Source organism: Streptomyces sp. McG3, assembly GCF_018619185.1.
Taxonomy (GTDB): Bacteria; Actinomycetota; Actinomycetes; order Streptomycetales; family Streptomycetaceae; genus Streptomyces.
Genome location: NZ_JAAXYC010000008.1, coordinates 1 through 56,250 on the forward strand (window position 1 = coordinate 1; position 56,250 = coordinate 56,250).

A 56,250-nucleotide genomic window follows, 5' to 3' on the forward strand; every position below is an offset into this window, starting at 1 on the left:
GGCCCAGACCCCCCTCCCACCCGCCGACGACGTCATGCTCCTCAGCGGCGGCCTCGATTCGCTGTGCGGTGCCATCGACCAACTTCAGGACGGCACCGAACGGATCCACCTCAGCCACTACGACGGCAGCACCGCGGTACGCCGCGCACAGACCACCGCCAGCTTCTGGCTGCGCAGCCATGCCTCCCATCCTCTGCGACACCGCACCATCAAGATCCGCCAGAACGGCCCGGCTGAACCCACCTCCCGCAGCCGGAGCCTGCTGTTCGCCGCGCTCGCAGCCGCGACCGCGGCCACCGCCTCAAGCCCGCAGGTCACGGTGCCCGAGAACGGATTCACGAGCATCAACCCACCGCTGACCACCGCACGCGGCGGCACCCTCACCACCCGGTCCACCCACCCCGGAACCTTCCATCGCCTCAACGCCCTCCTAGCCGCCCTCGACATCCCCGTCACCATCGCCAACCCCTATCTCCACTGCACCAAGGGAGAGCTACTGCAACGGGCCCACGACCAGGCCGGGGACGCGCTCCTCGCAGCGGCAGCCGCGACACTGTCCTGCGGCAAACTCGACGGAGCCCGCTACCCGGGCGGCAACGCCAACCTCAACTGCGGCCTATGCGTGGCCTGTCTGGTGCGCCGAGGTTCCTTCACCGCCGGCCCCCACTCCGACCCCACCGTGTACCTCGTCGACCACCTTGCAGGCCCCCCGCGTGAGAAGCTGCTCAGGAACCGCCGCAAAGACCTCACGGACGTCCAACAAGCTGTCCTCAGCGGCATCGACGAGATCGATATTCTTGCCGTGGGTGATCTGCCCCCGGAGACCGACTTCGACGCCATCGTGGAACTGTGTCAGCGAGGCCTTCAGGAACTGAGCCGTGTCCCTCTTCCCTAACGAGCTCCCCGCGCTGGACTGTCACGCCCACATCGCCCCCGATGTGACCGCCCCCCAGATCGACGCACTGAACGGGGCCGTTGTCTTCGCGGTGTCCCGCACACCGGCCGAGGCCAGCCACGCCCTCCGACGCCGGGACACCACCCTGGTCTGGGGCACTGGCGTGCACCCGGCGGTGCCCGCCGCTCTCAAAGCCTTCACCCCGCAGCAGTTCCGCACCACACTGCAGCAGACCTGCCTCATCGGAGAAGTCGGCCTCGACCGCCGCGGCAGCCTCGAACTGCAGCGTTCCGTACTCACTCAGATCCTTGCCGCCGCACATGACGAACCGGTCATCCTCTCACTGCACAGCAGCGGACGCACCGGCCCTCTGATGGACCTGCTCACCAGCCACCCGCATCCGGGGATCATCCTGCACTGGTTCCTCGGCAGCCCCGCCGAGCGAAAGCAGGCCATCAACATGGGCGCCTACTTCTCGGTGAACGCCGCCATGCCCGACGAGGCCCTCGCCACCCTCCCCCTCCAACGCCTACTGCCCGAGACCGACTTTCCCGCCAGCAGACGGGCCACCGGTGCGACCCGCCCAGGAGCCGTAGCCCCGCTTGAGCAGCGTCTGGCCGAGCTCCACGCCACGACACCACAGATGATCAGACGCCGCTTCTGGCAGAACCTGCGCGAACTGACCACCCGCACCCAGGTCCTGGACCGCCTGCCGGAACCCATCGCGAACTGGGCACTAGAAGCCTGAACCCACCGCCTCCGGTGCACCATGTTCACGACCGCTCAAGGGGGGCCTTCACACGCTCGGGGTGAGGCGTGCAGCGACTGCGCTGTCTGCGGCAACAGCCGCCGGCAGTCGGCACCCAAGCAGACTGCCAGCCTGAAGGAGCTGCGCGACGGTCAGCCCCAGTGCCGAGGACAGATCCGCGCCGGTGAGATCCGCGCCGGTGAGATCGGCACCCTTGAGTTTCGCACCGCGCAGGTCTGCATCTCTGAGAGTGGCGCCCTCCAGCCGCGCACCGTTCAGATGCGCATCAACCAGCTGCACCTTGCGCAGATGAAGACGGGCCAGGTTCACAGGCACACGACTGCCACCACGAGGGCGCTCCACCGTCAACGCACGAAGCGCCTCCTGGACATGCTCCTCCGGCTTTTCGGCCAGTTTCGTCGCCTCAAGCCGCGACGTCACCGCGGCCTGGGAATGCTTGCGCACAAAGGAATTGAGTACCCGCGCCGCATGATCGCCCTGATCCGGCGCATCCTGCACAATCTGCTCCATCGCCAGGACACCTCCGAGACGTACATACGGCTCGCTCGAACTCAGCCGCTCCAACGCCTTAGTGAAGCGATCGGTGACCTGTCCCCGCCGAGTGAGCCGGAACGTACGGGCCGTATAGGTCAGGGCGATGCCGGCCCCGACAGCAGCAACAACCTGAACGACAGCAAGACGCAACTGGCCCACGGCCGCTGCCCGTGCAGCAGCGTCCAGAGCAGACCAATCATCGCTCGTCACCCAGCGCGCCAGACGCCCAGTGAGTGGAGTGAAAACAACAGCCAACACTCCGCAGAGCAGCCCCGCACCAATTACTGTCAGGACACTCAACCGCGCCCGCTTCCACCACATGCGACGTTTTTACCGGACTGGCCCCAGGCGTGCACACCTTCCAGTCCTGCCCGGACCGCGGACCCTGGGTCGGGGTAGGTGCTGTAGACGCGTCGGCCGGGCGTGATCCGATCCCTTATGAACGGCGGGATCCACCTGCCGCTGGCCGCCGGACCTGATTCAGCCGAGCTCGGCGAGGGCCGCGTAGATCGCACTTCGCAGGCTCACATCGACACCGCGTTCGTCGGTGAGCTCGGCGAAGTGCCGTGCGCTGTGCGGGTGCTGGCGCAGGACCGAGGCGACCACAGCCGCGGGCTGCCCCTTCAAGGTGCGCAGCCACTCCCTGATCAAGTTCTGCGGCTTCCACTGATCACACGCGCCGTCCCACTCGCACATGCTGTCCGCTGCGGCATCCAGGAGGGCCCACCGCTCTTTCCGTCCTGCGGCGGTGGCAGCAGCCAGCAGCCAGCAGATGGCTCGGTCTATCTCCTCGACCCGCGGCCAGTTGCCGTGCTCGTCTCCTCGGGCATGGGAGGCCAGTGCCCTGAACACCGTAACCGTCCGTGGTGCGTCCGACAGCAGCACAGGGCGGGCGGCCTTGATGTCGAGCGCGGTGACTGCTTCCAGGTAGAGCTCGTAGTCGCCGGGTCGGTCGGCCGCGAGGTCGAGCAGCTGCCCAGCTGCCGCCACCTCGCCGGCGGCTGCGGCCTCAAGCAGCCGCCGGGCGCGGACGATAGGCAGCCCGACGGCCGGGGACGTCTCCCTCTCAACCAGGTCAAGGAAGGCACCGACGTCTTGGGGCCTGCGGGAAGGGGTGAGATGCGTGGCCCGGCGTACGACGCCGTACCACGGGCCCGGCGGCGGGAGCAGCGGGACGTTGGGTTGGGGCCAGGTACCGGTGAGGATCCACCCGATGAGCTGGCCGAGGCTGTAGATGTCGCTCGCGAAGGTCGCCTCGTGCGCACCGACTGACAGTTCCGGGGCGGCGAACCCCTCGGTGCCGATCGCGCCGTGGGTGAGGACGCCCAGGTCGCTGGTCTGACCGCGTGGTCGGCGCGCGATGCCCCAGTCGGCCAGCACCCACCGGTCCTCCAGGTAGAGGACGTTGGACGGCTTGATGTCCCGGTGCAGCCACCCGTGCTCGTGCGCTGCGGTGAGCGCCGAGGCGACGGCGTCCACCAAGGCCCGAAGCCTGCCTGCCTCCTGGAGCTCAGAGCGTAGGTCCTGGGCGGTGGCCTCGGCCATTGGCATCACGAACCAGGCGTGATCCGGGCTGAAGTCGAGCACCGACATCACGTGAGGGTGGCCGCCCAGCCGCTGCGCAAGCTCGATCTCCCGGGCCATGCGCCGACGCTCCCGGGACCCCTTACCCAAGCGGCGCTTGAACGCCACGACGACGCGCGATGCCTTGTGTATAGCACGGAAGACCTCGGCCTGCCCGCCCTCCGCCAGCGGCAGTCGTTCGAGCCGGTAGTCCTTCTTCTCTCCACGGGCGGAGCCGCTCACCTGCCCGTACTCCTGCGCCCCCGCCCCGACCAGGGCGGTGTCCCCTTCGGGGGACTCAGTGGCCAGCTGGGGGTTGGTGAGCTTGACCACGACAGGGCGGACGCTGGAAGGGTGGTTGTCCGGGAGGGAGGCGAGCAGGTAGACAGGCCCATCGGCGTTGTCGGTCTGGGCTAGGTTCTGTCCGGCGGATCATGGCGGCATAGGCTTCAGGCCATGCACAGCACCCTGACGGAGCACGCCAGATGTCTCTACGGAGACGAGTACCGACCCACGTCGGAGTGCGGGCTCGAACACGGGGAGCACCATTTCGTCGAGGAGCTGACGTTCGCCGACGCGGATTCGATCCTTGCCATGCTTCGTGAACTCTGTCCGCACGTGGTGGATGGCTGCTTGCCTGTTTGGATCCGAAATCTGGCCTATCGGCTGGTGCTCTTGCAGCGGCCGGACGAACCGGCACTGCTGCGGGAGGCTGCCGAGAATCTGTGGATGCACGGCCGGGACTGGGACCACATTGCAGAGGACCTCAAGAAGCGGGCCGACGCTCTGGAAGCCGACTGATCACGGCCTGAGCCAAAGGCGGATCGACGCGATCGTGACGGTGCCATGGAAGACGTAGGCGCGCTTGTCATACCGCGTTGCCACAGCCCGGGAGTGCTTGAGTCGGTTGATCGTGCGCTCGACCTCGTTCCTGCGCTTGTACATCTCTTTGTCGAAGCCAGCGGGTCGGCCTCCTCGGCTGCCGCGTCGCCGACGGTTGGCCCGCTGGTCCTTCGGTTCCGGGATGGTGTGTTTGATCTGCCGTCTGCGCAGGTAGCAGCGATTGCGGCGAGAGCTGTACGCCTTATCGCCGCCCACATGGTCAGGGCGGGTGCGCGGATGACCAACGCCGGGGCGCTTGATCCGGATCCGTTCGAGGACGGGTACCAGCTGAGGGCTGTCGCCCCACTGACCCGGCGTGATCAGGAAGGCCAGTGGACGGCGGCCGCCCTCCCCGGCTAGGTGGATCTTGGAGGTCAGACCGCCCCGGGACCGGCCGAGTCCTTCGTCGGGACGGTGCTGCCGGGGCGTTGATCTCCGTTTCGGTATACGGGGTGTTCTGCGTGGTGCACCGGCAGCGTGCTGGTGGGCCCGGCATGAGGTGGAGTCCACGCTCACCATGCTCCAGTCGATGCACCCCTGAGAGTCGGCCTCGGCCTGGACGGCCTGGAGGATCCTTTCCCAGGTGCCGTCCGCCGACCACCGGCGGTGGCGCTCGTACACGGTTTTCCAGCTCCCGAACCGCTCCGGCAGATCCCGCCACGGGACACCTGTGCGGACGCGGAACAGGATCCCGTTGATTACCGTTCGGTGATCAATCCAACGTCCACCCCGGCGCCCGGTCTTCGGCAGATGTGGGGCAAGTTGCACCCACTCGTCGTTCGTCAGATCGCCCCGCCCCACGACCACCACGATGGCCCACGGGAGGCGATCACATGATCCGCCGGACAGAACCTAGGCCGAAGACCTGGGAGAGCCGGAGATCGGCCATCGTCTCGGCGGAGCGGTCTGCGATCAAAGTGCGGTGCAGCAGGACGTGGTTGCCCGACCCGTCGGGGGAGGCGCTGAGCACGCTGCCGCGCCCGTCGGCCAGCAGGTGCGCCGGGTAGTGTCCGGCGGTGGGAATCCAGTCCTCACGGCGGCCGGCATCCGTGCTCCGTCCCAGGTCCACCACGGCACTGCTCCCGCCCGCTGCGAGGAAAAAGCGACGCCCTTCCAGCCAGACGGCCGACCGGACCGCTGCCTCGAAGGCGATGGGGTAGCGCAGCTGGTTGCCGAGCTCACCACCGACGCGGGTCAGAGCGAGCGTGCCGTCACCGGCACCGAACGTGACACCGGAACCGGAAAGCACCCACGGCTCCCCGCCTGGGCCCGCCAGCAGCTGGGCTCCCTCCTCAAAGGCACCGGCCAGGACGGTCAGTGCGCCCTCGTGCCAGCGGACCAGCGCCGACCCGCACATCACCAGCAGCGCATCGTCGGGCTGAAGCAGCGCGGCTCCGTGACACCCGGACAGCTTCAGGCGCCAGAGCGCGGCCCCGCGCATGCCGATCGACGACACACCGTGGGCGCCGGTGATCAGCAGGCTGGTTCCGCCCGGTCGGCCGTTCCCGCCCGGCCACGAAAGGACTGTGAGGCCCGAGGGAGCATCCGCCAAGGCCCGACCCATGAAAAGCACCTCAGCGGCCAGCGGTGCCTGAGCCTGCATCTCCACCCGAACCGTTGGGCTCAGACGCGCCGCAGGCGTCATCGGCCATGCATGGTCCGGCGGGGAGGCGGTGCACAGCAGCTGAGCGAGCTCAACGTGTGGCTGGCGCTGCCGGAAGGTGTCGCGGATCAGCTCCGGCAGGGACCGCAGGCCGGCCACGGCCGCGTCCAGATGAGTTCGGTCCAGCACCACGCCGAAACCCCGCACGGCGTCCTCGACCCGGTCCAGATCCTCGTCGTCGGGCGTGACCGTGGCTGTCCACCACAGCAGAGCCCACCGCTCGGACTCCAGCCCCGACCGGCGTGCGGAGAGCACCGCCCGGCCCATAGCATCCTTCGCGCCGATGGCCAGGCTGAGCAGATAGTCCCGCCCTTCGTACTCGAAGCCGAGCCCGGGAAGCCCCTCAAGGTCGACGCGCTGCACGGCTCCATCGGCGCTGACCTGACTCAAGAGAGCGGCCACCAGCTCGGCTAGAGCTGCGTACTTCTCCGCATCGGTTACGGTGTCGTCCGTGGCCCACTGGCCGTAGTCGGCCAGCAATGCCCGTGCCTCATCCACGCTGTTCGTGTTCTCCCGCTCCCCGGTGCCGACGCCCGGGTGCGGGGTCAGCATGAGCGCATTGTGTCCCATCGCGGCCTTGCGGCGCCGGTGTCTGCAGTATCTGTGTGCCTGCGGACGATGGCGAAGCCGGGGGCGGCACAAGATCACACCCGGTCAGAGTGCGATAGCGCAGGGCATCAGCGGTCAACCCGTACCCGAGCTCCGCACTGGCCAGGGGCACCAGCGCGGCCAGCAGCACCAGGAACCACCGGGGCCAGTCACAGGTTTGGGTGTACGGCAAAAGTCGGCCCGCCTGATCAGCGCGGGGCGGTCTTCCGCGGTTCCGTCAGACCCGGGCGAGGTGGTTCAACATGTTGAGGGCGGCGGTCGTGACCGTGAGGGCGGTGTACAGGCCGAGAACCTCGTGGATGGTCGGGTGGGCCAGACGCGGCCAGTCGGCCGGTGCGGCAGGCCAGGAGGCAGGTGCACCTCCGCGGCGGCCGGGCCCAGGTCGGCGGTGACGTTCCAGACGCTGAGGGAAGCCGACTCCCAGCTGAGGCGCATGCGTGCCGCGCACCCCATGCCGAGCGGTGTACGCGGCGCACTGGTATCGCAGAGGGGTGCCGTGTCGAGTTGACGGTGGAGGCGCTGGCCCGCGCGGTGGGCTCCCGCATCGGGGATGCCCACCGCGACGAGGACTTTGCCTGACCGGTCAGTGGCCGGCCCCGGGCCGGCCACCGGCGGGCCGACAGTGGCCGAAGGGGCGGGCTGATCGGGTACCTGGCCCAGGGCCCGGATGCGCCGGCATTTAGCGATGGATCCGGGCTCAAGCGAGCTACCTCTTCAGGGAAATGTCAGTGGCATGGGTGATGATGACCGCCGTCGTACTGATTGACCTGTGACGGCTGACTTGCTGGGCCTCGCGTACCCCCAAGCGAGTGGGCAGCGGAACGATGAGAGGGGTGGGCACCACAGCCTCGTCGCCTAAGAGGTTAATCCGCAGGCCCGAGGGCAGCGGCATTCGGAGCCCTCAGCTCAAGCCTGCCGGACGGCGGTCACGAGCAGTGTGTCCGCGCTGCGCGGCGCGTCAGTGGTCGACGGCAGCCTGTCGATGCCGATCCGGGTGAACCCGGCCTCGTCGAGCACCTTTGTCCAGACCTGTTCCTGGAGTACCCAGCGGCGCATCGTGGTCGCCTCCCCGCCAGGGGTTCTTGCCGGGACGTCGGCAGGCATGACGTCTCCTGCCGCAGGTGCGCCGCCGAGGTAGTGGGCGAGCGTGGAGAACACCAGCCGGCCGCCGGGACGCAGTGCTGTGGCCACGGACGGCAGCAGCTCGTGCGGGTCGGTGAAGTCGACCGCGCCGAAGACGCTGTACAGCACGTCGTACGTCTCGGGCGCCGTCCGTGCATGCTTCACGGCATCGGACCCGATGATGCGCAGGCGCGGCGCGAGGTGGCCGAATAGGCCGGTGGCCATGGCGTACTGCGCGGGTGAGGCATCGACGGCATCAACTCGGGCGGGGGAAAGACGGGTCGCGAGGTGGGCGGCCTGCCGGGCAGCGCCTGCTCCGAGGTCTCCGACGACCTTGCCCGCCAGGTCGCCCAACAGCTCGGGGCCGGGGCCGCCGTCTTGACTCCAGATCCAGTGGAAGGTGCCGGGGACGGCGCGGTTGTGCTCGGCATGCTTGCGGCCGTAGTGGTGCCAGAGGTCTGTGGTGGTGATCACCCGCATCATCCTGGCGGTTGCCGTCCGTCGCCGGGCCGGCTCCGGGGAATCTCACCCACGTGAGAGCCGGGCCCCGGTCAGAATCGGCGCGGGGCCCGGCGGGGCGTTCAGCCCAGTGTGAGTCAGTGCGAGTCGTTGCCGGGGTGGCAGGGGCCGCAGTCGGCGGCGTCCGCCCACAGCGGCAGGTCGACATCCCAGCCGTCGGCTGCGATCAGGTCCGCCGTCCGCAGCACGGAGCCGTCGTTCTTGAAGTCGATGTCCGGAACGTGGTGCAGGAAGTGTCCGCCGTTGAAGCGTTCGCACAGCGTGGCGTAGGCCACAGTGTCCAGGATGATCGTGTGGACACCGATGTCGACGATCTTGCTGGGTGCGAGTCCCAGCGCCTGGCCCCGGTGATTCATCGCGGTCAGCAGGTAGGCGTAGCCCTGTCCGAGGACCCGGGCCGCCATGACCGAGTCGTAGGGGTATTCGCGCATGAGGAGCCCGACCTGCTTGTCCCACAGGTCGGCCGGTACGACGTCCCGCGCAGAGCGGATCGGGTCGGTGACCGGAGAGGTTGCAACAGCCGTTGCCATGATGCCTCCGATGGACGAGGCCCCGCGGTCCGGGGCACTGCACCCAGGACACCGCGCCGCCCCGCCCAGCGGGGGCCAACGGCCGGCTGTGCAAAGGCTTTGCACGTCGTGCAAGCGGTCTCGACGGCCCCGTCTGCCGACCGTACGGTGGGGGCCCCGGTCGTGCGGCGTGGGAGGGGACCTGTGCCTGGTGACCTTTGGAACACCCCCATGGTGCGCGAGTTAGCCGCGCAGCGGCGCCCCGGCGCGCTCATCCGTCTCGGCCGCGAACACCGCGCCTGGACTCTCGCCGCCCTCGGGGACCGGATCGGCTGCTCAGCCGCCACGGTGTCCCGGCTGGAGCGCCGCAACAGGGTGGCCGACCTGGCCTTGGTGCACCGTGCAGCACTGGAAGTCGGCGTCCCACGACACGTCTTGGTGCGTTCCCTGGCGCCACCCGCCCCGACCGCGTCGGCGGCCACTAGAGTGACGGCCAGTCCGCACGCCGAGGAGGACCCGATGCGCCGCCGCACGCTGATCACCGCCACGGCGGTTGCCGGACCAGCCGCCCTGCTGCCGGGGTTGGACGAAGCCCTGGCCGACACCCCCAGCCCCACCGGCGGCGGTTCGCTCGACGCCCGGCTGGCCACCGCTCGTGAGTTGTACGACAAGGGCGCGCACGGGCGTCTCCTCACCGCGCTGCCCGGCCTCATCGGTGATGGCCACTCCGCCGCGTCGTCGCGCCGGGAGCTCGATCAGGCCCGGCTCTCGTCCGTCTACAGTCTGACCGCCTCGGTGCTGAGCAAGCTCGGCTCGTACGAGCAGGCCCGGCTCACCGCGGACCGCGCCCGCACCTGGGCCGAGGTATCCGGCTCGCCTCTCGCGTCCGCAGCCGCAGCCCGAGAGCTGGCGATCGTGCTGCGTCACCAGGACCGCTCTGAGGAAGCCCAGCGCCTCATAAGGGCGGCGGCCACCGGAGTGGAGGCCACGGGCCTGCGTACCGACGCTTCGGCGTCCGCGTACGCGCAGATGCTCTGCACTCTGGCGTACACCGCTGCTCGCGGGGGGCACCGGACGGACGCGTTGGCGATGACCGAAGAAGCCCGTCGTGCTGCCCGCCGGCTGCCGCCGAACGCCCCTGTCGGCCGTCTGTTCCCCATCACCCCTGCCGCCGTTGACCTGTACGCCGTCGGCGTCCACTGGGCGCTCGGTGACGCCGGGGCCGCGCTGGAGGCCGGAAGGGACCTGCGACCCGAGCAGTTCCCGACGGCCGAGCGGAAGGCACGGTTGGGCACCGATATGGCTCGGGCCTGGTGGGCCTGGCAGCGTCCCGCGCAGACCGCCCAGGCGCTGCTGACCGCATACCGCTCCAGCCCGGGAGAAGTCCGAGACCGGCCTGCCATCCGCCGCATCGTTGCCGAACTGGCAGGGCGGCACCCGCGCACCACCGGGGTCAGGGAGTTGCAGACCGCTGTATCACTGCGGTCTCTTTAACGGGCGCAGTCCGGGGACCGCGCCCCGTGGTGCGCGTACGCTCGTTCGAGTCGAGACGGTAGATACCCCGCGCGGTGGCTTCGCGCGGGGCATCAATCGCTCGGTGGTGCGGGTCAGGCGATCGAGGCGGTGAACGCCAGGCCGCTTTCTGGTTAGTGCTCGGCTGTACCGGAATCGAGGTCGCCGGAGCGCATCAGCCCGACGAACGAGGTCCAGGCGGCGGCCGGCACGACGAGTGCGGGGCCGATCTTGTCCTTCGAGTCGCGGATACCGACATGGTTCGTCAGATTGGGGATCTCGACGCAGGCACCTCCGGTGCCGTCGCTGTACGAGGACTTGAACCAAGCGGACTCAGGGGCCACATCGGGGGCCGTGAATTCTGTATTGATGATCGATCGCCGCTTGCACGATGCACCACAGCAGGCCGTGGCGATTGGCTGTGGACTTCGGCGAGGCCGGTCGACGGAACCACCGCCCTGCCTTCGCGTCCGGCTGGCCTGCTTCCTGAAGCCGAACCCAGTCCTGGACGTCGTCAGCGGTGATGTTCCCGATGGTGGCCGGCATTATCAATCCCGATCGGCTGGTGTGCACCATGAGGGAGATGTGCCGGTCCACCTCGCGCCGGTAGTCGACCCGGGTCCGCGGGTCGATACCGGTGAGCCGGTCGACGTAGCGCCGGGCCCAGTCGGTCAGGAGCACGTCGTCAGGGTCCTGCTCGGGCTCGACGAAGCCCTGGCCGGGGATCCACCCCTAGGGCCACTCCTGCTTGTGGGCGTCGACGAGCTTCTTGAACGCGTCGGCCTGCTCCACGTCCTCGAACCTTTCGGCTTCCCAGGTACCGCCGCCGCTCTCCCTGTAGCCAGCGGACCTGGTAACTCGCCGTTCCGTCCTTGCGGAGCCACTTCCTGATCGTTGCCATGGGGCGCACGCTAGGTCGAAAATCCGGCCGCGTTTGGCCGTGGTTTGGTCAGCCCGGAACACGAAAAAGCCCCTGACCTGCGTTTCCGCAGGTCAGAGGCCTCCCCTTTAAGGGTGAGTAACGGGACTTGAACCCGCGACATCCTGGACCACAACCAGGTGCTCTGCCAGCTGAGCTATACCCACCATGTCGCCCGGTCGTTTCCGACCGGCCGAGAAAAAGTGTACAGGGTCCGGGAGGGTGCTCGCGCCCCCGTTTCCCGGGGCCGGTCCACGGGCGCTTTCGCGCCCGTGACCAGCGGGTTCCTACGGTGCGGCCGGGGCCGACAAGCGCGCCGCGATCTCCTTGGCGCGCTCGGAGTCCGGGCCGGGCTGCGGCACGAAGACCGCCTCCCGGTAGTAGCGGAGCTCCGTGATGGAGTCACGGATGTCCGCCAGCGCCCGGTGGTTGCCGTTCTTGGCCGGGCTGTTGAAGTACGCCCGGGGATACCAGCGCCGGGCCAGCTCCTTGACCGAGGACACGTCCACGATCCGGTAGTGGAGGTAGCCCTCCAGCTCCCGCATGTCCCGCGCCAGGAACCCCCGGTCGGTACCGACCGAGTTTCCGCAGAGCGGGGCCTTGCCGGGCTCCTTCACCTGCTCACGGACGTAGGCCAGGACCTGCTCCTCGGCGTCCGCCAGGGTGGTACCCCCGGCCAGCTCGTCGAGCAGGCCCGAGGCGGTGTGCATCTGCCGCACCACCTCGGGCATGGTCTCCAGGGCCGCGTCCGGCGGGCGGATCACGATGTCCACCCCTTCGCCGAGCACGTTCAGCTCCGAGTCGGTGACCAGGGCGGCCACCTCGATGAGTGCGTCGTCCGTCAACGAGAGCCCGGTCATCTCGCAGTCGATCCACACCATGCGGTCGTTCATGCGCCCCACCCTACGGGGCACTCCGCTGTCCCGGCAGGGCCGGGCGTCCGGGAACGTACGCGTCAGGGCCCGGCAGGGACAGCTCCCCGGACCCCACCGACGCCGCCACCGCGACGGCCGCGGAGGACAGGGGCGAGCCCCGGCGTCCGGACGGTGGCCCCTGGCTGGGCACCATCGTCTCGACCACCGTCGCGGCGCTCTCCGCCACCCCCTGCGGACGACGGGCCCGGTAGGCGGCCCGGTACGCGGCGGGGGAGGAGCCGAGCTGGCGGCGGAAGTGCCCGCGCAGCGCGACCGGGGAGCGGAAGCCGCAGCGGCCGGCGACCTCGTCGACCGAGTAGTCGGAGGTCTCCAGCAGCCGCTGCGCCTGCAGCACCCGCTGGGTGATCAGCCACTGCAGCGGTGCGCTGCCGGTGAGCGAACGGAACCTCCTGTCGAAGGTCCGCCTGCTCATGTAGGCGCGCGCGGCGAGCGTCTCCACGTCGAACTGCTCGTGCAGATGCTCCAGGGCCCAGGCCACGACCTCGGCGAGCGGGTCGGAGCCGATCTCCTCCGGTAAAGACCTGTCCAGGTAGCGCTCCTGCCCGCCACTGCGCCGTGGCGGCACGACGAGCCTGCGGGCGAGTGCCCCGGCGGCTTCCGTGCCGTGGTCGGTGCGGACTATATGGAGGCAGAGATCGATCCCGGCGGCGGTGCCGGCGGAGGTGAGTACATCCCCGTCGTCCACGAACAGTTCGCGCGGATCGACGTGCACCGACGGATAGCGCTTGGCCAGCGTCGGCGCGTACATCCAGTGTGTGGTGGCCGGCCGGCCGTCCAGCAGGCCGGCGGCCGCGAGCACGAAGGCTCCCGTGCACAGACCGACGATGCGGGCGCCCTCCTCGTGGGCGCGCCGCAGCGCGTCCAGTGCCTCGGCGGGCGGCGGCGAGGTGATCGACCGCCAGGCGGGCACCACCACGGTGCCGGCTCTGCTGATCGCCTCCAGGCCGTACGGCGCGGTGAGTTCGAGCCCACCGGTGGTGCGCAGCGGTCCTTCCTCGCCGCCGCAGACCAGCAGGCGGTAGCGGGGAACTCCCGCGTCCTGCCGGTCGATTCCGAAAACGGAGAGCGGGATGGAGCTCTCGAAGATAGGGCCGCCGCTGAACAGCAGCACGGCAACGACTTCCCGGCGTCGCCGCCCGGTCAGCTTGCGTGCGGCCTCCGTCGCGGCGGCGGAGTCCTGGCTCATGACGCTAAGCCCCCCTCGGTGTTCGCGTCTCCCTGGTCCTTACGGGCCTGTCGCTCCTGCACGTTTCCCCTCGGTGTCGCACGTGTCCCCAGTCTCCGATTTCCAAGATCGAATCTACTGCGTCGCGTGGTCCCGCCGTGACACCTTCCCCCACCAGCTCAATGTCGATAAGGAAACGTGGCGTGAAGCGTTCGATCACGAAGCGTTTCACTCGCGAAGCGCACAGGGAAGTGCCCTTCGACAACGTGGCCCGTCCGCGTCGGGTGAAAGCGTACCGCGCGGTCCGTTCCTGCCTGGTGGGCGGTGGGGTGTCCGGCCATCCCGCGAAGGGTTCGGCACCCAGGTGAAGTTGGCTTGAAACCATTGGTTGCGTGTGCTGTATCCGGTCACGCCGGGCGCACAACCGCTGTGTGACGGCCGCGCCGGTGCGCTCCCTCGCCGCCGTGAACCATGGCGTGTTCGGACCGCCGCGGAGGGACTGGGCGGGCCGTTGTGACGTGGGCGGGGCCGAGGTCCCGCAGGGCCGGATTACCGACCGATGGGCCGTGGGGCCCGAGAACCGCGGGTGTCGGGCGCCGGTCGGGGGCGGTCCGGCGGGCCCGGCCGACCGCCGCTCCGGGCCCCGTCGGCCGCCGGTTCGGGCATCGTCGCCCGGTTCGGCTCGAACGGCGACCGCGCCGGGCTCGCCTCGGCGTCACGTCCCGGGGTGACGGCCCGCCGGCGGTGTGGCCAACAGGGACCGGGTCGGGGCCTCGCCGCCGGGTCCGCCGGGCGACCGCCGACCGTCGCGGAAAACAGGACGGCCGGCGGTGTTCGCCCCCTCCGAGGCCCGTGTACGACACAACCGGCATTGCCATCGCGGACAGGCTCGGGCATGCTCCCTGCAGCGTCGCGCACGCTTTTGCGGGGGTCTGGGCGATGGAGGAGTGACGCCGTACCCTTGGGGGTATGGGGTTGGGAAGATGATTCCCGGACAGAGCTTCACCACCAGCTGATGCACCTCTCGAAACCGTTCCCTCCTCACGAGGATTCTCTTCGCCGAGACACCGATGGCCGGTCACGAAATCCCTGAACCCAAAGACCGCAAGCCGGTAGCCGACCCAGGGTCGGAGCCGCGGACGGTCGAAGAAGCACGCCATGCGTGCGATCCCGCCTTCCGGCACGGAGTCGTGGTCGGTTTCGACGGCTCCACGTCGAGCGAGCGGGCTCTCGCCTACGCCATCGGCATGGCCGGCCGGTCGGGCTCCGGCCTGATCATCGTCCATGTCGCCAACCGATTGCCGACCACGGTCTGGGCAGGCTGCGAGCCCCCCGTCTTCGTCGACGTCCCCGATCACCGCACCGAGGTCCTCGGCCTGGAGCTGGCCTGCGCGGACTACCTCTCCGAGGTGCCCTGGGTGCTCGTCGAGCGCGGGGGCGACATCTGCCACGAACTGGAGGAGGTCGGCCGGGAGTACGCCGCCGACGCGATCGTCGTGGGCTCCACGCACGGCATCGTCGGCCGGATCTTCGGGTCGGTGGCCGGCCGCCTCGCCCGCCGGGCGCAACGCCCCGTCATCGTCATTCCCTGAGAGCCCCGGATCCCCGAAGGCCCCCGCGCTTCCTGATGGGCCGCCAGGAGGCCCTGTAGCGGCACGCGTTGGGCCCCGTACCGTCTTCACGAAGGTACGGGGCCCAAGGTCTGTGCACCGCCGTCTACTCGACCGTCACGGACTTCGCCAGGTTGCGCGGCTTGTCGATGTCGCGGCCCATCGCGAGGGCCGTGTGGTACGCGAACAGCTGGAGGGGGATGCCCATGAGGATCGGGTCCAGCTCGTTCTCGTTCTTCGGCACGACGATGGTGTGGTCGGCCTTCTCCTGCACCTGGTGGGCGACGGCGAGGATGCGGCCGCTGCGGGCCTTGATCTCCTCCATCGCGGCGCGGTTCTTCTCCAGCAGGTCGTCGTCCGGCACGATCGCCACGGTCGGCATCGCGGGCTCGATCAGCGCGAGCGGGCCGTGCTTCAGCTCGGAGGCCGGGTAGGCCTCGGCGTGGATGTACGAGACCTCCTTCAGCTTCAGGGAGGCCTCACGGGCCACCGGGTAGCCGCGCACCCGGCCGATGAACATCATCGACTTGGCGTCCGCGTACTCCGCCGCCAGCCGCTTGATCTCGTCCTCGCCCGCCAGGATCTCGCTGATCTGCTCCGGCAGCCGGCGCAGCCCGTCGATGATCCGCTTGCCGTCCGCGACCGACAGGTCACGGATCCGGCCCAGGTGCAGGGCGAGCAGCGCGAAGGCGACCACGGTGTTGGTGAAGCACTTGGTGGAGACCACGCAGACCTCCGGGCCCGCGTGGACGTACGTACCGCCGTCGGCCTCACGGGCGATCGCGGAGCCCACCACGTTGACCACGCCGAGGACCCGGGCGCCCTTGCGCTTCAGCTCCTGGACGGCGGCCAGCACGTCGTACGTCTCACCCGACTGGGAGACCGCGACGTACAGGGTGTCGGGGTCGACGACCGGGTTGCGGTAGCGGAATTCGGAGGCCGGCTCGGCGTCGGCGGGGATCCGGGCGAGCTCCTCGATCAGCTGGGCGCCGATCTGACCCGCGTGGTACGAGGTGCCGCAGCCGAGGATCTTGATCCGGCGCACCCCGCGTGCCTCGCGGGCATCCAGGTTGAGCCCGCCCAGGTGCACGGTGGAGAACCGGTCGTCGATCCGGCCGCGCAGCACGCGGTCCACGGCGTCGGCCTGCTCCGAGATCTCCTTGTGCATGTACGTGTCGTGGCCGCCCATGTCGTACGACTCGGCCTCCCACTCCACGGTGGTCGGCGTGGCCGTCGTGGTCGAGCCCTCCGTGGTGTACGTACGGAAGTCGTCGGCCTTCAGGGTGGCCATCTCGCCGTCGTCCAGCGTGACGACCTGGCGGGTGTGGGCGACCAGGGCGGCGACGTCGGAGGCGACGAACATCTCCTTCTCGCCGATGCCGAGGACGACCGGGGAGCCGTTGCGGGCGACCACGATGCGGTCGTTGAAGTCGGCGTGCAGCACGGCGATGCCGTAGGTGCCCTCGACGTGGCGCAGCGCCTCGCGGACCTTCTCCTCCAGGGTCTCGGCCCGGGCGCGGGCGATCAGGTGGACCAGCACCTCGGTGTCGGTCTCGGAGAGGAAGACGATGCCGTCGGCGGTGAGCTTGGCGCGCAGCTCGGAGGCGTTGTCGATGATCCCGTTGTGGACGACGGCGACCTTGTTCTCCGCGTCCATGTGCGGGTGGGCGTTCTCGTCGCTCGGCGCGCCGTGGGTGGCCCAGCGGGTGTGCGCGATGCCGGTGGTGCCGGCGAAGCGCTTGGGGACCTTGGCCTCCAGCTCGCGGACCCGGCCCTTGGCCTTGACCATCTTCAGCGCGCCCGGCTTGCCCGCCGCCGCCTTGCCGGTGATGACGATGCCCGCGGAGTCGTAGCCCCGGTACTCCAGCCGCTGCAGGCCCTCCAGCAGCAGTGGAGCGACGTCACGCCTTCCGATGTATCCGACGATCCCGCACATGTGTTCTCTGCCCCTCCATCGACGTACACGCATTCCCGTTCGGCGTCCCGCACGGACGCCCGGCCGACCCGGGGGTCAGCCGTAGACGATGCGGCGCAGCTGGCGGAGCGAGAGCTCCGGCGGCGCCACGGCGCGGTGCGGCAGCTCGGCCGCGATCCGCTCGAAGATCTCCGTGTTGACCAGGCCGCCGGACTGCAGTTCGCGGTGGCGGCGCCGGACGAAGTCGTCGGTGCTCTCGTCGAAGTACGCCAGCACGTCGAGGATCACCCGGGCCGCCTCGCCGCGCTGGAGCGCGGTGGAGCGTACGAGGTGATCGATGAGGTCGTCGTGGGACGAGCGGCGTTCAAGCACCCGTCGATATTGCTTGCCGGGGCGCGCTTATGCAAGAAATCTGCCCGATATCGGGCAGGAGGGGCGGGGAAGACTGTCCGATCGCGTCACATGCTGCGCAGAACGGCCTGCTTCGCGGCGCTGAACTCCTCGTCGGTGAGCACTCCGGCCCGGTGCAGCTCGCCCAGCTCCCGCAGCCGCCGCAGCAGCGTGTCGTGGTCGCCCGCGGGCGGCGCGGCGGGGGCCGGCCCGGCCGCCTTGGCCAGGGCGGGGGCCGCCTCCGGGGCGGCCGGCACCGCACGGGTCCCGGGCAGCCGCATCAGCACCGCCGCCGCGACCAGGACCGCCGTGTGCTCCTTCTTGGAGATCCCCCACAGGTCCAGGGCGTACGTGTCGTACTTCGGCGGGGCCGAGACGGGCCCCTCGACCGGCTCGAACCGCAGATAGCCGTTCTCCAGGCCGATCGACGGCATCCACCGCACGCCCGCGATCCGCGACAGCGGGAAGGTGGTCTGCCCCCCGGCGGTCTTGGACTCCTCGGCCTTCCAGTTCCAGGTCAGCCGGACGCTCTCGCCGTCGAAGGACGCCGTCCCGTCGCCGCCCCCGCCGGAGACGGGCAGCTCGGGGCCCGGCAGCAGGAAGCGGTCCACGGGGCCGTCCGGCACCTGCTCGATCAGCAGCGCGTTGCGGACCTCGTCGACGAAGTACTCCGCGACCCCCGTGCGGTCCTTCTCCACGGTCAGCACGTAGGGGTCGGCGCCGTCCTTGAGCCGGCCGTCGGCGGCCCGCAGCACCGGGCAGGCTCCGCCGCGCAGCCGCAGCCGCAGCCGTCCGCCCCTGCGGTCGGGTTCGAAGGAGATGCCCGCCACCGCCTGCACGGGTACGGCTATCTCACCCAGCTCCTGCCGGACCGGGTGCGCCTTTCCCCCCGGCACGATGCGCACGGTGTCCCCGTCGAACGTCCACGTTCCGTCCCGCTGGATGATTTCTGCCATGTCCGTGATTCTGCCAGCCGGCCTCCGGGCCGCGCCGGAGAAGGCGAGCGCCCGGGGGACCGTCCCCGGGCGCTCACCGGTCGGGAGGCCGCCGCGATCCGGCGGCCGGGCTCAGAACCCGGCTATCGGGTTCTTCAGACGGCCCACCAACTGGAGCGCTCCGGCCGGGTCGTTGAGGTCGACCATCTGCTGGTTGTCGCGCAGCTGGAGGCGGTTGAGGCAGGAGAGTGCGAACTCCGCCTCGAACAGGTCGTACCTCCGGAACTTCTCCGCGAGGTACGGCACGGATCCCTGGTAGTCGCGCACACAGGCGGCGACCGTCCGCCAGAAGGTGTCCTCGTCCAGGACGCCCTCGGCGTCCAGGCCCGCGCCCAGGAAGCGGAAGAAGCAGTCGAAGACGTCGGTGAGGACCGACAGCGCCTTCATGTCCTCGGGGACCTCGACCCGGATCCGCTCGACCTGGGGCGGCAGCACCGCGTCCGGGTCCATCACCGCGATCTCCTCGGCGATGTCCTTGAAGATCGTGCGGGTGACGACACCGTCCTCCACGACCAGGATCACGTTCTCGCCGTGCGGCATGTAGACGAGGTCGTAGGCGTAGAAGCTGTGCAGCACCGGCACCAGATAGGCGTCCAGGTAGCGCCGCAGCCACTCCCGCGGGTCCAGGCCCGACTCGGCGATCAGCGCCCCGGCCACCGAGCCGCCCTCGTGGTCGGTGTGGATCAGCGAGGCCATCGTCGCGACCCGCTCGCCGGACCGGAGGCCCGGCACGGGGCTCTCGCGCCAGAGGGCGGCCAGCATCTTCCGGTACGGGGAGCCCTTGACGGTGGCCGCCTCGTAGGACCGGTGGTGGTAGCCGATCGCGGCCCGCTCCCGGATGATCGAGAACCCGAGGCCGCGCAGCAGGTCGTCGCGCTCGATCAGACCGGCCAGCCAGTCGTTGATCGCGGGGGTGGCCTCCATGTACGCGGCGGACAGGCCGCGCATGAAGCCCATGTTCAGGACCGACAGCGCCGTCTTGACGTAGTGCTTCTCCGGGTGGTCGGTGTTGAAGAACGTGCGGATCGACTGCTGGGCGAGATAGCCGTCCTCGCCCTCGCCGAGCACCACCAGATGCCGCGCCGCCAGCTCTCCGGCGAAGCTGACCGCGAGCTTGTTCCACCACTGCCAGGGGTGGACGGGCAGCAGGAAGTAGTCGCCCGGGTCGAGACCGAGCCCGCGCAGCGCGCCGTCGAACCGCTCCCGGGTCGCCTCGCTCAGCTCGTCCTTGACCAGCGCGTCGTAGTCGAGGCCGGCGCCCGCGGTGAAGGTGGCCCGGTCCCGGTGGGCGGCCAGCCAGACGAGCCGGATCTCCGAGGCCGCCTCGGGGGCGTACGCCCGGTACTCGTCCACGCCGAAGCCGAGCCGCCCGTTGTTGGCGACGAAGCACGGGTGGCCCTCGGTCATCCCGGTCTCGATGGCCTGGAATCCGGCGGCGACGAGCTGGCCGGAGGTCACCGGTTCCTTGGTGAGTTTGTAGGCGGTTCCGGCCAGGGTGGAGGAGATCTCCTCCAGGTAGACCGGCAGCACCTCCGCGGAGATCCCGAGGGTGTGCCGCAGCTCGACGAAGAACTCCAGGGTGTCCAGCGGGAGTTCGGAGCCGTGCCGGTGCCGGGTGATGGTCTCGGCGTCGATCTGCCAGTGGTCCAGGGCGAAGAGGCGCGCGGTGAAACGGTACTCGGTGGATGCGTCGTCGCTACGGACGGTGTAGCGGCCGTCGCCGAGCGGCGTGGGGGCCAGCAGCCGTTCATGGCTGAATTCCGCCAGTGCTTTGCGCACCAGCAGTCGGTTTGCGGTGGCCCAGCGCCCGGGGGAGAGGTGGGCGACACTGTCGGTGAGGGCGGTCGTCATCGGTCGTTACCTCCGGTTGCTGCTTCGAACTGCGCACGGGTGCAGGCGCTGAGCAGGGCGTCCTTCTCCGGTTTGGCGATCTCCCGGAGCACCTCGAATCCGACCGCCTTGTTGAGGGCCTGCACCGCGCTGTTGGTGACGTCGGGCTCGACGACGACCCGGCGCACCGACGGGTCGGCGAACAGGAAATCCAGCACGGTGGTGATCACGGCCCGGGTGAAGCCGTGCACCGGGGTGTCGGTGGGGGCGACCAGGAAGTGCATCCCGATGTCGCCGGGCTCCGCCTCGTACAGCCCCTTCAACTCGACCTCGGTGGGGTCGTAGCGCTCGATCAGGAAGGCGGGCACGCCGTCGTGCAGCCCGATGAACGCGTCGTGGTGCGGGTGGGCGGCGATGGACCGGTACTCCCGTTCCACGTCCGCGAGTCCCGCGTCGCCCATCAGCCAGAACGCGGCCTTGGGGTGGGTCACCCAGCCGTGCACCAGCGCGGCGTCGGCGGCGGGGTCCAGCGGGCGGACGGCGAAGGCGCCGAGTCCGTCGGGGCGGGGTTTGTCGGGGCGGCTCATACGGCGAACTCCTGGAAGGCGATGGACTTCTCAACCGGGTAGACCTCACGGCCGAGCAGCTCGCCGATGATGTACGCGTTGCGGTAGGCGCCCATGCCGAGGTCGGGCGAGGTGATCGAGTGGGTGTGCACCGAGGCGTTCTGGAGGAAGACCCCGCGCCCGGTGGTGTCGATGCTGTAGTTGCGGGCCACGTCGAAGCGGCCCCGGCTGTCGTGGCGCAGCCGCCCGCGGATCGGGGCGAGGAAGGCGGGGGCCTCGTACCGGTAGCCGGTGGCGAGGATCAGGCCCTCGGTGGTCAGGGAGTAGTCCTTGCCCTGCTCCTCCTGGCGCAGTCCCAGGCTGTACGCGCCGCCCTCGGCGTCGTAACGCGCGCTGACGAGGGCCGAGTTGGTCAGCAGCCTGGTCGGTGCGGGTCCGGCGATGTTCTTCTGGTAGAGCAGATCGAAGATCGCGTCGATCAGCTCCCCGTCGATGCCCTTGAACAGCCCCTTCTGCCCGGTCTCCAGCCGGTAGCGGGTCTCCTCGGGCAGCGCGTGGAAGTAGTCGATGTACTCCGGGGAGGTCATCTCCAGCGTCAGCTTGGTGTACTCCAGCGGGAAGAACCGCGGGGAGCGGGTGACCCAGTTGAGCCGGTAGCCGTAGGTGTCGATCTCGGAGAGCAGGTCGTAGTAGATCTCCGCCGCGCTCTGCCCGCTGCCGACCAGGGTGATCGACTTCTTCTTCTGGAGGTCGGCCTTCCCTTCCAGGTAACGGGAGTTGTGCAGGAGGTCCCCGCCGAGCCCCTGGCAGGCGTCCGGGATGTGCGGCGGCGTACCGGTGCCGAGGACCAGGTGCCGGGAGCGGAACAGCTCTCCGGAGGCGGTGCGCACGGTGTAGAGCTCGGAGCCCTCGTCGTACGTCACCGTCTCGACGGTCTCGTCGAACCGGATGCTGCTCAGTCGCGCGGCGGCCCAGCGGCAGTAGTCGTTGTACTCGGTCCGCAGCGGGTAGAAGTTCTCCCGGATGTAGAAGGAGTAGAGCCGGCCGCGCTCCTTGAGGTAGTTGAGGAACGAGTACGGCGAGGTCGGGTCGGCCATCGTGACCAGGTCCGACATGAACGGGGTCTGGAGATGGGCCCCTTCGAGGAACATCCCGGCGTGCCACTCGAAGTCCGGCTTGGACTCCAGGAACACGCCGTTCAGCTCGTCGATCGGCTCGGTCAGGCAGGCCAGGCCGAGATTGAACGGGCCGAGCCCGATCCCGATGAAGTCGTGGGGTTCAGGAAGCGCGGTCAAGGGAGTCTCCCAGGTACTTCTCGGCGTGGCCGGAGATCAGATCGAGGACCGCGGCGATGTCGTGCACGGTCGTTTCGGGGTTGAGCAGGGTGAACTTCAGGTACTGGCGGTCGCCCACCTTGGTGCCCGCGACGACCGCCTCGCCGGAGGCGAACAGCGCTTTGCGGGCGTGGAGGTTGGCGCGGTCGACCTCGTCGGGGGAGGTGACGCCGGACGGGATGTAGCGGAAGACGAGCGTGGAGAGCTGCGGCTCGACGACCACGTCGAAGCGCGGGTCGGCGGCGAGCAGCTGCCACCCCTCGGCGGCCAGGTCGCAGACCTCGTCGAACAGCTCGCCGATGCCGTCCGCGCCCATGACGCGCAGCGTCATCCACAGCTTGAGCGCGTCGAACCGGCGGGTCGTCTGGAGGGACTTGTCGACCTGGTTGGGTATCCGCTCCTCGGCCATCCGGCGCGGGTTCAGATACTCCGCGTGATACGTCGCGTGCCGCAGGGTCGCCCGGTCGCGGACCAGCACCGCCGATGAACTCACGGGCTGGAAGAAGGACTTGTGATAGTCCACGGTGACCGAGTCCGCGTGCGCGATGCCTCTCAGCAGTCCGCCCCGTTCACGGGAGGCGAGCAGCCCGCAGCCGTACGCGGCGTCCACGTGCATCCAGGTGGCGAACTGCTCGCAGAGCGCCGCGATCTCGGGCAGCGGGTCGATGGACCCGAAGTCCGTGGTGCCGGCGGTGGCGACGACGGCCATGGGGACGGAGCCCTCGGCGACGCACTGTTCCAGTGCGCGGGCGAGGGCCACGGTCCGCATGCGCTTGTCGCGGTCCACGGGGACGGAGACGACGGCGTCCTTGCCGAGGCCGAGGAGTTTGGCGGACTTCTGGACGCTGAAGTGGCTGCACTCGGAGGTGAAGATCCGCAGCCGGGTGAAGTGCTCCGGCCGGATCTTCGCCTCCTCCCGTGCCAGCAGCAGGGCCTGGAGGTTGGACTGCGTACCGCCGCTGGTGAAGATGCCGTCGGCGGCCGGGCCGAGCCCGATCCGCTCGGTGGTCCAGTCGATCAGGCGGCGCTCGATGAGCGTGCCGCCCGCGCTCTGGTCCCAGGTGTCCAGGGAGGAGTTGATCGCGGAGAGCACGGCCTCGCCGAGCACGGCGGGTATGACGACCGGGCAGTTGAGGTGGCCCAGATAGCGGGGGTGGTGGAAGTAGACGGCGTCGCGGAGGTAGACCTCACCGAGCTCGTCGAGGGCGGCGGCTGCGTCGCCCAGCGGTCGGTCGAGGTCGATCGCGTCGACGACGGGGGAGAGCTCGTCGACACCGACCCCGCTGAAGGGGCGTTCGGTGGCGGCGAGCGTGGCCGCGACCCGTTCCACTCCTGCGAGGAGGGTGTGCCGATAGTGCTCCGCGGTCGTGTTGTTGAGCAGGTGCGAACGCATGTGGGGTCCTCCCGGGTGAGGGGAACTTCATCGCGGCCCTCCGGGCAGGAAGGGGGGACGAGGGCGCGACATCTATGTAAGGCGAGCCTAACCTAACCTTGAACTCGATCGTTCCTCCGGTCCCCCCGGGTGCACCGGTTGTCTGATTTCCGCCCTCCTTGTCTCCAAGGCCGGGCAGTGGGCGTCTTCGCTGGTCACGCAAGCTCTTGAGGGATGCTCGGCAGGGAGCAACGGAGCTCGTCGGTGCGGGCGCTCGCGCACGCGAAAGGCCGCCGCCGCTCCCGTCGGAGCGGGAGCGGCGGCGGCCGAGGGGCGTGTACGGCGTTCAGGTCAGGGGTGTGAACCGCGTCCCGGCAGGCCGGGACGGAGCCGGGTCAGTGCTTCGGGGGGTTGGTCACCACCCAGTCGGAGTCCCGGTAGTGAGTGGAGACCCCGTTCCCTTCCTGGGACTTGTCGGGAGGCCCGGAGCTGGGGAACAGCGACGGTGCGATGGCCCGGCCCAGCCGCTCCTCCCATACGGTCGACCACTTTTCGAGGTCCGGGAAGGCCTCCCGGACCGCCGTCCGGTTGATGAAGCTGTATTTCTGATGGATGAATCCCTTGCGGATGTCCTCATCGCTCAGCTTTCCTGCGCTCTTCAGCTCATCCCACTTCGCGCGGGCCTCGGCCACCATGAGGTCGGACGAGATGTGGAAGTCTCCGTCGCTGGGTCCGAACGGCTTCGCGTTCTCGTCGAGCATCCCCAGTTTGTGCAACGCGTCGAACGGGCGGCGCGCCGGGCGCTCGGCGGGAGGTGTGGAGCCCATCCATTCCTGGAACCTCGCCGACGCGACCGGCTGTCCTGCCAGGTCCCGTTCGGTCGGGAAGTCCTTGTGGCGGCCCGAGAAGAAGAACGCCCATGATCCCTGGAGTCGTACGTCGTAGTCCTGGGGGCGCTCGCAGGCGGAGCACAGGACCTGGAACAGCGAAGCCGACATGCGCTTGAACTGCTGGGGAGTCGTACCCAACGGAGCCTGATAGTGCCGCCACCAGCTGACCTGCTGCCGCGTCAGCCCGAGGAACTCCAGGTCCCGGGGCTGGATGCGGTATCCCGTGTCATCGTGTGGCCATGCGCGACTCCCCTCGCTCTGACGTCCCGGGACCCTGCCGTCGGCGTCGATGAGCCCCTGGGCCTGGGCCCTCTGACGCCTTTGGAGAAAGCCCGGGTCCTCGTCGGCCGACGGACCCGCCAGGACGGCCGGCCCATGGATGCTCGTTGTGACCGGCCAGGAGGTTACCGCCGCGGTCGGGGCAACCGCGGGACCTGACAGAACCAGTGCCGCAAGGGCCAGTACTCCCAGCCTCAGACGCTGACGTGACACTCTTTCGCCTCCAGTGAAAGCACTTCGCCTGGCTCGCGCTACTCGCGCTCCATGACTCAGAGTTACGCATATCGCTGCGTGTCACCGTCACAGCCACGCCGGGACTGACGGCCCGAGCTCCACGGCGCCCGGAGGCAGGGCGTGTGCGGTGGGTGATCACCGGGGCGATCATGGGTGGCCCGGCACCGTCGGGCGGCGTTTCCGGGGACGGCCACCGGAACGGGTGAACCTCGGAGCGGTCCTGACCCGTGGCCGGTCGGTGAGCGTCCTGGCTGGTCACGCAAGCCCCTTGAGAGTGGCTGGTCCGAGGTGCCACCGGCGGTGGCGGGCGCCGCTTCCGCTCTCTACGCCTGCTGCTCGGGGAGGCCGCGCCGCCAGTACGCGGAGGACGTCACCCGCTCATGGCCGAAGCCCCGCTCGTGGACGAGATGGTGGTGCAGCGCCCGCACCCCCGACGCCTCGCCCGCGATCCACGCGTACGGAGTGCCCCCGGGCAACTCGGCGGCGCGCACGGTCTCCACGCCGCAGACGGCCCCCTCGCTCCGGACGAGCCACCTGATCCGGGCCTTCGCCGCGGTGTTCAGCGCCTGCCGGTCCTCGGTGCGCGGGATCTCCAGCCAGACCCGGGCCGGCAGCCCCGCGGGCAGCCACTCCAGGGCGGCGGCCGCGGCGGGCAGGGCGGTCTCGTCCGCCCGGATCAGCACCCAGTCCGTGTCGGCGGGCGGCCGGAAGCGTACGGTGGCGTTGTCCGCCGCGGTGGGGCCCAGTACCGCGAGCCGGTCGCCGGGGGAGGCCGCCAGCGCCCAGCGGCAGCCCGGGCCGCCGGCGTCGTGCAGCACGACGTCGAGGTCGACCTCGGTGGAACCGTCCGCCCGCAGCCGCTGGGCCCGTACGGCATACGAACGGGTCACCGCCCGTTCGCCCTCGGGCAGCGCCCGCCATTTCTCGTGCCAGGCCTCGCCCCCGCCCGCCGGAACCACGGCCTCGCGCTGCCCCGGGCGGGGCAGCAGGATCGACAGGCTCTGGTCGCGGCCCCCGCCGCTGAAGCCTTCGGCACCCGGCCCGCCGAGCGTGATCCGCAGGACGGACGGGCCCAGCCGCCGTGTCCGCAGAACGGTCAGGTCGAAGAGCCGGAACGGGGCGATTTCGTGGGCGGTGGCGGTCGTCGGCGTCAACGGGGGCTCCTCCGGGACGGGCCGGAGCGGCGGACGGACGGGCCCGGCTTCCGGCGGGTGCGATCCGAAGGAAGGTTAGCCTAGCCTTGCTTGATAGGGGATGGTGTGACGCCTCGTCTGCTCCGGCGACTCGTGAGGGGAGTCCGCCGGACGCGCGCGAGAGGTGTCGACCACACGGGAAGGGGAGGGCGGCCGGCGTACGACGGTGGGCGCCGGCCCCTCCCCCTCCCTCCGACGTGTTCAGGCGCCGACCGCGGCGGGTCGCTCGACGCCTCCCGGGGCGGTGTTCGCGCTCGGTGGGGCCCCGTCACCCTGACCGCTGTCGCCGGAGGAGGGGCCGCCCCCGGCCGCCGTCCGCCGGGCGCGGAGACCGAACGCGCTGACGGCGGCGGCGGTCAGGGCGGCGGCCAGCGGGACAACCAGGGCCGCCCGGTAGCCGTCGAGGAGGGCGGCCGGCGAAGTTCCCTCCGTGGCGCCGATGTTGACGGCCGCCACCGCTGACAGCCCCAACGCGGCCCCGAACTGGAAGGACGTGTAGAGCAGCCCGCCCGCCACACCCTGCTCCTCCTCCGCGATGCCGTCGGTGGCCACGATGGTGAGGGGCCCGTAGACCAGGGAGAAGGCCAAGCCCAGGAGGAGCAGGCCCGGGAACATCGCCGCGTACGTCCAGTCCGCGGCGATCGGCAGGAACAGGGCGTACGACAGCGACGCGAGAAGCAGTCCGCCGAAGATGACCCGGGCGTTGCCGAACCGGGCCACCAGCCTCGGGGTGAGGAGCGGCGAGAGGACCGCGTCCACGCCGATCACGATCAGCGCGAAGCTGGTCTGCAGGGACGACCAGCCGCGCAACTCCTGGAGGTAGAGCACGGCGATGAACTGGAAGCCGAAGAACCCCGCGGCGAACAGCAGCCCCGACACATTGGCGCGGACCAGCGCCCCGCCGCGGAAGAGGCCCAGGCGCACCAGCGGTGAGGACGCGCCGCGCTCGATGAGGACGAACGCCAGGAAGAGGAGCAGGGCCGCGCCGACCGTGGCGACGGTCCAGACGGCCGGGACGTGCGTGGCCCGCTCGACGCCGAAGACCAGCAGCAGGATCCCGGCGGTGACGGTGACCGCTCCGGCGAGGTCGACACCCTGTCCCGTGCGTTCCGGGCGGGGCGAGGCGGGGACGAGTTTCAGCGCGGCGAGAAGGATGCCGAACGAGAGGATGACCGGGGCGAAGAACACCCAGCGCCAGTCGATGGCGGAGAGCAGCCCGCCGACGACCAGCCCGATCGAGAAGCCTCCCGCGGCGGTGCCGGCGTAGACGAGCAGGGCCTTGTCGCGCTGCGGCCCCTCCGGGAAGCCGGTGGTGATGATCGACAGGCCGGCCGGGGTCATGAAGGCGGCGGCGATACCCGTCACGAAGCGGGCGACGATCAGCATCCAGCCCTCGGTGGCCAGCCCGCCCAGGCCGGAGAAGAGCAGGAACACCACGAGCCAGAGGAGGAACATCCGGCGACGGCCGAACAGGTCGGCCGCCCGTCCGCCCAGCAGCATGAAACCGCCGTAGCCCAGGACGTACGCGCTCATCACCCACTGGAGCGTGCCGGTGGACAGGTCCAGATCCTCGCGGATCGCGGGCAGGGCCACGTTGAGCATGGCCACATCGATGCCCTCCAGGAAGATCGCGCCGCACAGGACGAGCAGCACGCCCCAGGCGCGTCCGCTCATGCGGTCACTGCTCGGTCGGGGAAGGGATGGTGATGAGGACACGGGACTTCTCCTTGTGCGCGGACGAAACAGGCATGGCGAGGCACCGCGACGGCGGTCGCGTGCGACGTTGTGGGTGGGCGGAGGCGGCAAGCGGAGCTGCCTGACAGCGAGTTACCGAAGTGCTGGTCGGTTCTCTCTTGTAACCACTCGAAGCTTGCGGCACCGTGGGGAGGTATGGAAGAAGGCACTTCGAAGTCACCGAGTAACTGCGCGCATACCGGCGTCGGCCAGGACTACGACATCAGCCAGTGGGACGTCCGCGAGGGATGCGAGGTGCGGCAGATCCTCGACCGCGTCGCGGACAAGTGGTCGCTCCTCGCCATCGCCCACCTGGAACGCCGCACGCTGCGCTTCTCCGAGCTGCGCCGGCTGATCGAAGGCATCAGCCAGCGCATGCTGACGGTGACCCTGCGCCAGCTCGAACGCGACGGCCTGGTGCGGCGCACGGTCTACCCCGTCGTCCCGCCCCGCGTGGAGTACGAGCTGACGGAGCTGGGCGCGACGCTGCACACGACGATCAGGTCCCTGGTCGACTGGACCGAGAGCCATCAGCAGGAGATCGCGAAGGCGCGCGCCGACTACGACGATCGCCAGGAGGCCGGGGCGTCGGTCTCCTGATGCCGGGGTTCCGCCGGCCATGTCCGTGCGGCCGGGGCCGCACTAAGGTGAAGTGGTGAACTCACCCCAGGGAAACGCCGTTTCGCGCGTGAGCGAGGAAGACCGCGAGACCGCCGTGCGGCGCGTGCGGGAGGCGTACGCCGAGGAGCACATCTCGCACGAGGAGATGGACGAGCGCCTCGGCCGGGTACTGGCCGCCACGACGCGGGGCGAGCTCGCGGTGGCGCTCGACTCGCTCCCGGCGGAGGACCCGGGCACCACGTCGACGATCGCCGCCGCCGGCGGGCGGATCAAGCGGCGCGGGGCATGGCGGGTGCCCCGCGTCCTCAAGGTCGAGTCCGCCTTCGGGCGGGTGCGCCTGGATCTGTCCCGGGCGATCATCGAATACCCGGTCATCGACATCGAGCTGAGCCTCGGCACCGGCAACGCGAGCATCACCGTGCCGCGCGACGCGATCGTCGAGGTCGAGGGCCTGACGACCGGCTGGAAGGACCTGCGCTACCGGCCCCGGCAGCCGACCCGCCCCGGCGCGCCGCGCATCCGCTTCTCGGGGGCTCTGGGATACGGGCGGACGGGCGTCTGCTGGGGATGAACGGCTTGTGCCACGTCACCCCCTCGAAAGGCTCCGCCCGATGGCTGACAAACCCGCGATCGTCCTGGTCCACGGCTTCTGGGGCGGCGCCGCCCACTGGGCCAAGGTCATCACCGAACTGCACCGCCGCGGCTTCGGCTCCCTGCACGCGGTGGAGAACCCGCTGACCTCCCTGGCCGACGACGCCGAGCGCACCCGCAAGATGGTCCGGCAGATCGACGGACCGGTGGTCCTGGTCGGCCACTCCTACGGTGGCGCGGTCATCACCGAGGCCGGCGACCTGCCGGGCGTCACGGGACTCGTCTACATCGCCGCGTTCGCGCCGGACGCCGGTGAGAGCCCCGGGCAGATCAGCCAGGAGAAGCCCCCCGCGGCGTTCGAGAACCTCGCCCCGGACTCCGACGGCTACCTGTGGGTCAAGCAGGACAAGTTCCACGAGAGCTTCGCCCAGGACCTGTCCGAGGAGGAGGCACGGGTGATGGCGGTGACGCAGAAGGCGCCGCTGGCCTCGACGTTCGGCGACAACGTCACCGCCCCGGCCTGGCGGTCCAAGCCCACGTGGTACCAGGTCTCCGCCGCCGACCGCATGATCCACCCCGACAACGAGCGCCGCATGGCGTCCCGTATGCAGCCGCGCAGGACGATCGAGCTGGATGCCGGTCACGCCTCCCTCGCCTCGCAGCCCGGCCCGGTCACCGACCTCATCGAGGAGGCGGCGGCCGCCTCGGCCGGCTGACGGGTCCCCCGCTGATCGCCGCCGCCCCGGCCCCCGTGAGCACCTCCACGGCGGCCGGGGCGGCGGCGATCGGACCACCTGCGGCAGATCAGCCCGGCAGCCCCAACTCCCGCGCGATCAGCATCCGCTGCACCTCGCTCGTCCCCTCGCCGATCTCCAGGATCTTCGAGTCGCGCCACATCCGCGCCACCGGGTACTCGTTCATGAAGCCGTAGCCGCCGTGGATCTGCGTCGCCTCGCGGGCGTTGTCCACCGCGACCGTCGAGGAGTACAGCTTCGCGATCGCCGCCTCCTTCTTGAACGGTTCGCCCGCCACCAGCCGCGAGGCCGCGTCGCGCCAGCCCACCCGGGCCATGTGGGCGCGCATCTCCATGTCGGCGATCTTGAACTGGATCGCCTGGTTCGCGCCGATCGGCCGGCCGAACGCGTGGCGCTCGGCCGCGTACTTCACCGACTCGTCCACGCAGCCCTGCGCCAGGCCCGTGGCCAGCGCCGAGATCGCGACCCGGCCCTCGTCGAGGATCCGCAGGAACTGTGCGTAGCCCCGGCCCTCCTCGCCCAGCAGGTTCGCCGCCGGGACGCGGACATCGGCGAAGGACAGCTCCCGGGTGTCCGAGGCGTTCCAGCCGACCTTCGAGTAAGGGGCGGCGACCGTGAAGCCGGGGGTGCCGGAAGGGACGATGATCGCGGAGATCCGGGGGCGGCCGTCCTCCTTGCGGCCGGTCACCGCCGTCACCGTCACCAACTCGGTGATGTCCGTCCCGGAGTTGGTGATGAAGCACTTCGAGCCGTTGATCACCCACTCGTCTCTGGCCTCGTCCAGCACGGCCGTCGTCCGGGTGCCGCCCGCGTCCGAGCCGCCGTCCGGCTCGGTCAGGCCGAACGCGCCGAGCGCCTCGCCCGAGCAGAGCTTCGGCAGCCACTGCCGTTTCTGCTCCTCCGTGCCGAACAGGTGCAGCGGCATCGCGCCCAGCGAGACCCCGGCCTCCAGGGTGATCGCCACCGAGGAGTCGACCCGGGCCAGCTCCTCCAGGGCGATCCCGAGCGCCAGGTAGTCACCGCCCATGCCGCCGTACTCCTCCGGGAACGGCAGCCCGAACAGGCCCATCCGGCCCATCTCGCGGACGATCTCGTAAGGGAATTCATGGCGCTCGTAGAAGTCGCCGATCTTCGGCGCGACCACGTCGTGCGCGAACGCCTCGACCGTGCGGCGCAGTTCCTCGTGCTCGGCGGTCAGCCGGTGGTCCAGGGACATGGGTAGCTCACTCCTTGTGGGAGGTGGGAGAGGAGGAAGAGGAAGGGGCCAGGGCGCGGACCGTGCGCGATGGGCTCGGCCGGCCCAGGTGTCCGGCCAGCCAGACACTGGTGGCGGTCAACTCGTCCAGGTCGACGCCGGTTTCGATGCCGAGGCCGTCGAGCATCCACACGAGGTCCTCGGTGGCGAGATTGCCCGTGGCGCTCTTCGCGTACGGGCAGCCGCCCAGGCCGCCCGCCGAGGCGTCGACCGTGCTCACCCCGTGCTGGAGCGCCGCCAGGGTGTTGGACAGTGCCTGGCCGTACGTGTCGTGGAAGTGGACGCCGATGGAGGGCGTCGCCACACCCGCGTCGTTCAGCGCCGTCAGCAGCGCCGTCACGTGGCCCGGCGTCGCCACCCCGATCGTGTCGCCCAGCGACAACTCGTCGCAGCCCAGGTCCATCAGAGCTTTCGCGACCCGGACCACCTGGGCCACGGGCACCGCGCCTTCCCACGGGTCGCCGAAGCACATCGACAGATAGCCGCGCACATAGGCCTTCTCCGCCTTGGCGCGGGCCACCACCGGCTCGAACATGGCCAGCGACTCGTCCACGGTCCGGTTCAGATTGCGTGCGGCGAACGTCTCCGTCGCCGAACCGAACACCGCGATCGACCGGGCCCCGAGCGCCAGCGCCCGGTCCAGTCCGCGTTCGTTCGGCACGAGGACCGGGAGGGAGACGTCACCCACGTCCGCGATGTCCCCGAGGAGGGGGAACAGAGCCTCCGCGTCCGCCAGTTGGGGCACCCATTTCGGGTGCACGAAGCTCGTCGCCTCGATGGTGGACAGGCCCGCCACCGCCAGGCGGCGGATGAACTCCGCCTTCACCTCCGTCGGAACGGTGCCCTTCTCGTTCTGGAGGCCGTCGCGCGCCCCCACCTCGTGGATCCTGACCCGGGCGGGCAGTCCGGGGGCCGGGACGGTCATGGGAAGCGTGCGCGGGGTCATGAGCCCTCCTCGGCCGCGACGGGGACCACTACCGCCAGGATCTGGTCCATCGCGACCGTCGCGCCCGCCGTGACGTCGAGCTCGGTGACGGTCCCCGCGTGCGGGGCGGAGATCACGTGCTCCATCTTCATCGCCTCCACCACGAGCAGGCTCTGCCCCGCCTCGACCTCGTCCCCGACGGCGACCTTCACCACCGTGACCGTGCCCGGCATCGGGGCCGCCAGGGTGTCCGCCCCGCTCCGGCCCGCCCCGCTCAGGGACGCCTCCACCGGATCGTGGTCCTGGACGTGCCAGGTGTCGCCGTCCCGGCCGATCCAGTCCCCGGAGCGGTGGAAGTGGCCCACCGTGCCGTCGAGTTCGACCGTGACCCGGTCGTCCGTGACCGTCGCGGAGGCCGGAGCGCCGTACGTCACCGGGTCCGCGCCCGCCACCCGCAGCGGGAAGAGCAGCGGTGCCGGCGCACCCCCCGTCCGCCATCCGCTCGGCACCGAGAACGGGTCCGTCCAGCCGCCCGCGTCCGGCCGGGGCTCCAGCGCCTCCCGGCGGACGGCGGCCGCCGCCGCGTACACCTCGTCCGGCACCCCGTCCGGCACCAGGCCCTCCGCCTCGCGTTCCACCAGCCCGGTGTCCAGGTCGCCGGAGATCACGTCCGGGTGGGCCAGCAGGCGGCGCAGGAAGCCCGCGTTGGTCGGGACGCCCAGGATGACCGTGTCCGCGAGGGCCGCCCGCAGCTTGCGGATGGCCGTCGCGCGGTCGGGGCCGTACGCGATGACCTTCGACAGCATCGGGTCGTAGAGGCTGCCCACCGGCACGCCCTCGCTGAGACCCGAGTCCGTCCGCACCCCGCCGCCCTGCGGCTCGCGCAGGGCCAGCACCGTACCGCCGGACGGCAGGAAGCCCCGGGCGGGGTCCTCCGCGCAGACGCGGGCCTCGATCGCGTGCCCGGTCAGGGTGATGTCCTCCTGCGCGTACGGCAGCCGCTCGCCGGACGCCACCCGCAACTGCCACTCCACCAGGTCCAGGCCGGTGATCAGCTCGGTGACCGGGTGCTCGACCTGGAGGCGGGTGTTCATCTCCATGAAGTAGTACGAGGCGGGGTCGTCGCCCGGGACGATGAACTCCACCGTCCCCGCGCCGGCGTACCCGCAGGAGCGCGCCGCCTGCACGGCGGCCTCGCCCATCGCCGCCCGGGTCTCCTCGTCGAGGAAGACCGAAGGGGCCTCCTCGATGATCTTCTGGTGGCGGCGCTGGAGCGAGCACTCGCGCTCGCCGAGGTGGATCACGTTGCCGTGGGTGTCGGCCAGCACCTGGATCTCGATGTGGCGCGGCCGGTCGATCCACCGCTCCACGAGGAGGGTGTCGTCGCCGAAGGAGGCCCGTGCCTCGCGGCGGGCCGCCGCGATCTCCTCCGCCAGCACCGAGGCGTCGCGGACCAGGCGCATGCCCTTGCCGCCGCCGCCCGCGCTCGGCTTCAGCAGCACCGGGGTGCCGATCTCCCGGGCCGCTTCCTCCAGTTGGGCGTCGGTCAGGCCGCTCCCGGAGGACCCGGGGACCACCGGCACTCCGGCCGCCGCGACCGTCTCCTTGGCCCGGATCTTGTCACCCATGAGGGAGATCGCGGAGGCGGGCGGGCCGATGAAGACCAGCCCCGCGTCCGTACAGGCGGCGGCGAACTCGGCGTTCTCCGCGAGGAATCCGTACCCGGGGTGGACGGCCTGCGCGCCGGTGCGGCGGGCCGCCTCCAGGAGCGCGGGCACCGAGAGATAGCTCTCCGACGCGGGCGGCGGGCCGATCCGGACCGCCGTGTCCGCCTCACGTACATGCCGGGCGTCCGCGTCCGCGTCGCTGAAGACCGCGACCGAGCGCACCCCCTGCTCCCGCAGGGTCCGGATCACCCGGACCGCGATCTCGCCGCGGTTGGCGACCAGAACGGTGTCGAACATCGTCATCTGTTCCTCACATCCGGAAGACGCCGAAGCCGGGCCCGGCCGGGTCCTTCTGGGGCAGCGGGGCATTGGCGCAGGCCGTGAGCGCGAGGCCCAGGACCTGCCGGGTGTCCACGGGGTCGATCACACCGTCGTCCCAGAGCCGGGCGGTCGCGTAGTAGGCGTTGCCCTGGGTCTCGTACTGGGCGCGGATCGGGGCCTTGAACGTCTCCTCGTCCTCGGCGCTCCAGTCGTCGCCGAGCTGGTCGCGCTTGACGGTGGCCAGCACGGAGGCGGCCTGCTCACCGCCCATCACCGAGATCTTGGCGTTCGGCCACATCCACAGGAAGCGGGGGCTGTAGGCCCGGCCGCACATCGAGTAGTTGCCCGCGCCGTACGAACCGCCGACCACGACCGTCAGCTTCGGCACCCGGGTACAGGCCACGGCCGTGACCATCTTCGCGCCGTGCTTGGCGATGCCGCCCGCCTCGTAGTCCCGGCCGACCATGAAGCCGGAGATGTTCTGGAGGAAGACGAGCGGGATGCCGCGCTGGTCGCACAGCTCGATGAAGTGCGCGCCCTTCTGGGCCGACTCGGAGAACAGGATCCCGTTGTTCGCGACGATCCCGACCGGGTGGCCGTGGATGCGGGCGAAGCCGGTGATCAGCGTCTGCCCGTACTCCGCCTTGAACTCCTGGAAGCGGGAGCCGTCGACCACGCGCGCGATCACTTCGCGTACGTCGTAGGGCGTCCGGGAGTCCACGGGCACGGCCCCGTACAGCCCGGCCGGGTCCACCTTCGGCTCCTCGGCCGGCTCGACCGACCAGGGGAGCGGGGTGCGGTCCGGGAGGGTCGCGACGATGTTGCGGACGATCCGCAGGGCGTGCGCGTCGTCCTCCGCGAGGTGGTCGGTGACCCCCGACGTACGGGAGTGGACCTCGCCGCCGCCCAGCTCCTCCGCCGTGACGACCTCGCCGGTGGCGGCCTTCACCAGCGGCGGGCCGCCGAGGAAGATCGTGCCCTGGTCGCGGACGATGACGGCCTCGTCGCTCATCGCCGGGACGTACGCCCCGCCCGCCGTGCAGGAGCCCAGCACCGCCGCGATCTGTGGAATGCCGGCCCCCGACATCCGGGCCTGGTTGTAGAAGATCCGGCCGAAGTGGTCCCGGTCGGGGAAGACCTCGTCCTGCATCGGCAGGAACGCGCCGCCCGAGTCGACCAGATAGAGGCAGGGGAGACGATTCTCCAGCGCCACTTCCTGGGCGCGCAGGTGCTTCTTCACGGTCATCGGGTAGTACGTGCCGCCCTTGACGGTCGCGTCATTGGCGACGATCACGCACTCCCGGCCGCTGACCCGCCCGATCCCGGCGATCACCCCGGCGGCCGGGGCCGCGCCCCCGTACAGCCCCTCGGCGGCCAGCGGGGCCAGCTCCAGGAAGGGTGAGCCCGGGTCGAGGAGGGTGTCCACCCGGTCCCGGGGGAGCAGCTTGCCGCGCGCCTCGTGACGGGCCCGCGCCTTCTCACCCCCGCCCAGCCGTGCCGTGGCGAGGCGTCCCGCCAGCTCGTCGGAGAGCGCGCGATGAGCCGCCTCGTTGGCCTGCCAGGCCTCCGAGGCGGGATCGGCCGCGCTCGCCAGGACCGGTGCCTGCTGCATCGTGTCGAGCCCCCTTGCCCGTACCGCGATAGTCAACCGCTGCTGTTAGTGATCGTTAACGCGTTTCCCACAGGTTAACGAGCGCTAACGACCCTGTCTAGAATGAATCCTCATGAGCACCCATGCCGCCGCCCGCGTCGCGGCCCCCACCCGCCGCGAGCAGATCCTCCGGGAGGCCGCCCGCCTCTTCGCCGAGCGCGGCTTCCACGGCGTCGGCGTCGACGAGATAGGCGCCGCCGTCGGGATCAGCGGTCCCGGCCTCTACCGCCACTTCCCGGGCAAGGACGCGATGCTCGCCGAACTCCTGGTGGGCATCAGTGAACGGCTGCTGGAGGGCGGCCGCATGCGGGTGTCGGAGGACGCCGCCCGGGGCGACGGCTCCCCGGAGGCCCTCCTGGACGCGCTCATCGAGGGCCACATCGACTTCGCCCTCGACGACCGCCCCCTGATCACCCTCCACGACCGCGAGCTGGACCGGCTGCGCGACACGGACCGCAAGCGGGTGCGCCGGCTCCAGCGCGAGTACGTCGAGGTCTGGGTCGGCGTCGTCCGCGCCCTCTACCCGTCGCTGGCCGAGAACCGGGCCCGCGTCACCGTGCACGCCGTCTTCGGCCTGCTGAACTCCACCCCGCACCTGGCCCGCCCCGAGGCCCTGCCCGGCCGCGCCGTGACCGCCGCCCTGCTGCACCGGCTGGCCCGGGGCGCCTTCGCCGCAGCGGAACCCTCCTGAGCAGCGGTTTCGCCTCCTGAGCAACCCCGGACGGGGTTCGCACGTCTGTCCGGTCGACACGTTACTGTCCGGTCAACACGCAACGAATCGGGGAGTCGCACCATGGCCGTCTCACTGGGCGAAGAGATCATGCTGCTGTCGCTGGACGACGCGACCGGCGCGGCCAAGGGGGAGACCGCCGCCCGCTGGGGCGTGGCGGCCGGGATGCTCCTGGAGCTGGTCATGGCGGGCCGCGTCACGGTGAAGGGCGGCCGCGTCGAGGTCTTCGACCCGTCCCCGACGGGCGACCCGCTCCTGGACGGACGGCTCGACCGGCTGGCGCGCTGGGTCCACGGGACGTCCAGCAGCCGCAAGGTCACCGACTGGCTGACCCGGGACCACGCCAAGGGCTCGCAGGACGTCGTGGAGAGCCTCTGCGCCCGCGGCCTGGTGACCGAGGAGAAGCACCGGGCCCTCGGCGTCTTCCCCGTGCGCCGCTACCCGGAGGCCGACGGAACCGTCGAGCGGGAGCTGCGCGCCCGGCTGGCCGCCACGGTGCTGCACGGGGCCGAGCCGGACGCCCGCACCAGCTCCCTCGTCGCCCTGCTGCACGCCACGGGCATGCACCCCCAGGCCTTCCCCGGCCTGCCGAAGAAGCGGGTCGCCCCGCGCATGGCCGACATCGCCGAGGGGCACTGGGCGGGCGTGAGCGTGGGTGAGGCGATCCGCAACCTCCAGGCGGCGATCTCCGCGGTGACGATGGTGACGGTCCTGACCGTGGTGACCTAGGGCCTCTCGTTCGGATCATGCCGGGCTCGCGGGGTCCGGGGCTGTCAGGCCTCCGCCGTCAGATGCCGGTCCGCCCAGGCGGCGAACGAGGTCACCGGAATCCCGAGCTCCACGGCGAGTCCGGGGCGGGCCGGCTGGGTGATGGCGTTGCTCCACAGGTGACCGGCGCCCCAGGCCGGCATACCCGCCGCGAGCGCCTCGTCGAGATCCATCGACGGCGCCTCCACCGGCACGCCCCACGCGGTGGACAGCACCCCGGCCACCTGCTCCATCGTGAGCCGGTCGCCCGCGAGTTCCAGCTCCACCCCGTGGAAGCGGCCGGGCTCCCGCACGGCGTGGGCGACGGCCGCGCCGATGTCCTCGCACGCCACCAGCGCCAGGGTCGTGTCCGGCCGGATCACCGTCGCGAGACCGCCGCCGGGGCCGTGCGGGGCCAGCTGGGGCAGGTTCTCCATGAAGAACGCGGGCTTGACCACGGTCCAACGGGCGAAGCCCGCCCCGCGCACCGCCTCCAGGATGGCCTGCTTGGTGTCGAAGTACGGCTCCATCGCCGCCCAGCGGCCCTCCGCCCAGCCCGGCGTCTCCGTGTGCGCGCCGACCCCGCTGGTCGAGGACTGGACGAACTGCGGCACGCCCGCCGCCCGTGCCGCCTCGACGAGGTGCGTCGCCTGCGCCAGCTCCCCGGCGAAGTCGACGCCGCTGTCGCTCATCGGCGGCATCTGTACCGAGAACACGGCCCGGACGCCCGAGCAGGCCGCGTCCAGCGAGGACCGGTCGGCCAGGTCCCCGGTCACCAGCTCGACACCCAGCGCCTCGACGTCCTTCGCGCGCCGCGTGTGCGGGTCGCGCACCAGGGCGCGTACCGGGATGCCGGCGGCCAGCAGGGCCCGGGCGGCGGCCCCGCCCTGGCGGCCGGTGGCGCCGGTGACCAGGACGGGGGCGGTGGGTGATGCCATGGCGGTGTCTCCTCGCGACCGGGAACACAAAACGGCGGGGCCCGCCGTTTCCTTACCGGCTACGATATGGCGGGGCCCACCACTTAGCAACATGGAGAGAACGTGACCGGTCAGCGCGCGGACGCCCGCCGCAACTACAGCCGCATCCTCGCCGTGGCGGAGGCCGAGGTCGCCCAGCACGGAGCCGCCGCCTCCCTCGAACAGGTCGCCCGCACGGCAGGCGTCGGCTCCGCCACCGTGCGCCGTCACTTCCCCACCCGCCAGGCGCTCCTGGAAGCCGTCTTCCAGGAGCGCGTCCAAGCCCTCTGCGGGCGCGCGGAGGCCCTGAGCCGGACCGAGGACAGCCGCGCCGCCCTGCTGGACTGGCTGCGCGGCCTGGTGGAGTACGCCGTCTCCGCCCGGGGGCTCGCGGACGTACTGACCTACGAGCCGCCGACGGACGCGCCCGCCGGCGACGCGCCGCACTCCTGCGGCGCGGTGCTCGCGGACGCGGCAGCCCCGCTGCTGGCCCGGGCCCTGGACGACGGGACGGTCAGGGCGGGCACCACCTTCCACGACCTGCTCACCCTCGCGGTCGGCATCGCCCTGGCCACCGAGCACCACGTCGAACCGTCGGTCCAGGCCGACCGCCTCCTCACACTCGCGGTCGAAGGCCTCAGCCCGAGCCCATGAGGGCGCGTGGTTCCCCGGTCAGCCCGCCGTGCCCCTGGTGGAGACCCTGACCCGGTCGACCCGCATCGGGTGACCCGGCTCGGTGGCGGGGCCCACCGTCGCCCCGTCGGCCTCCGGCAGCTTGCCGCCGACCGCCACGTTCAGGATCAGGAACACCCCGTGGTCCACGGCCCGCTGCCAGGTCCCGGCGTCCATCGCGTCGGCCCGCACCCGGTGGTACACCCGGTCGTCCCGATACCAGCGCACTTCCCGCGCGCCGGGGGAGAGGTCGACCTCGACGGCGTACGTGTGGAACGCCTCACGGCAGTCCGCGCACGGCTGAGCCCCTGACGTCAGCCCCACGGGCTCCTCGCACGGGCCGCCGTCCAGGACCCCGCAGTGCATCGAGCCGAAGACGGTGTCCCGCCCGTTGACCGACTCCATCACGTCCAGCTCGCCGACCCCGGGCCAGCCGGTGTACCCGTCGCGCAGGGACGCTCCCAGGGTCCAGAACGCCGGCCAGTAGCCCGCCGCCCCCGGCCCCGTCACGTCCGGCAGCGCGATCGACGCCTCGATCCGCAGCACCCCGCCGGGCGGCGGCGCGAAGTCGGACCGCACGGTCGTGATCCGGCCCGAACTCCACTGCCCGCCCTTCCTGGTGGGCACGATCTCCAGGACGCCCTTCCCGTCCAGGCGTACGTTGGCGGTCGAGTCGGTCATGGTCTCGATCTCGCCGGTGCCCCACTTCGGCGCCGGGCAGCCGGGATAGCAGGTGCCGAGGTCGTGACTCCAGTTCGCGGGGGAGGGGCGGCTGTTCGCCGGGCCGTCGAAGTCGTCCCGCAGCAGCTCGGTCCAGCCGCCCGCCCCGGGTGCGCCGGAAGGCGCGGGGGCGGGGGCGCCGGCCGGGGGCAGCGCGCCCGACTCCGTCAGCAGCCGCTCCAGCCGGGGGGCCAGCACGATGGCCGCCACGTTCGTCAGATGGGCGTCGTCCCGGTAGAGCAGGATCCGGTCCCGTACCGCCGGGCAGGTCGGGCCGTCCCCCGGGCACAGCACCTGGTTCACGCCGACGGACCGCACACCCGGCACCGCGCCCGCCTCGATCCGCCGCGCGAAGGGGTCGGCCACAACCGCCGTCGCCCGGCTGAACGCGCAGGCGGCGGCGGAGTCCGGAGCGCCGGAGACGCACGCGGGAATGTCCCTCCCCGGTACGGGGGTGTCCTCGATGTACACGATCGGGGCGCCGGTCGCCCGCAGCGGCTTCAGCGTCTTCTCCCAGGCGGCGGAGAGGAGTTCACCGTCGGCGGTGTACCGGTTGAGCGAGGCGATCACGATGAGCCGGGGCTTCGGCCCCGTACGCAGCCGGTCGAGGGCGTCGGCCCGCCAGGTGTCGCACTCCCGGTACTCGCGCCCCAACTGGGGGTTCTTCACCGTCAGTTCCGGCAGCGGGCAGCCCTGCTTCACCAGCTCCTGGAGCGCCCAGCCGCGCTGGGAGGCCAGTGCGAGCAGCGGGGAGAACCACTGCCCGGCGTGGGAGTCGCCGAGCAGGACGACGCGGTCGGGACTGTCCACCGCCCCGAACAGGCACTCCGGGCTGCGGGTCACCTCCGGCGCGACCTGGCAGGCCCCGTCCGGCGGGAAGTCCTTCCGCGCCTGCGCCGGTCCCGGCACCAGGGGGCCGTCCGCGAGCGGGGAGCCGTCGGCCCGGGCGAGCAGCGAGGGCCCGGCGGCCGCACCCGGCGGGAGGCCCTTGGCGTCGACGGGGGTGGCCGGGCCCATCAGGTGCAGGGTCGTGGTGCCGACGACCAGCGCGAGCACGACCGGCAGGACGATGGCGGAGATCCCCACCGCCAGTCCCCGGCGCGGGAGTTCGGAGACCGTACGGCTGCGGCGCAGCGGCTGCTCGACCCAGCGCATCGTGGCGAGGGCGGGCAGCGCGGCGGCCAGCGTCAGCGCCGTCTTCGCGGGCCAGCCGAGCGTCCCGAGCCGCGCCTCGGCGAGGACGAGCACCGGCCAGTGCCACAGGTAGAGGTTGTAGGAGAGCCGCCCGACCGCCCGGGGGGCCCGTCCGCTCAGCAACCGGCCGACTCCGTGGGCCCCTTGGACCTCGCGCTCGCCCCGGCCCGGGACCGCGGCGAGGATCACGGCGGCCGTCCCCAGGGTGGGGACGAGCGCCGCGTGGCCGGGGTACGGGGTCGACGCGTCGTACGACACGACGCACCAGACGATCGCCGCGGCCCCCGCCCACCCGCAGACCAGCCGCAGCGGGCGCGGGCCGCGCAGCAGGTGCCAGGGCAGCAGTGCCAGCAGCGCGCCGACGGCGAACTGCCAGACCCGCGAGGGGGTTCCGAGGTACGCGAGCGAGACGGAGTCCCGCGTCCAGTGCAGGGACAACGCGAACGAGGCGAGCGCCACGGCGGCGGTGGTGAGCGCCACGATCGCCCGCACGGCCCGGCCCCGGCGGACCGCGCGGGCGGCGACGAGCACGATCACCGCCAGCAGCGGGGCCCAGAACAGGTAGAACTGCTCCTCGACGGCGAGCGACCAGAAGTGCAGCAGCGGACTCTGGTCGTGCCCGGCTGCCAGGTAGTCGGTCTGCTGGGAGACGAACCGCCAGTTGGCGACGGACAGCGCGGCCGCGAGGACGTCCTGCTCCAGGTCGGCGCGGAGCAGCGGTACGGTCAGCCACGCTCCGGCCACCGCGACCGCGGCGAGGACGACGGCGGCCGAGGGCAGCAGCCGGCGGGCCCGGCGGGAGAAGAAGTCGCCGAGCCGGATCCGGCCGGTGGTGATCGCCTCCCGGACCAGGAGCCCGGTGATCAGATAGCCGGAGATGACGAAGAAGACGTCCACCCCGACGAAGCCGCCCGCGGTCCCCGGTATCTGGGCGTGGAAGGCGAGGACCGCGAGGACGGCGACCGCGCGCAGCCCTTCGATGTCGGGCCGGAACGTGGACCGGTGCGGACTGGGCCCGGACTCGCCGCCCGAGTTGCCCGAGTTGCCCGAGCCGGCCGGGCTGCCCGGTCGCGGGGGTGTGGCCGACGGGGGCGGGGGAGCGGACCGCTTCCGGCGGGGGCCGTGGGTGAGGAGGAACGGCATCGGGTGGCGCCTTTCGGTGCGGCTCAACTCAGCCACGGGAGCATCGGGTCGACCCACCCGGAGGCGAGCAGGCCGGTGAGCAGGAGGACGGCGGAGGCGGCGAGGGCCTCGGGCCAGCGGCGGGGCAGCACGCCTGTCCGTGGCCGGGTCCGTGAACGGTGGCCGGCTGGCGGCCCGGCGGTCTCGGCGGGTGCCCGGCGGTCCGGCCGCAGTTCGGTCAGCAGGTCCCGGATCAGGGGCACGTTGATCTGGAGCTGGACCAGGAGGTAGAGGCCGAGTCCCCAGGCGGGCCCCCAGCCGTTGCGGGCCACCACCAGTGCCAGGCCTCCGGCGGCGGCCCCGTTGGACAGGACCAGCCAGACCAGCGAGACGCCCACGACCCGGCGGGCCATCGAGCCCGAACTCCCGCTGCTGCGGACCCCGGTGGGCACCCAGGCGGCGCTGCGGCCCCGCAGGGTGTGCCAGAACGCGGTGGCGGCGGCCACACTGGTGAGGACGTTGGCGCGGATCACCTCCACCCGCCACCGGGTCCGGCTGATCCGGGGCAGCAGCACATGCCACAGCCACAGCGGGGCGAGCAGCGGCAGCACGTGCCAGGGGCGGATGTGGTCCGGGTACCAGAACATCATCACGAGCGGCGGCAGCGGGGCGGCGAAGGTGTTCACGGCCGTGGTCAGGTAGCCGACGACGCCCTCGTAGAAGCAGAGCCGCATCCGCCAGGGCGCGCCCATGCGCCCCAGGACCGGGGTGCCGAGGAGGTGCAGGTTGCCCATCGCCCACCGGTACTGCTGGTTGACGAACGAGGTGACGGTGTCGGGCGAGGTGCCCTTGGCGACCAGGACCGGGACGTACTGGGTGCGGAACCCCCTCTCGTGCAGGGCGAGTCCGGTGTAGAGGTCCTCGCTGTGGTCGAGCCGGGCGAAGCCGCCCGCCAGGTCGATCGCGGACCGCCGGTAGACGGCGTTGCTGCCGCAGCAGATCGCCGCGTCGCTGGCGTCCCGCGAGGGCTGGATCCAGCGGAAGAACCACTCCTGCGCGGCCCCGGCGGCGCGCTGGATCCAGTCCATGCCCGGGTCGGTGTCGAAGCACTGCGGGCTCTGCGCGATGCCGACGGCCGGGTCCGCGAGATACGGGACCAGATGGCGCAGGAAGTCCGGCCGGGGCGCGAAGTCCGCGTCCAGGATCGCGATGTACTCGGCCCCGGACAGCGTGAGCGCGTGGTTGAGGTTCCCCGCCTTCTTCAGGTGGCCCCGGTCGGGGCGTACGACGTACCGGTAGCCGTGCCCGGCCGCCAGGGCCGCCACCTCGGCCCGGTCGGCGTCGTCCAGCACCCAGACGGTGAGCGCGTCGGGCCAGTCGAGGGCGGCGACCGCCGCATAGGCGTTGGCTAGCACGGGCAGCGGCTCGCCGCAGGTCGGCAGATAGAGGTCCACGCCCGGCAGCGCGGTGGGCCGCCAGGCGCGGACGAGCACCTCGTGGGAGGACCGGGTCAGCCGGCGCTGCCGCAGGCTGTTCACGGAGGACAGCAGCAGGGCCACCACGTTCAGCCCGAGGATCGCGAGGAAGGCCCACAGCGCGGGGGTCCGTAAGGCGAAGGTGAACATCGTCGCCGCCGTGAACACGAAGGCCAGCGAACTGCTCACCAGCACCCACCGGCGTTGCGGCCCGAAGTACCAGTAGAGCTCGTCGTCGGACGGAGGTTGCGGAAGGTGATGCACGGTCATAAAGCCCCCCACGGTTGTGTATGTGCCCGTTTCAGGTGGCCCACCCTAATGTCAAAGGTATAGACCACTTACCCGAGAGCGCCCCGACGGAGAGAATCGGACACCGGTTTGGCGCGACTCGATTGGTCCAGACCTCTGGGTGGTTCCATTCGAGCCCGAGCCCCGCCCGACGGGGGAAGAAGCAGGTCACGCCGGGGTGAACAGTCCCGGAAGACTTGCCGGGCCGGGCGTCGGTCCGGACACACCACCGGCCACCGGTCCGCACGCCCGGGCCGGAAGCGGACCCTCCGCCGGACGGAACACCCGGCACACCCGTCCGCCGGGCAAGACGCCGGGCACGCCCCGCACACCGGACGGCACAATGGGTCCATGCCGATACCCAGCCGCGCCGCCCTCGTCGACCACCTCGTCCGTACGCGTATCGCGGGGGACGTCGCCACGCCACGCGACAACAACCTCTCCCACTACCGCAAGCTCGCCAACGGGGACCGCCACTACTGGCTGGGCCTGGAGCTGGGCGACCGCTGGACCGACGAGCAGGACGTGCTCGCGGTGATGGCCGAGCGCTGTGGCGTCAACGACGACCCGGCGCACCGGCAGGGCCAGGACACCATCGACCCGGAGCTGACGGTCGACGCCCTGGAGCGGATGGCGGCCCGGCTGCGCAAGGCCGCGGACGGCCGCGAGCGGGTCCTGTTCGCCACCGGGCACCCCGGCGGCATGCTGGACGTGCACCGGCAGACGGCGGACGCGCTGCGCCGCGCGGGCTGCGAGATCGTCCGCATCCCGTCCGGGCTGATGGCGGACGAGGGCATGGTCTTCCAGTTCGCCGACGTCGCGATGCTGGAACGCGGGGCGACCCTCTGGCACACCCACTCCCCGGCCCCGATGGCCGCCATCCTGGACGCCATGGCCCACCTGGGCCGCCCGCTGCCCGACCTGGTCGTCGCCGACCACGGCTGGGCGGGCTGCGCGGGGCAGCGGGGGCTGGACGCGATCGGTTACGCGGACTGCAACGACCCGGCCCTGTTCCTCGGCGAGGCGGAGGGCACCCTCCAGGTCACGGTCCCGCTGGACGACCACGTCACCGACCCGCGCTTCTACGACCCGATGACGGACTACCTGCTGCACGCGGCGGGGCTGCTGGAGGAAGAGCCGGTGGAGTCCGCGGAGCCCGTGGAGGAGACCGCCGCGTAGCCGACGAGGGCCGGCGATGAGTTTCGGGCCCGGCGGGCGTCTTCACTGACACGACGCAGACGTGAGGGGCAGGCCATGAAGTTCAGCACGACGATGTTCCGGACCGGGAACAACACGGGCATCGAGGTGCCGGAGGCCGTGGTCGAGGCCCTCGGCGCGGGAAAGCGCCCCCCGGTGAACGTCACGGTCAACGGGTACGCGTACCGCTCGACGATCGCCCCGATGGGCGGGCGGTACCTCATCCCGTTCAGCGCCGACAAGCGCGCGGAGACCGGCATCGGCGGCGGGGACGCCATCGAGGTGGAGCTGACCCTCGACACCGCGTCCCGCGCGGTGGAGCCGCCCGAGGACCTGGCGACGGCGCTGGCCGCGGCCCCCGGGGCTGCGGAGGCGTTCGCCGCGCTCCCGCCCAGCCGCCAGAAGGCGCACGTCACGTCGGTCGAGGCAGCGAAGGCGCGGGAGACGCGGGAACGGCGGATCGCGAAGACGGTGGCGGAGCTGACACCGTAGGGATCAGGGGCCGGTGTCCCGCTGCCGCCGCAACCGCTGCGCCCGCCCCGGCGTCGGGTCCAGATAGACCCGGCGCACCGGCGGGAACCGCTCGCGCAACTGCGCCTCCGCCTCCTCGCAGGCCCACTCGACCTCCGCGGCGGTGGCCATGTCCCGGAAGTCGATCTTCGCGGCGATCAGGATCTCGGACGGCCCCTGGATGAGCGTGGTCAGCTCCAGTACGTCCACGATGTGCGGCACCGACAGCAGCTCCTCGCGCACCCCGGCCCGCATCGCCGGGGGCAGCGGCCGCCCGATGAGCAGTTGCGCGTTGGTGCGCCCGAGCACCCAGGCCACGTACACGAGCAGCAGGCCGATCAGGCAGGACGCGATCCCGTCCCAGACGCCCGAGCCCGAGAGCTGACCGCCGAGCAGTCCGCCCGCCGCCAGCAGCAGCCCGATCAGGGCCGCCGAGTCCTCCATCACGACGGCCTTCACCGCCGTGTCGGGGGTGTGGCGCAGGTAGTACGTGTCCGGCACCCGCAGCCGTGACGCCTCGCGCCGCACCTGCTTGACCCCGGTGCGCAGCGAGTAGCCCTCCAGGAGGAAGGCGACGGCCAGGACGATGTAGGAGACGAGCGGGTCGCCCAGCTCCTCGCCCGCGACCAGGGTGTGGACCCCGTCGTAGAGGGAGAAGACGGCCCCGCCGACGAAGGTGGCGATGGAGGCGAGCATCGCCCAGATGTAGCGCTCGGGGCCGTAGCCGAGCGGGTGGTCCTCGTCGGCCGGCTTCCCGCTCCGCTTGAGCGCGGCGAGGAGCATGACCTCGGTGACGGTGTCGGCGACCGAGTGGGCCGCCTCGGAGAGCATCGCGCTGGAGCCGCTGATCAGCCCGGCGACGGCCTTCGCCACGGCGATGCCGAGGTTGGCGACGGCCGCCACGATCACCGTGAACGTGGACTCCCCGCCATCGGTCCCACTGCCCGCTTCCGCGTCACCCATGGTGGGGAGTATGTCCGAAATGACGCTTCAGGTGGTGCTCATCCCCGGGAGACGCGTCATCCCCGGGGGACGCGGACGACGCCTTCCTGGATGACGGTGATGGCGAGCCGCCCGTCGGCGGTGTAGATGCGGGCCTGGCCCAGTCCGCGACCGCCGGAGGCGGAGGGCGACTCCTGGTCGTACAACAGCCACTCGTCCGCCCGGAACGGCCGGTGGAACCACATCGCGTGGTCCAGGCTCGCGCCGACCACGTCCCCCACCGCCCAGCCGCCCCGCCCGTGGGCGAGCAGCACCGAGTCGAGCAGGGTCATGTCGGAGACGTACGTCGCCAGGCAGACGTGCAGCAGCGGATCGTCCGCGAGCTTGCCGTTCGTCCGGAACCACACCTGGGACCGGGGTTCGCGCGCCTCGCCCACCGTGCCGAACGGGGGCGCGTCCACGTACCGCAGGTCCACCGCGGCCCGCGCCTCGATCAGCCGGTCCACGACCCCCGGATCGCTGAAGCGGTCCGCGTACCGGGGCAGCATCTCGGCCGCCGTCGGCAGGGTCTCCGGGTCCGGGGCGGCGGGCATGGGCGCCTGGTGCTCCATCCCCTCCTCGTGACTCTGGAAGGACGCGGAGAGGTGGAAGATCGGCTGCCCGTGCTGGACGGCGACGACGCGGCGGGTGGTGAAGGACCGCCCGTCGCGGATGCGGTCCACGGTGTAGACGATGGGCGCGCCCGGGTCGCCCGCCCGCAGGAAGTAGGAGTGCAGGGAGTGGGCTCCCCGGTCGTCCGGGACGGTGCGGCCCGCGGCGACGAGCGCCTGGGCCGCGACCTGGCCGCCGAACACCCGGGGCACGACCGCGCTGCGGCTCACGCCCCGGAAGATGTCCCGCTCGATCTGCTCCAGGTCGAGCAGGTGGAGCAGATCGAGCAGGGGGTCGGGACTCTCGTTCATGGAGCGAACGTAACCCCTCTACAGGCCCATGGACTTGGCGATGATCGACTTCATGACCTCGCTGGTGCCGCCGTAGATGCGGTTGACCCGGTTGTCCGCGTAGAGGCGGGCGATCGGGTACTCGTTCATGAAGCCGTAGCCGCCGTGCAGCTGGAGGCAGCGGTCGATGACGCGGTGGGCGACCTCGGTGCAGAACAGCTTCGCCGAGGCGGCCTCGGCCGCCGTCAGCTCACCGGCGTCCAGGGCCTCCAGCGCGCGGTCGGCGACGGCCTGCGCCGCGTCGACCTCGGCCTGACAGGCGGCCAGCTCGAACTTGGTGTTCTGGAACGAGGCGACCGTCTTGCCGAAGACCGTGCGCTCGCGCACGTAGTCCGAGGCGAAGCGGACGGCGGCCGCGGCCTGGGCGTACGCGCCGAAGGCGATGCCCCAGCGCTCGGAGGCGAGGTTGGTGCCGAGGTAGCCGAAGCCCTTGTTCTCCTCGCCCATGAGGTCCTCGGCCGGGACCTTGACGTCGACGAACGCCAGCTCGGCGGTGTCGGAGGTCTTCAGGCCGAGCTTGTCGAGCTTGCGGCCGACCGAGTAGCCCTCGGACCTGGTGTCGACGGCGAAGAGGGAGATGCCGAAGCGGCGGTCGTCCTCGCGCGGGGCGGCGGTGCGGGCGCAGACGATGACGCGGTCGGCGTGCACGCCGCCGGTGATGAAGGTCTTCGCGCCGTTGAGGACGTAGTGCGTGCCGTCCTCGGAGAGCTTGGCGGTGGTCTTCATGCCCGCGACGTCGGAGCCCGTGCCCGGCTCGGTCATCGCGAGGGCCCACATCTCCTCGCCGGTGGCGAACTTCGGCAGCCAGCGCTTCTTCTGCTCGTCGGTGGCGAGCATCTTCACGTAGGGCAGGCCGAGCAGCGTGTGCACGCCGGAGCCGCCGAAGGAGACGCCCGCGCGGGCGGTCTCCTCATAGATGACGGCCTCGTACTTGTGCGAGTCGATGCCCGCGCCGCCGTACTCCTCGTCGACCTCGATGCCGAAGATGCCCAGCTCACCGAGTTTGAGGTAGAAGTCGCGCGGCACCTGGCCCGCGGCGAACCACTCGTCGTAGACCGGCACGACCTCGGCCGCGATGAAGGCGCGGATGGTCTCCCGGAACGCCTCGTGGTCCTCGTTGAATACCGTACGGCGCACGGGATGCCTCCTAGGTCGGCAGTCGATTCGCGGAACTCGCGGTATGCGGCTAAGCGCTTGCTCAGACTCCCTTCGAAGTTACCCGTCGGTTGTGGTCGCTGTCCAGGGTGATGCTCGGCACGCGGAAGCCAGCTGCGCACGGAACGCCCGCCACCCGCGCGCGGCCCGATTGTCAGTGGCGTGGGGGAGTATCGGTACGACGGCGACGGAACGTACGGAACGCATGCGGGAGACACCGTGACCATCACGAACGAGCGGCTGGCGCAGTACACGTTCCTGGCCCTGCTGTACGAGGACGACTACTTCCCCGACCACGTCCTGGACAAGGGCACGGCGGTCCTGCGCGCCCTCTGCGAGCGGATCGAGGCCGAGAAGCCCGCGGACCTCACCGCCCTGTACGCGCTGACCGCCGCGCCGACCCGGGCCTTCAACGACCTGGAGGCCGAGTTCGAGGCGGCGGGCAGCGAGATCGAGACGGTCGCCCGCGAGGAGATAGGCGAGGCCTTCTGGATCATCGCGACGGCGTACGGCTTCGCGGACGCGGACCCGGAGAAGCTGATCGCCGAGCGCGAGTGGTGACCGCCTCCCGCCTCCGCGGGACGGGCCGGGCGTCGGCGCCCGTGGGAGGGTGAAGGAGTGAGGCTGGAGGACCTGGCCCGGTTGCGTCGGGCCCGCGACCGCATGGACCGCGAGTACGCCGAACCGCTCGACGTGCCCTCGCTGGCCCGTGCCGCGCTGATGTCGCCCGGCCACTTCTCCCGCAGCTTCCGGGCCGCCTTCGGCGAGACCCCGTACAGCTATCTCATGACCCGCCGCATCGAGCGGGCCAAGGCACTGCTGCGCCGGGGCGACCTGTCGGTCACGGACGTCTGCTTCGCCGTCGGCTGTACGTCGCTCGGCTCGTTCAGCTCACGTTTCACCGAACTGGTCGGCGAGAGCCCGAGCGCCTACCGGACCCGTCCCCACGACGCGGGCGAGACCATCCCGGCGTGCGTCGCCAAGATGCTCACGAGACCGGTCAGGAATGGAGAAGCGGATCGCAAGCCCCGCCCGTAGCGTGAAATGCATGAACATCAACCTCTCGCAGTGCTTCATCGCCGTCGACGACCACGACAAGGCGCTCGCCTTCTACCGGGACGCCCTGGGAATGGAGGTGCGCAACGACGTCGGATTCGAAGGCATGCGCTGGGTGACCGTCGGGTCCCCCGCACAGCCCGACGTGGAGATCGTCCTCGAACCCCCGCTCGCGGACCCGAACGCCCCGGAAGCCGACCGCCGGACCATGGCCGAGCTGCTCGCCAAGGGCATGCTGCGCGGCGTGATCCTCTCCTCCGAGGACGTCGACGCGGCGTTCGAGAAGGTCCGCGCGGCGGGCGGAGAGGTGCTCCAGGAGCCGATCGACCAGCCGTACGGCGTCCGCGACTGCGCCTTCCGGGACCCCTCCGGCAACATGCTCCGCATCACCCAGGCCAAGAAGTAGCACCGGCCCGCAGGGGCCGGGGCCGAAACAGGCCCCGGCCCTCACGCACGACCAGTAGGCTCCCGCGCACCGGCGGGCGCCCGTACCAAGCCCCACGAGCCCGTACCAGCCCACGAGCCGTACCAAGCTTCACCAGCCGTACCAGCCCCACGAGCCGTACCAGCAGGGCCCCCGCACCAGCAGGCTCCGCGCACCAGTAATGGAGAGACGACGAGCATGGCTCCGCGAACGAAGACCCAGCAGCCGCCCGCGCCGCACGCCGCCGACAGCCACGACCTGATCCGTGTGCACGGTGCGCGGGAGAACAACCTGAAGGACGTCAGCATCGAGCTCCCGAAGCGCCGGCTGACGGTGTTCACCGGAGTCTCCGGCTCGGGCAAGAGCTCGCTGGTCTTCGCCACGATCGCCGCGGAGTCCCAGCGGCTGATCAACGAGACCTACCCCGCCTTCGTCCAGGGCTTCATGCCCACGCAGGCGCGACCCGACGTCGACGTCCTCGACGGGCTGACGACCGCGATCATCGTCGACCAGCAGCGGATGGGCAGCGACCCCCGCTCCACGGTCGGCACCGCCACCGACGCCAACGCCATGCTGCGCATCCTCTTCAGCCGGCTGGGCACGCCGCACATCGGCCCGCCCGGCGCGTTCGCCTTCAACGTCCCCTCCGTGACGGCGAGCGGCGCGATCACCGTCGAGCGGGGCAACAAGACGGCGGTCAAGGCGACCTTCAGCCGCACCGGCGGCATGTGCCCGCGCTGCGAAGGCCGCGGCTCGGTCTCCGACATCGACCTCACGCAGCTCTACGACGACTCCAAGTCGATCGCCGAGGGCGCGTTCACCATCCCCGGCTGGAAGTCGGACAGCTGGTGGACCGTGCGGATCTACGCGGATTCCGGCTTCCTCGACCCGAACAAGCCGATCGCCAAGTTCACCAAGAAGGAGATGCAGGACTTCCTCTACCGGGAGCCGACCAAGGTGAAGGTCGAGGGCTCCACCCTCACCTTCGAGGGGCTGATCCCCAAGATCCAGAAGTCGTTCCTGTCCAAGGACCGCGAGTCGATGCAGCCCCACATCCGGGAGTTCGTCGACCGGGCGGTCACCTTCGCCACCTGCCCCGAGTGCGAGGGGACCCGGCTCACCGAGGGCGCCCGCTCCTCGAAGATCAACAAGATCTCGATCGCCGACGCCTGCGCGATGGAGATCCGCGACCTCGCGGAATGGGTCCGCGGCCTGGACGAACCCTCGGTCGCCCCGCTCCTCGAAGCCCTCCAGCAGACCCTGGACTCCTTCGTGGAGATCGGCCTCGGCTACCTCGCCCTGGACCGCCCCTCCGGCACCCTGTCCGGCGGCGAGGCCCAGCGCGTCAAGATGATCCGCCACCTCGGCTCCTCGCTCACCGACGTCACGTACGTCTTCGACGAGCCGACCATCGGTCTGCACCCGCACGACATCCGGCGCATGAACGACCTCCTGCTGCGCCTGCGCGACAAGGGCAACACCGTCCTGGTCGTGGAGCACAAGCCCGAGGCCATCGCCATCGCCGACCACGTGGTCGACCTCGGCCCGGGGGCCGGCACGGCGGGCGGCACCGTCTGTTTCGAGGGCACCCTGGAAGGGCTCCGCGCCTCCGACACCGTCACCGGCCGCCACCTGGACGACCGGGCCGTCCTCAAGGACGAGGTGCGCAAGTCCACCGGGGCGCTGGAGATCCGCGGCGCGACCTCGCACAACCTCCGCGACGTCGACGTCGACATCCCGCTCGGCGTGCTCACCGTCATCACCGGAGTGGCGGGCTCCGGAAAGAGCTCGCTCGTCCACGGTTCGATCCCGGCGGGCGAGAACGTCATCTCGGTCGACCAGAGCCCCATCAAGGGTTCCCGCCGCAGCAACCCGGCGACGTACACGGGCCTCCTGGAGCCGATCCGCAAGGCCTTCGCCAAGGCCAACGGCGTGAAGCCCGCCCTGTTCAGCGCCAACTCCGAGGGCGCCTGCCCCACCTGCAACGGCGCGGGCGTCATCTTCACCGACCTCGGCATGATGGCGAGCGTCTCCAGCCCCTGCGAGGACTGCGAGGGCAAGCGGTTCCAGGCCTCGGTGCTCGACTACCACCTGGGCGGCCGCGACATCAGCGAGGTCCTCGCGATGCCGGTCGCCGAGGCCGAGAAGTTCTTCGGCTCCGGCGAGGCGGCCATCCCGGCCGCACACAAGATCCTCGACCGTCTCGTGGACGTCGGCCTCGGCTACCTGAGCCTCGGCCAGCCGCTCACCACCCTGTCCGGCGGCGAACGCCAACGCCTGAAGCTGGCCACGCACATGGCCGACAAGGGCGGCGTCCGCCAAGTCCTCGTACTCGACGAACCGACCACCGGCCTGCACCTCGCCGACGTGGAACAGCTCCTCGGCCTCCTGGACCGGCTGGTCGACTCCGGAAAGTCGGTGATCGTCATCGAGCACCACCAGGCGGTGATGGCCCACGCCGACTGGATCATCGACCTCGGCCCCGGCGCCGGCCACGACGGCGGGAAGATCGTTTTCGAGGGCACCCCGGCGGACCTGGTCGCCGACCGCTCCACGCTGACGGGCGAGCACCTGGCGGAGTACGTGGGGGAGTGAGGCCCGGGCCCTTTCCGCCTGTCTTCCGGGTCAGGCGGAAAGGGTCCCGCGCTTGACCGCGTCCACGAACACGGCCCACCCGGCGGCGGGGATGAGCAGGGCGGGCCCGCCGGGGACCTTGGAGTCGCGGACGGGGACGGCGGTGGGGTCGTGGTCCTGGACTTCGAGGCAGCTGCCCGACTCGCTGCCGCTGTAGGACGACTTGCGCCAGCGGCTGAGCGAGGAGATCGCCGGGAAGTTCTGCTCAGCCATGTCCTCTGTAGCCCTTCGCTGTCGCCTTCAGCACGTCCAAGGAATCGTCCCGTGACAGTGCGTCGCTCAGGGCAAGAGCGTAGCGGCTCTGGAGTGCCTCGACCACGGACGGCGAATCGTGCAGCTTTCCCATCTGCACTCCCTCGCTGTAGGCGACCGGCGGCTGGTCGTCGAACCACATCAGCGTCAGCATGCTCTCCAGCAGTGAGTGGAAACCGAGCGACATCGGGATCACGTGTACGCGAATGCGCCGGGATTCGACGAGGTCGATGATGTGCTCAAGCTGGTCGGCCATGACATCCGGACCGCCGATGGGACGTCGTAACGCGGCCTCGTCCAGGAGCGCCCAGACCACGGGCGATGTGGGGGACTTGAGGATCTGGGCCCGTTCCAGCCGTGCGACGACGGCCTTGTCACACTCCTCCGCGCTCAACGGCGGGAATGCCATGCCGAGCACAGCACGTGCGTACGCCTCGGTCTGGAGGATGCCCGGCAGGAATGACAGGGCGAATTCACGAATGGCGGTCGCCTGCTGCTCAAGGTGCCGTGCCGCGCCGAAGTAGTCCGCAAGCACCTTGTCGCCTGACCCGGGCCGGAAGCTGGTCAGCACGCCACCGGTCTTGAGCACCATGTCGAGCCGCCGGGCATCCTCTTCGCTCGGCACCCGTCGACCGGCCTCGATGTGCGAGATGTGCGACCGGGTCATCAGGGCCAGGTCCGAAAGCTGCTGCTGTGTCAGCCCGGCCGCTTCACGCTGAGCCTTCAACCATGTGCCATAGGTATTACTCACAGCCAACTCCCGTGCGACGAAGCCGTTGTCACTCCGAACCCCCTGGCGAGCCTAGCCTCGCCGCTCGCACGCTGTGAGTGGATCGCTACGCAGCGAAGAATTCACCCCACCGCGCACGGAGTTGACGCCCCCATGAACGAACAGCCCCAGAACGCCGCACGCCTGCTTCCCTGGGCCGGAACGGAGGGCAGGCCCTGCTACGTAGCCGGCGACGGCGACGGACAGGTCTCGCGTACGGCCGACCGGGTCGAGGCCATGCAGCTCGGAATGGCGTACGAACTCCTCGACCACGCCGACGACATGGTCGCGGACGACGGGTCCACGAGCGTCCAGCTCCGCCACGTCGCCGCCGCCCTCGCGCACTCCTTGCGGGACGTCCACCGGGTCGCCCGGAGCCGGGGGCTCAGGCTGGGGATCCCCGATGCCTTCGAGCCCGGTCACCCGTCGGGCCCGGGGCTGGTCCGGCTGCGGCCGTGAGGCGTGTGCGGGCGACTGCGCCCGCTCCGGGCGCTCCGGTACGGTCGCGGCATGCCGTTCTACGTTCACGCCCAGGACCAGCCGGATGTCGCCGACCAGTTGATGGAGCTGTCCGAGGAGCACTGGTCCTACATGGACCGCTTCGACAGCCGGCTGATACTCCGGGGACCCACCCTGTCCGACGACGGGGAGGAGCACACGGGGAGCGTCCACGTCGTTGACGTCGCCGACCGTGCCGCCGCCGAGCTGTTCGCGACCGAGGAGCCGTTCTGGAAGGCCGGTCTCTACCGGGACTACACGGCAGTCGCGGCGGAGGTGCTGCTGCGCCGCGAACCGGCGGCGGATGCCCCGTACACGCTGGTCACCGCCCGGTGGCCTGCGCGGGACCGTGCCTCGGGCCGGGGCGAGCAGGGGCTGTTGGGCGCGGAGCCGGACAGGCGGCTGAGCTTCGTGGCTGTTCTGCTCGACGACGAGGGAGCCCGTACGACGGGTGTGGTCGCGGCGGTGCGTGCGCTCCCGGACGAGGCGCAGCGCCTGGTCCAGCCGTTCGCGGACCAGCTCGCGGGTGGACCCACGCCCCTCGGGGCGCAGCGCTGGCAGCGCGGCGGGCGTTCCTGAGAGGGCGGGCGCCCCCTCGGTCGGCGTGAAGACCGGGCGGGGCGTTCCTGAGAGGGCGGGGCGCCCCCTCGGTCGGCGTGAAGACCGGGCGCGGGGCTGGTCCGGCTGCGGCCGTGAGGGGGCACGGGTGACGATGGGGCCATGACCCGCGTCCTGTCGACACCGCCCGCGATGACCTCCGGCTGCCTCGCCGCCGCCCCGCAACCCGTGCTCCCGGTAAGCGGCGGCGGCGGGCTTCTGCTGCGCCCCTGGGAACGGACCGACGCGGCGGCGTTCCTCTCCGCGTACGAGGATGAGGAGACCCGGCGCTGGCACACGCACCGGCCCGCGACCGAGGCACAGGTCCGGGAGTGGTTCGACGGGTACCGCCAGGACTGGCAGCGGGAGAAGGGCTGCCACTGGGCCGTCGCCCGCGACAGCGGCGAGGTGCTCGGCCGGATGGCGTTGCGCGGCCTGGACTTCGACGACGGCGTCGCGAACGCCGCCTACTGGGTGCTCCCGGACGCACGCGGCGCGGGGGTCGCCACCCGCGCACTCGCGGCGGTCAGCGCGTGGGCGCTGGACGACATCGGCTTCCACCGCCTGGAGTTGGACCACTCGACGCGCAACCACGCCTCGTGCGGGGTCGCCACGAAGGCCGGCTACCGCCTGGAGGGCACCAAGCGCAACGCGGCCGTGCACGACGACGGCCGGCACGACATGCATCTGCACGCCCGGGTCAGGGGTGACTGATCCTGTCGCGCAGCCAGGAGCGGATGCCTTCGAGCGCCGTCGCGGCCAGCGCGGTGGGGTGGCCGGTGAAGCCGTGGGGCGCCTCGGGATAGACGCGCAGCTCCACGTCGTTGCCGGCCGCCGACAGCCGACCGGCCAGCGTCAGGTTGTCCTCCAGCAGCACGTCCTCGCTTCCCACGACCAGCAGCGTCGGGGGAAGCCCGCTCAGGTCGGCGTAGAGGGGCGAGATGTCGGGAAGGGTGCGGTCGGCCACGTGGCCCGCGTACGCCTGGAGGAAGTACTCCTCGGCGATGAGGCGGCCGCCGGGGGTGTGCGCGCTCAGGTCGTAGGTGCCGAACCGGAGCGCGGCCCCGGCGAACCGGTCGACGACACCCCGGTCGCGCAGCCGGAGCAAGGTCGCCAGGGCGAGGGTGGCCCCGGCCGAGCTTCCGCCGATCGCGAGCCGGGTGGTCCCGAAACGGGCCTCGGCCTCTTCGACGAGCCAGAGCGCGACCGCCGCGCAGTCGTCGGGCGCGGCCGGCCAGGGGTGTTCGGGCGCGAGCCGGTAGTCGACCCCGACGACGGCGATCTGGAGGGCGTCCGCGAGTTCGCGGTGGCGTTCGTCGCCCTGTGCTGCTGAGCCCATGTAGAAGCCGCCGCCGTGGATGCCCAGGTAGACACCCCGGGGCGGTCCGTCGGCGGGGAGGAAGATCCGGACCGGGACCCGCACGCCGGCGGCCTCGACCGTTTCTTCGACGGCGGGCGGAACGGTGGCACGAGGAGCGGGCTTCTTCGCGCGGGCCTCCTCCAGCTCCTCGAACGAGCCGGGCCCACGGCCTGCCACCCTCGACCGGTAGAAGGCGCGAGCCTCGGCCACCTGCTCGTCCGGCACGT

52 protein-coding genes, 1 tRNA gene and 1 pseudogene (1 of these 54 only partly in view) are annotated in these 56,250 nt (G+C 71.0%); 20 read left to right on the forward strand and 34 right to left on the reverse strand.

Annotation, left to right across the window (positions count from 1 at the left end; genetic code table 11):
- Together HET64_RS02490 and HET64_RS02495 are read left to right on the forward strand one after the other, a co-directional pair.
- Positions 1 to 895, forward strand: a pseudogene (locus tag HET64_RS02490) (hypothetical protein); the annotation flags it as partial.
- On the forward strand, positions 879 to 1,643 hold the full coding sequence (locus HET64_RS02495; protein ID WP_129856943.1) for a TatD family hydrolase: 765 nt from the start codon (positions 879 to 881) through the stop codon (positions 1,641 to 1,643). The pseudogene HET64_RS02490 and the gene HET64_RS02495, both read left to right, overlap by 17 nt.
- A 48-nt stretch (positions 1,644 to 1,691) precedes the next feature.
- Here HET64_RS02495 and HET64_RS39570 read toward each other — a convergent pair whose 3' ends face one another.
- Complete coding sequence (locus tag HET64_RS39570; protein WP_285801820.1) at positions 1,692 to 2,519, reverse strand: pentapeptide repeat-containing protein; 828 nt, start codon at positions 2,517 to 2,519, stop codon at positions 1,692 to 1,694.
- A gap of 159 nt (positions 2,520 to 2,678) precedes the next feature.
- Positions 2,679 to 4,094, reverse strand: a complete 1,416-nt coding sequence (locus tag HET64_RS02505; protein ID WP_215101728.1) for a serine/threonine-protein kinase — start codon at positions 4,092 to 4,094, stop codon at positions 2,679 to 2,681.
- A gap of 123 nt (positions 4,095 to 4,217) precedes the next feature.
- Between HET64_RS02505 and HET64_RS02510 the strand changes: the two genes are divergently transcribed.
- Complete coding sequence (locus tag HET64_RS02510) at positions 4,218 to 4,562, forward strand: hypothetical protein (protein ID WP_215101730.1); 345 nt, start codon at positions 4,218 to 4,220, stop codon at positions 4,560 to 4,562.
- On the opposite strand, the gene HET64_RS02515 is transcribed toward HET64_RS02510, so the two are convergent.
- The 4 genes from HET64_RS02515 to HET64_RS02530 form a co-directional block, all read right to left on the reverse strand.
- Positions 4,563 to 5,444 carry an IS5 family transposase gene (locus tag HET64_RS02515; protein ID WP_215101732.1) on the reverse strand — a complete coding sequence of 294 codons (882 nt, stop codon included), beginning with the start codon at positions 5,442 to 5,444 and terminating at the stop codon, positions 4,563 to 4,565.
- Between the two features lie 28 nt (positions 5,445 to 5,472).
- The gene (locus tag HET64_RS02520) at positions 5,473 to 6,858 is read right to left on the reverse strand and encodes a hypothetical protein (RefSeq protein ID WP_215101734.1); all 1,386 of its coding nucleotides are present in this window, start codon (positions 6,856 to 6,858) and stop codon (positions 5,473 to 5,475) included.
- Between the two features lie 963 nt (positions 6,859 to 7,821).
- The gene (locus HET64_RS02525; protein WP_215101736.1) at positions 7,822 to 8,511 is read right to left on the reverse strand and encodes a class I SAM-dependent methyltransferase; all 690 of its coding nucleotides are present in this window, start codon (positions 8,509 to 8,511) and stop codon (positions 7,822 to 7,824) included.
- Between the two features lie 122 nt (positions 8,512 to 8,633).
- Positions 8,634 to 9,086 (reverse strand): hypothetical protein, encoded by a 453-nt coding sequence (locus HET64_RS02530; RefSeq protein WP_215101738.1) that lies wholly within the window; start codon positions 9,084 to 9,086, stop codon positions 8,634 to 8,636.
- Between the two features lie 210 nt (positions 9,087 to 9,296).
- On the opposite strand from HET64_RS02530, the gene HET64_RS02535 reads away from it, so the two are divergent.
- Entirely contained in the window at positions 9,297 to 10,559 is a 1,263-nt protein-coding gene (locus HET64_RS02535) for a helix-turn-helix transcriptional regulator (protein WP_215101740.1), read from the forward strand.
- A gap of 152 nt (positions 10,560 to 10,711) precedes the next feature.
- Here HET64_RS02535 and HET64_RS02540 read toward each other — a convergent pair whose 3' ends face one another.
- From HET64_RS02540 to HET64_RS02560, 5 genes are all read right to left on the reverse strand, one after another.
- A complete protein-coding gene (locus HET64_RS02540; protein WP_215101742.1) occupies positions 10,712 to 10,921 on the reverse strand; it encodes a DUF397 domain-containing protein in 210 nt (69 codons plus the stop codon).
- Positions 10,911 to 11,258 carry a hypothetical protein gene (locus HET64_RS02545; RefSeq protein WP_215101744.1) on the reverse strand — a complete coding sequence of 116 codons (348 nt, stop codon included), beginning with the start codon at positions 11,256 to 11,258 and terminating at the stop codon, positions 10,911 to 10,913. The genes HET64_RS02540 and HET64_RS02545 overlap by 11 nt, the downstream gene beginning before the upstream one ends.
- A gap of 332 nt (positions 11,259 to 11,590) precedes the next feature.
- Positions 11,591 to 11,663 (reverse strand) — tRNA-His (locus tag HET64_RS02550).
- A gap of 120 nt (positions 11,664 to 11,783) precedes the next feature.
- Complete coding sequence (gene orn, locus HET64_RS02555) at positions 11,784 to 12,389, reverse strand: oligoribonuclease (protein WP_215101746.1); 606 nt, start codon at positions 12,387 to 12,389, stop codon at positions 11,784 to 11,786.
- A 10-nt stretch (positions 12,390 to 12,399) separates the two neighbouring features.
- Positions 12,400 to 13,617, reverse strand: a complete 1,218-nt coding sequence (locus HET64_RS02560; protein WP_018959415.1) for a helix-turn-helix domain-containing protein — start codon at positions 13,615 to 13,617, stop codon at positions 12,400 to 12,402.
- 1,049 nt (positions 13,618 to 14,666) lie between these two features.
- Here HET64_RS02560 and HET64_RS02565 point away from each other — a divergent pair.
- Complete coding sequence (locus HET64_RS02565) at positions 14,667 to 15,188, forward strand: universal stress protein (protein ID WP_026290787.1); 522 nt, start codon at positions 14,667 to 14,669, stop codon at positions 15,186 to 15,188.
- A gap of 124 nt (positions 15,189 to 15,312) precedes the next feature.
- On the opposite strand, the gene glmS is transcribed toward HET64_RS02565, so the two are convergent.
- The 10 genes from glmS to HET64_RS02615 form a co-directional block, all read right to left on the reverse strand.
- Positions 15,313 to 17,142 carry a glutamine--fructose-6-phosphate transaminase (isomerizing) gene (gene glmS, locus HET64_RS02570; RefSeq protein WP_215101748.1) on the reverse strand — a complete coding sequence of 610 codons (1,830 nt, stop codon included), beginning with the start codon at positions 17,140 to 17,142 and terminating at the stop codon, positions 15,313 to 15,315.
- A gap of 75 nt (positions 17,143 to 17,217) precedes the next feature.
- Positions 17,218 to 17,493: a hypothetical protein gene (locus HET64_RS02575; RefSeq protein WP_003968990.1), complete on the reverse strand. Its 276-nt coding sequence runs from the start codon at positions 17,491 to 17,493 to the stop codon at positions 17,218 to 17,220.
- 86 nt (positions 17,494 to 17,579) lie between these two features.
- Positions 17,580 to 18,467, reverse strand: a complete 888-nt coding sequence (locus HET64_RS02580; RefSeq protein ID WP_215101750.1) for a DUF4429 domain-containing protein — start codon at positions 18,465 to 18,467, stop codon at positions 17,580 to 17,582.
- Positions 18,468 to 18,578: 111 nt separating this feature from the next.
- Positions 18,579 to 20,357, reverse strand: coding sequence for an IucA/IucC family siderophore biosynthesis protein (locus tag HET64_RS02585; RefSeq protein ID WP_215101752.1), 1,779 nt, complete (start codon positions 20,355 to 20,357; stop codon positions 18,579 to 18,581).
- Positions 20,354 to 20,923: a GNAT family N-acetyltransferase gene (locus HET64_RS02590; RefSeq protein ID WP_215101753.1), complete on the reverse strand. Its 570-nt coding sequence runs from the start codon at positions 20,921 to 20,923 to the stop codon at positions 20,354 to 20,356. Before HET64_RS02590 ends, HET64_RS02585 begins: the two co-directional genes overlap by 4 nt.
- Positions 20,920 to 22,197: a lysine N(6)-hydroxylase/L-ornithine N(5)-oxygenase family protein gene (locus HET64_RS02595; RefSeq protein WP_215101755.1), complete on the reverse strand. Its 1,278-nt coding sequence runs from the start codon at positions 22,195 to 22,197 to the stop codon at positions 20,920 to 20,922. Before HET64_RS02595 ends, HET64_RS02590 begins: the two co-directional genes overlap by 4 nt.
- On the reverse strand, positions 22,181 to 23,629 hold the full coding sequence (locus HET64_RS02600) for an aspartate aminotransferase family protein (RefSeq protein WP_215101757.1): 1,449 nt from the start codon (positions 23,627 to 23,629) through the stop codon (positions 22,181 to 22,183). The genes HET64_RS02595 and HET64_RS02600 overlap by 17 nt, the downstream gene beginning before the upstream one ends.
- 374 nt (positions 23,630 to 24,003) lie before the next feature.
- On the reverse strand, positions 24,004 to 24,636 hold the full coding sequence (locus HET64_RS38655; protein WP_251144673.1) for a hypothetical protein: 633 nt from the start codon (positions 24,634 to 24,636) through the stop codon (positions 24,004 to 24,006).
- Between the two features lie 698 nt (positions 24,637 to 25,334).
- On the reverse strand, positions 25,335 to 26,165 hold the full coding sequence (locus HET64_RS02610) for a siderophore-interacting protein (protein ID WP_215101761.1): 831 nt from the start codon (positions 26,163 to 26,165) through the stop codon (positions 25,335 to 25,337).
- 240 nt (positions 26,166 to 26,405) lie between these two features.
- Positions 26,406 to 27,878 (reverse strand): MFS transporter, encoded by a 1,473-nt coding sequence (locus tag HET64_RS02615; protein WP_215101763.1) that lies wholly within the window; start codon positions 27,876 to 27,878, stop codon positions 26,406 to 26,408.
- Positions 27,879 to 28,094: 216 nt separating this feature from the next.
- On the opposite strand from HET64_RS02615, the gene HET64_RS02620 reads away from it, so the two are divergent.
- The 3 genes from HET64_RS02620 to HET64_RS02630 all read left to right on the forward strand — a co-directional run bounded on the left by HET64_RS02620 (position 28,095) and on the right by HET64_RS02630 (position 29,866).
- Entirely contained in the window at positions 28,095 to 28,538 is a 444-nt protein-coding gene (locus tag HET64_RS02620) for a helix-turn-helix domain-containing protein (RefSeq protein ID WP_215101765.1), read from the forward strand.
- An 88-nt stretch (positions 28,539 to 28,626) separates the two neighbouring features.
- The gene (locus HET64_RS02625) at positions 28,627 to 29,130 is read left to right on the forward strand and encodes a DUF1707 domain-containing protein (RefSeq protein ID WP_374105530.1); all 504 of its coding nucleotides are present in this window, start codon (positions 28,627 to 28,629) and stop codon (positions 29,128 to 29,130) included.
- 40 nt (positions 29,131 to 29,170) lie between these two features.
- Positions 29,171 to 29,866 (forward strand): alpha/beta hydrolase, encoded by a 696-nt coding sequence (locus tag HET64_RS02630; RefSeq protein WP_215101769.1) that lies wholly within the window; start codon positions 29,171 to 29,173, stop codon positions 29,864 to 29,866.
- A gap of 88 nt (positions 29,867 to 29,954) precedes the next feature.
- On the opposite strand, the gene HET64_RS02635 is transcribed toward HET64_RS02630, so the two are convergent.
- The 4 genes from HET64_RS02635 to HET64_RS02650 are packed head-to-tail and all read right to left on the reverse strand — an operon-like array spanning position 29,955 to position 35,685.
- A complete protein-coding gene (locus HET64_RS02635) occupies positions 29,955 to 31,121 on the reverse strand; it encodes an acyl-CoA dehydrogenase family protein (protein WP_215101771.1) in 1,167 nt (388 codons plus the stop codon).
- A gap of 7 nt (positions 31,122 to 31,128) precedes the next feature.
- The gene (locus HET64_RS02640; RefSeq protein WP_215101773.1) at positions 31,129 to 32,106 is read right to left on the reverse strand and encodes a hydroxymethylglutaryl-CoA lyase; all 978 of its coding nucleotides are present in this window, start codon (positions 32,104 to 32,106) and stop codon (positions 31,129 to 31,131) included.
- Positions 32,103 to 34,055, reverse strand: a complete 1,953-nt coding sequence (locus tag HET64_RS02645) for an acetyl/propionyl/methylcrotonyl-CoA carboxylase subunit alpha (RefSeq protein ID WP_215101775.1) — start codon at positions 34,053 to 34,055, stop codon at positions 32,103 to 32,105. Before HET64_RS02645 ends, HET64_RS02640 begins: the two co-directional genes overlap by 4 nt.
- Before the next feature lie 7 nt (positions 34,056 to 34,062).
- Entirely contained in the window at positions 34,063 to 35,685 is a 1,623-nt protein-coding gene (locus tag HET64_RS02650; RefSeq protein WP_215101777.1) for a carboxyl transferase domain-containing protein, read from the reverse strand.
- A 112-nt stretch (positions 35,686 to 35,797) separates the two neighbouring features.
- Between HET64_RS02650 and HET64_RS02655 the strand changes: the two genes are divergently transcribed.
- Positions 35,798 to 36,415 (forward strand): TetR/AcrR family transcriptional regulator, encoded by a 618-nt coding sequence (locus HET64_RS02655; protein ID WP_007452780.1) that lies wholly within the window; start codon positions 35,798 to 35,800, stop codon positions 36,413 to 36,415.
- Positions 36,416 to 36,517: 102 nt separating this feature from the next.
- Entirely contained in the window at positions 36,518 to 37,183 is a 666-nt protein-coding gene (locus tag HET64_RS02660; protein ID WP_215101779.1) for a GPP34 family phosphoprotein, read from the forward strand.
- 44 nt (positions 37,184 to 37,227) lie between these two features.
- Here HET64_RS02660 and HET64_RS02665 read toward each other — a convergent pair whose 3' ends face one another.
- Positions 37,228 to 38,139 (reverse strand): NmrA family NAD(P)-binding protein, encoded by a 912-nt coding sequence (locus HET64_RS02665; RefSeq protein ID WP_215101786.1) that lies wholly within the window; start codon positions 38,137 to 38,139, stop codon positions 37,228 to 37,230.
- A gap of 102 nt (positions 38,140 to 38,241) precedes the next feature.
- Here HET64_RS02665 and HET64_RS02670 point away from each other — a divergent pair, with 102 nt between their 5' ends.
- Positions 38,242 to 38,811 (forward strand): TetR/AcrR family transcriptional regulator, encoded by a 570-nt coding sequence (locus HET64_RS02670; protein WP_215101788.1) that lies wholly within the window; start codon positions 38,242 to 38,244, stop codon positions 38,809 to 38,811.
- A gap of 18 nt (positions 38,812 to 38,829) precedes the next feature.
- Here HET64_RS02670 and HET64_RS02675 read toward each other — a convergent pair whose 3' ends face one another.
- Both HET64_RS02675 and HET64_RS02680 read right to left on the reverse strand, forming a co-directional pair.
- Complete coding sequence (locus HET64_RS02675; protein ID WP_215101846.1) at positions 38,830 to 41,886, reverse strand: acyltransferase family protein; 3,057 nt, start codon at positions 41,884 to 41,886, stop codon at positions 38,830 to 38,832.
- A gap of 23 nt (positions 41,887 to 41,909) precedes the next feature.
- Positions 41,910 to 43,610 carry a glycosyltransferase family 2 protein gene (locus tag HET64_RS02680; protein WP_215101790.1) on the reverse strand — a complete coding sequence of 567 codons (1,701 nt, stop codon included), beginning with the start codon at positions 43,608 to 43,610 and terminating at the stop codon, positions 41,910 to 41,912.
- A 369-nt stretch (positions 43,611 to 43,979) separates the two neighbouring features.
- Here HET64_RS02680 and HET64_RS02685 point away from each other — a divergent pair, with 369 nt between their 5' ends.
- Together HET64_RS02685 and HET64_RS02690 are read left to right on the forward strand one after the other, a co-directional pair.
- Positions 43,980 to 44,807, forward strand: coding sequence for a phosphatase (locus HET64_RS02685; RefSeq protein ID WP_215101791.1), 828 nt, complete (start codon positions 43,980 to 43,982; stop codon positions 44,805 to 44,807).
- A 75-nt stretch (positions 44,808 to 44,882) separates the two neighbouring features.
- Positions 44,883 to 45,317: a YdeI/OmpD-associated family protein gene (locus HET64_RS02690; RefSeq protein ID WP_215101793.1), complete on the forward strand. Its 435-nt coding sequence runs from the start codon at positions 44,883 to 44,885 to the stop codon at positions 45,315 to 45,317.
- 3 nt (positions 45,318 to 45,320) lie between these two features.
- Here the strand turns inward: HET64_RS02690 and HET64_RS02695 are convergent, their stop codons facing one another.
- Genes HET64_RS02695 through HET64_RS02705 form a run of 3 tightly spaced genes read right to left on the reverse strand, consistent with a single transcriptional unit; the run spans position 45,321 to position 48,415 of the window.
- Positions 45,321 to 46,298, reverse strand: coding sequence for a cation diffusion facilitator family transporter (locus HET64_RS02695; protein ID WP_215101795.1), 978 nt, complete (start codon positions 46,296 to 46,298; stop codon positions 45,321 to 45,323).
- A 56-nt stretch (positions 46,299 to 46,354) separates the two neighbouring features.
- Complete coding sequence (locus tag HET64_RS02700; RefSeq protein WP_215101797.1) at positions 46,355 to 47,239, reverse strand: acyl-CoA thioesterase II; 885 nt, start codon at positions 47,237 to 47,239, stop codon at positions 46,355 to 46,357.
- 18 nt (positions 47,240 to 47,257) lie between these two features.
- Entirely contained in the window at positions 47,258 to 48,415 is a 1,158-nt protein-coding gene (locus HET64_RS02705; protein WP_215101799.1) for an acyl-CoA dehydrogenase family protein, read from the reverse strand.
- 237 nt (positions 48,416 to 48,652) lie between these two features.
- Between HET64_RS02705 and HET64_RS02710 the strand changes: the two genes are divergently transcribed.
- The 4 genes from HET64_RS02710 to HET64_RS02725 all read left to right on the forward strand — a co-directional run bounded on the left by HET64_RS02710 (position 48,653) and on the right by HET64_RS02725 (position 52,508).
- Positions 48,653 to 48,994, forward strand: coding sequence for a DUF5713 family protein (locus tag HET64_RS02710; RefSeq protein WP_215101801.1), 342 nt, complete (start codon positions 48,653 to 48,655; stop codon positions 48,992 to 48,994).
- Between the two features lie 57 nt (positions 48,995 to 49,051).
- Positions 49,052 to 49,471 (forward strand): helix-turn-helix transcriptional regulator, encoded by a 420-nt coding sequence (locus tag HET64_RS02715; RefSeq protein ID WP_215101803.1) that lies wholly within the window; start codon positions 49,052 to 49,054, stop codon positions 49,469 to 49,471.
- A 10-nt stretch (positions 49,472 to 49,481) separates the two neighbouring features.
- Positions 49,482 to 49,895 carry a VOC family protein gene (locus tag HET64_RS02720; protein ID WP_026290780.1) on the forward strand — a complete coding sequence of 138 codons (414 nt, stop codon included), beginning with the start codon at positions 49,482 to 49,484 and terminating at the stop codon, positions 49,893 to 49,895.
- Between the two features lie 216 nt (positions 49,896 to 50,111).
- Positions 50,112 to 52,508: an excinuclease ABC subunit UvrA gene (locus tag HET64_RS02725; protein WP_215101805.1), complete on the forward strand. Its 2,397-nt coding sequence runs from the start codon at positions 50,112 to 50,114 to the stop codon at positions 52,506 to 52,508.
- Between the two features lie 30 nt (positions 52,509 to 52,538).
- Here HET64_RS02725 and HET64_RS02730 read toward each other — a convergent pair whose 3' ends face one another.
- Both HET64_RS02730 and HET64_RS02735 read right to left on the reverse strand, forming a co-directional pair.
- Entirely contained in the window at positions 52,539 to 52,760 is a 222-nt protein-coding gene (locus HET64_RS02730) for a DUF397 domain-containing protein (protein WP_215101807.1), read from the reverse strand.
- Entirely contained in the window at positions 52,753 to 53,550 is a 798-nt protein-coding gene (locus HET64_RS02735; RefSeq protein ID WP_215101809.1) for a helix-turn-helix transcriptional regulator, read from the reverse strand. The genes HET64_RS02730 and HET64_RS02735 overlap by 8 nt, the downstream gene beginning before the upstream one ends.
- A 132-nt stretch (positions 53,551 to 53,682) precedes the next feature.
- Here HET64_RS02735 and HET64_RS02740 point away from each other — a divergent pair, with 132 nt between their 5' ends.
- The 3 genes from HET64_RS02740 (at position 53,683) to HET64_RS02750 (ending at position 55,377) form a co-directional block, all read left to right on the forward strand.
- The gene (locus tag HET64_RS02740; protein ID WP_215101811.1) at positions 53,683 to 54,027 is read left to right on the forward strand and encodes a hypothetical protein; all 345 of its coding nucleotides are present in this window, start codon (positions 53,683 to 53,685) and stop codon (positions 54,025 to 54,027) included.
- 51 nt (positions 54,028 to 54,078) lie between these two features.
- A complete protein-coding gene (locus HET64_RS02745; protein ID WP_215101813.1) occupies positions 54,079 to 54,645 on the forward strand; it encodes a YciI family protein in 567 nt (188 codons plus the stop codon).
- A gap of 141 nt (positions 54,646 to 54,786) precedes the next feature.
- The gene (locus tag HET64_RS02750) at positions 54,787 to 55,377 is read left to right on the forward strand and encodes a GNAT family N-acetyltransferase (RefSeq protein WP_215101815.1); all 591 of its coding nucleotides are present in this window, start codon (positions 54,787 to 54,789) and stop codon (positions 55,375 to 55,377) included.
- Here the strand turns inward: HET64_RS02750 and HET64_RS02755 are convergent.
- A protein-coding gene (locus HET64_RS02755) for an alpha/beta hydrolase (protein ID WP_215101817.1) crosses the window boundary here: on the reverse strand, positions 55,364 to 56,250 show its 3' portion. It continues 31 nt past the right edge of the window; 887 of the gene's 918 nt are visible here — the last part of the coding sequence; its start codon lies beyond the right edge, outside the window; it ends in the stop codon at positions 55,364 to 55,366. The two genes, HET64_RS02750 and HET64_RS02755, sit on opposite strands and share 14 nt — an antisense overlap.

Coding starts and splice junctions, on each gene's coding strand:
- HET64_RS39570 (WP_285801820.1), bottom strand. CDS start 2,519: ATGTGGTGGAAGCGGGCGCGGTTGAGTGTCCTGACAGTAATTGGTGCG.
- HET64_RS02510 (WP_215101730.1), top strand. CDS start 4,218: ATGCACAGCACCCTGACGGAGCACGCCAGATGTCTCTACGGAGACGAG.
- HET64_RS02520 (WP_215101734.1), bottom strand. CDS start 6,858: ATGCTGACCCCGCACCCGGGCGTCGGCACCGGGGAGCGGGAGAACACG.
- HET64_RS02530 (WP_215101738.1), bottom strand. CDS start 9,086: ATGGCAACGGCTGTTGCAACCTCTCCGGTCACCGACCCGATCCGCTCT.
- HET64_RS02535 (WP_215101740.1), top strand. CDS start 9,297: ATGGTGCGCGAGTTAGCCGCGCAGCGGCGCCCCGGCGCGCTCATCCGT.
- orn (WP_215101746.1), bottom strand. CDS start 12,389: ATGAACGACCGCATGGTGTGGATCGACTGCGAGATGACCGGGCTCTCG.
- HET64_RS02560 (WP_018959415.1), bottom strand. CDS start 13,617: ATGAGCCAGGACTCCGCCGCCGCGACGGAGGCCGCACGCAAGCTGACC.
- HET64_RS02565 (WP_026290787.1), top strand. CDS start 14,667: ATGGCCGGTCACGAAATCCCTGAACCCAAAGACCGCAAGCCGGTAGCC.
- glmS (WP_215101748.1), bottom strand. CDS start 17,142: ATGTGCGGGATCGTCGGATACATCGGAAGGCGTGACGTCGCTCCACTG.
- HET64_RS02580 (WP_215101750.1), bottom strand. CDS start 18,467: ATGGCAGAAATCATCCAGCGGGACGGAACGTGGACGTTCGACGGGGAC.
- HET64_RS02585 (WP_215101752.1), bottom strand. CDS start 20,357: ATGACGACCGCCCTCACCGACAGTGTCGCCCACCTCTCCCCCGGGCGC.
- HET64_RS02590 (WP_215101753.1), bottom strand. CDS start 20,923: ATGAGCCGCCCCGACAAACCCCGCCCCGACGGACTCGGCGCCTTCGCC.
- HET64_RS02600 (WP_215101757.1), bottom strand. CDS start 23,629: ATGCGTTCGCACCTGCTCAACAACACGACCGCGGAGCACTATCGGCAC.
- HET64_RS02615 (WP_215101763.1), bottom strand. CDS start 27,878: ATGAGCGGACGCGCCTGGGGCGTGCTGCTCGTCCTGTGCGGCGCGATC.
- HET64_RS02620 (WP_215101765.1), top strand. CDS start 28,095: ATGGAAGAAGGCACTTCGAAGTCACCGAGTAACTGCGCGCATACCGGC.
- HET64_RS02630 (WP_215101769.1), top strand. CDS start 29,171: ATGGCTGACAAACCCGCGATCGTCCTGGTCCACGGCTTCTGGGGCGGC.
- HET64_RS02635 (WP_215101771.1), bottom strand. CDS start 31,121: ATGTCCCTGGACCACCGGCTGACCGCCGAGCACGAGGAACTGCGCCGC.
- HET64_RS02640 (WP_215101773.1), bottom strand. CDS start 32,106: ATGACCCCGCGCACGCTTCCCATGACCGTCCCGGCCCCCGGACTGCCC.
- HET64_RS02645 (WP_215101775.1), bottom strand. CDS start 34,055: ATGACGATGTTCGACACCGTTCTGGTCGCCAACCGCGGCGAGATCGCG.
- HET64_RS02650 (WP_215101777.1), bottom strand. CDS start 35,685: ATGCAGCAGGCACCGGTCCTGGCGAGCGCGGCCGATCCCGCCTCGGAG.
- HET64_RS02655 (WP_007452780.1), top strand. CDS start 35,798: ATGAGCACCCATGCCGCCGCCCGCGTCGCGGCCCCCACCCGCCGCGAG.
- HET64_RS02660 (WP_215101779.1), top strand. CDS start 36,518: ATGGCCGTCTCACTGGGCGAAGAGATCATGCTGCTGTCGCTGGACGAC.
- HET64_RS02665 (WP_215101786.1), bottom strand. CDS start 38,139: ATGGCATCACCCACCGCCCCCGTCCTGGTCACCGGCGCCACCGGCCGC.
- HET64_RS02675 (WP_215101846.1), bottom strand. CDS start 41,886: ATGCCGTTCCTCCTCACCCACGGCCCCCGCCGGAAGCGGTCCGCTCCC.
- HET64_RS02680 (WP_215101790.1), bottom strand. CDS start 43,610: ATGACCGTGCATCACCTTCCGCAACCTCCGTCCGACGACGAGCTCTAC.
- HET64_RS02685 (WP_215101791.1), top strand. CDS start 43,980: ATGCCGATACCCAGCCGCGCCGCCCTCGTCGACCACCTCGTCCGTACG.
- HET64_RS02690 (WP_215101793.1), top strand. CDS start 44,883: ATGAAGTTCAGCACGACGATGTTCCGGACCGGGAACAACACGGGCATC.
- HET64_RS02695 (WP_215101795.1), bottom strand. CDS start 46,298: ATGGGTGACGCGGAAGCGGGCAGTGGGACCGATGGCGGGGAGTCCACG.
- HET64_RS02700 (WP_215101797.1), bottom strand. CDS start 47,239: ATGAACGAGAGTCCCGACCCCCTGCTCGATCTGCTCCACCTGCTCGAC.
- HET64_RS02720 (WP_026290780.1), top strand. CDS start 49,482: ATGAACATCAACCTCTCGCAGTGCTTCATCGCCGTCGACGACCACGAC.
- HET64_RS02725 (WP_215101805.1), top strand. CDS start 50,112: ATGGCTCCGCGAACGAAGACCCAGCAGCCGCCCGCGCCGCACGCCGCC.
- HET64_RS02730 (WP_215101807.1), bottom strand. CDS start 52,760: ATGGCTGAGCAGAACTTCCCGGCGATCTCCTCGCTCAGCCGCTGGCGC.
- HET64_RS02740 (WP_215101811.1), top strand. CDS start 53,683: ATGAACGAACAGCCCCAGAACGCCGCACGCCTGCTTCCCTGGGCCGGA.
- HET64_RS02745 (WP_215101813.1), top strand. CDS start 54,079: ATGCCGTTCTACGTTCACGCCCAGGACCAGCCGGATGTCGCCGACCAG.
- HET64_RS02750 (WP_215101815.1), top strand. CDS start 54,787: ATGACCCGCGTCCTGTCGACACCGCCCGCGATGACCTCCGGCTGCCTC.